Annotated in this window: 54 protein-coding genes and 1 pseudogene (1 of these 55 only partly in view); 30 read left to right on the top strand and 25 right to left on the bottom strand. The window is 71.4% G+C overall.

All coding sequences use genetic code 11. From position 1 onward, the window contains the following. Together JHE00_RS36240 and JHE00_RS31140 are read left to right on the top strand one after the other, a co-directional pair. Positions 1-110 (top strand): annotated as a pseudogene (locus JHE00_RS36240) (YciI family protein); the annotation flags it as partial. An 8-nt stretch (positions 111-118) separates the two neighbouring features. Beyond that, a complete protein-coding gene (locus tag JHE00_RS31140; RefSeq protein WP_200325498.1) occupies positions 119-1,264 on the top strand; it encodes an RNA polymerase sigma factor in 1,146 nt (381 codons plus the stop codon). Here the strand turns inward: JHE00_RS31140 and JHE00_RS31145 are convergent. After that, positions 1,242-2,918 (bottom strand): phospho-sugar mutase, encoded by a 1,677-nt coding sequence (locus JHE00_RS31145; RefSeq protein WP_200325117.1) that lies wholly within the window; start codon positions 2,916-2,918, stop codon positions 1,242-1,244. The two genes, JHE00_RS31140 and JHE00_RS31145, sit on opposite strands and share 23 nt — an antisense overlap. 69 nt (positions 2,919-2,987) lie before the next feature. On the opposite strand from JHE00_RS31145, the gene JHE00_RS31150 reads away from it, so the two are divergent. Further along, the gene (locus tag JHE00_RS31150; protein WP_200325119.1) at positions 2,988-4,184 is read left to right on the top strand and encodes a PucR family transcriptional regulator; all 1,197 of its coding nucleotides are present in this window, start codon (positions 2,988-2,990) and stop codon (positions 4,182-4,184) included. Positions 4,185-4,423: 239 nt separating this feature from the next. Here the strand turns inward: JHE00_RS31150 and JHE00_RS31155 are convergent, their stop codons facing one another. Both JHE00_RS31155 and JHE00_RS31160 read right to left on the bottom strand, forming a co-directional pair. Further along, entirely contained in the window at positions 4,424-5,233 is an 810-nt protein-coding gene (locus JHE00_RS31155) for a purine-nucleoside phosphorylase (RefSeq protein WP_200325121.1), read from the bottom strand. Positions 5,234-5,270: 37 nt separating this feature from the next. Next, on the bottom strand, positions 5,271-7,001 hold the full coding sequence (locus JHE00_RS31160; RefSeq protein ID WP_200325123.1) for a serine/threonine-protein kinase: 1,731 nt from the start codon (positions 6,999-7,001) through the stop codon (positions 5,271-5,273). A gap of 98 nt (positions 7,002-7,099) precedes the next feature. On the opposite strand from JHE00_RS31160, the gene JHE00_RS31165 reads away from it, so the two are divergent. The 6 genes from JHE00_RS31165 to JHE00_RS31190 all read left to right on the top strand — a co-directional run bounded on the left by JHE00_RS31165 (position 7,100) and on the right by JHE00_RS31190 (position 15,094). Further along, positions 7,100-8,974 (top strand): methylmalonyl-CoA mutase family protein, encoded by a 1,875-nt coding sequence (locus tag JHE00_RS31165; protein ID WP_200325125.1) that lies wholly within the window; start codon positions 7,100-7,102, stop codon positions 8,972-8,974. Continuing rightward, complete coding sequence (gene scpA, locus JHE00_RS31170; RefSeq protein ID WP_200325128.1) at positions 8,974-11,142, top strand: methylmalonyl-CoA mutase; 2,169 nt, start codon at positions 8,974-8,976, stop codon at positions 11,140-11,142. The genes JHE00_RS31165 and scpA overlap by 1 nt, the downstream gene beginning before the upstream one ends. A 2-nt stretch (positions 11,143-11,144) precedes the next feature. Continuing rightward, entirely contained in the window at positions 11,145-12,146 is a 1,002-nt protein-coding gene (gene meaB, locus JHE00_RS31175) for a methylmalonyl Co-A mutase-associated GTPase MeaB (RefSeq protein ID WP_200325130.1), read from the top strand. 33 nt (positions 12,147-12,179) lie between these two features. Further along, positions 12,180-12,473 (top strand): hypothetical protein, encoded by a 294-nt coding sequence (locus tag JHE00_RS31180; RefSeq protein WP_307832198.1) that lies wholly within the window; start codon positions 12,180-12,182, stop codon positions 12,471-12,473. 237 nt (positions 12,474-12,710) lie between these two features. After that, positions 12,711-14,000: a M20 family metallopeptidase gene (locus JHE00_RS31185; RefSeq protein ID WP_200325132.1), complete on the top strand. Its 1,290-nt coding sequence runs from the start codon at positions 12,711-12,713 to the stop codon at positions 13,998-14,000. A 461-nt stretch (positions 14,001-14,461) separates the two neighbouring features. Next, positions 14,462-15,094 (top strand): endonuclease domain-containing protein, encoded by a 633-nt coding sequence (locus JHE00_RS31190; RefSeq protein WP_230425327.1) that lies wholly within the window; start codon positions 14,462-14,464, stop codon positions 15,092-15,094. A gap of 97 nt (positions 15,095-15,191) precedes the next feature. Here the strand turns inward: JHE00_RS31190 and JHE00_RS31195 are convergent, their stop codons facing one another. Beyond that, a complete protein-coding gene (locus JHE00_RS31195) occupies positions 15,192-15,644 on the bottom strand; it encodes a gamma-glutamylcyclotransferase family protein (RefSeq protein WP_200325136.1) in 453 nt (150 codons plus the stop codon). 97 nt (positions 15,645-15,741) lie between these two features. Between JHE00_RS31195 and JHE00_RS31200 the strand changes: the two genes are divergently transcribed. Both JHE00_RS31200 and JHE00_RS31205 read left to right on the top strand, forming a co-directional pair. Next, complete coding sequence (locus tag JHE00_RS31200; RefSeq protein WP_200325138.1) at positions 15,742-17,142, top strand: NAD(P)H-quinone dehydrogenase; 1,401 nt, start codon at positions 15,742-15,744, stop codon at positions 17,140-17,142. Between the two features lie 68 nt (positions 17,143-17,210). After that, a complete protein-coding gene (locus tag JHE00_RS31205) occupies positions 17,211-17,981 on the top strand; it encodes a VOC family protein (RefSeq protein ID WP_200325140.1) in 771 nt (256 codons plus the stop codon). A gap of 79 nt (positions 17,982-18,060) precedes the next feature. Here the strand turns inward: JHE00_RS31205 and glpK are convergent, their stop codons facing one another. Next, on the bottom strand, positions 18,061-19,575 hold the full coding sequence (gene glpK, locus JHE00_RS31210) for a glycerol kinase GlpK (RefSeq protein ID WP_200325142.1): 1,515 nt from the start codon (positions 19,573-19,575) through the stop codon (positions 18,061-18,063). A gap of 14 nt (positions 19,576-19,589) precedes the next feature. Then, positions 19,590-20,339 carry an MIP/aquaporin family protein gene (locus JHE00_RS31215; protein ID WP_200325144.1) on the bottom strand — a complete coding sequence of 250 codons (750 nt, stop codon included), beginning with the start codon at positions 20,337-20,339 and terminating at the stop codon, positions 19,590-19,592. Between the two features lie 208 nt (positions 20,340-20,547). On the opposite strand from JHE00_RS31215, the gene JHE00_RS31220 reads away from it, so the two are divergent. Beyond that, positions 20,548-22,293 carry a glycerol-3-phosphate dehydrogenase/oxidase gene (locus tag JHE00_RS31220; protein WP_200325146.1) on the top strand — a complete coding sequence of 582 codons (1,746 nt, stop codon included), beginning with the start codon at positions 20,548-20,550 and terminating at the stop codon, positions 22,291-22,293. Here the strand turns inward: JHE00_RS31220 and JHE00_RS31225 are convergent. From JHE00_RS31225 to JHE00_RS31245, 5 genes are all read right to left on the bottom strand, one after another. Then, positions 22,274-23,677 (bottom strand): class I adenylate-forming enzyme family protein, encoded by a 1,404-nt coding sequence (locus tag JHE00_RS31225; protein ID WP_200325148.1) that lies wholly within the window; start codon positions 23,675-23,677, stop codon positions 22,274-22,276. The genes JHE00_RS31220 and JHE00_RS31225 overlap by 20 nt on opposite strands. Beyond that, a complete protein-coding gene (locus JHE00_RS31230; protein WP_200325150.1) occupies positions 23,674-24,189 on the bottom strand; it encodes a GNAT family N-acetyltransferase in 516 nt (171 codons plus the stop codon). The genes JHE00_RS31225 and JHE00_RS31230 overlap by 4 nt, the downstream gene beginning before the upstream one ends. Then, entirely contained in the window at positions 24,190-24,606 is a 417-nt protein-coding gene (locus JHE00_RS31235) for a DUF1707 SHOCT-like domain-containing protein (protein WP_200325152.1), read from the bottom strand. A 77-nt stretch (positions 24,607-24,683) separates the two neighbouring features. Further along, positions 24,684-26,459 (bottom strand): acetyl/propionyl/methylcrotonyl-CoA carboxylase subunit alpha, encoded by a 1,776-nt coding sequence (locus JHE00_RS31240; RefSeq protein WP_200325154.1) that lies wholly within the window; start codon positions 26,457-26,459, stop codon positions 24,684-24,686. Between the two features lie 70 nt (positions 26,460-26,529). Further along, positions 26,530-26,820, bottom strand: a complete 291-nt coding sequence (locus JHE00_RS31245) for an SAV_915 family protein (protein ID WP_200325156.1) — start codon at positions 26,818-26,820, stop codon at positions 26,530-26,532. 76 nt (positions 26,821-26,896) lie between these two features. Between JHE00_RS31245 and JHE00_RS31250 the strand changes: the two genes are divergently transcribed. Next, positions 26,897-27,598, top strand: coding sequence for a hypothetical protein (locus JHE00_RS31250; protein WP_200325158.1), 702 nt, complete (start codon positions 26,897-26,899; stop codon positions 27,596-27,598). Positions 27,599-27,616: 18 nt separating this feature from the next. Here the strand turns inward: JHE00_RS31250 and JHE00_RS31255 are convergent, their stop codons facing one another. From JHE00_RS31255 to JHE00_RS31270, 4 genes are all read right to left on the bottom strand, one after another. Continuing rightward, entirely contained in the window at positions 27,617-28,972 is a 1,356-nt protein-coding gene (locus tag JHE00_RS31255) for a dicarboxylate/amino acid:cation symporter (protein WP_200325160.1), read from the bottom strand. Between the two features lie 177 nt (positions 28,973-29,149). After that, positions 29,150-29,776 carry a Maf family protein gene (locus JHE00_RS31260; RefSeq protein ID WP_200325162.1) on the bottom strand — a complete coding sequence of 209 codons (627 nt, stop codon included), beginning with the start codon at positions 29,774-29,776 and terminating at the stop codon, positions 29,150-29,152. Between the two features lie 20 nt (positions 29,777-29,796). Then, a complete protein-coding gene (locus JHE00_RS31265; protein WP_200325164.1) occupies positions 29,797-31,224 on the bottom strand; it encodes a DHA2 family efflux MFS transporter permease subunit in 1,428 nt (475 codons plus the stop codon). A gap of 85 nt (positions 31,225-31,309) precedes the next feature. Next, positions 31,310-31,966, bottom strand: a complete 657-nt coding sequence (locus tag JHE00_RS31270; RefSeq protein ID WP_200325166.1) for a GntR family transcriptional regulator — start codon at positions 31,964-31,966, stop codon at positions 31,310-31,312. 54 nt (positions 31,967-32,020) lie between these two features. Between JHE00_RS31270 and JHE00_RS31275 the strand changes: the two genes are divergently transcribed. Next, a complete protein-coding gene (locus tag JHE00_RS31275; RefSeq protein WP_307832199.1) occupies positions 32,021-33,310 on the top strand; it encodes an MFS transporter in 1,290 nt (429 codons plus the stop codon). Here the strand turns inward: JHE00_RS31275 and JHE00_RS31280 are convergent. Both JHE00_RS31280 and JHE00_RS31285 read right to left on the bottom strand, forming a co-directional pair. Continuing rightward, the gene (locus JHE00_RS31280) at positions 33,263-33,493 is read right to left on the bottom strand and encodes an acyl-CoA carboxylase subunit epsilon (protein WP_307832200.1); all 231 of its coding nucleotides are present in this window, start codon (positions 33,491-33,493) and stop codon (positions 33,263-33,265) included. The genes JHE00_RS31275 and JHE00_RS31280 overlap by 48 nt on opposite strands. After that, positions 33,490-35,130, bottom strand: a complete 1,641-nt coding sequence (locus JHE00_RS31285; RefSeq protein WP_200325168.1) for an acyl-CoA carboxylase subunit beta — start codon at positions 35,128-35,130, stop codon at positions 33,490-33,492. The genes JHE00_RS31280 and JHE00_RS31285 overlap by 4 nt, the downstream gene beginning before the upstream one ends. A 71-nt stretch (positions 35,131-35,201) precedes the next feature. Here JHE00_RS31285 and JHE00_RS31290 point away from each other — a divergent pair, with 71 nt between their 5' ends. The 7 genes from JHE00_RS31290 (at position 35,202) to JHE00_RS31320 (ending at position 41,096) form a co-directional block, all read left to right on the top strand. Beyond that, on the top strand, positions 35,202-36,035 hold the full coding sequence (locus JHE00_RS31290; protein WP_372440522.1) for a biotin--[acetyl-CoA-carboxylase] ligase: 834 nt from the start codon (positions 35,202-35,204) through the stop codon (positions 36,033-36,035). Between the two features lie 63 nt (positions 36,036-36,098). After that, on the top strand, positions 36,099-36,677 hold the full coding sequence (locus tag JHE00_RS31295) for a PH domain-containing protein (protein WP_200325170.1): 579 nt from the start codon (positions 36,099-36,101) through the stop codon (positions 36,675-36,677). A gap of 3 nt (positions 36,678-36,680) precedes the next feature. Continuing rightward, complete coding sequence (locus JHE00_RS31300; protein ID WP_200325172.1) at positions 36,681-37,628, top strand: hydroxymethylglutaryl-CoA lyase; 948 nt, start codon at positions 36,681-36,683, stop codon at positions 37,626-37,628. A 148-nt stretch (positions 37,629-37,776) separates the two neighbouring features. Beyond that, on the top strand, positions 37,777-38,220 hold the full coding sequence (locus JHE00_RS31305; RefSeq protein WP_200325174.1) for a YbaB/EbfC family nucleoid-associated protein: 444 nt from the start codon (positions 37,777-37,779) through the stop codon (positions 38,218-38,220). Beyond that, entirely contained in the window at positions 38,217-38,549 is a 333-nt protein-coding gene (locus JHE00_RS31310; RefSeq protein WP_200325176.1) for a hypothetical protein, read from the top strand. Before JHE00_RS31305 ends, JHE00_RS31310 begins: the two co-directional genes overlap by 4 nt. 10 nt (positions 38,550-38,559) lie before the next feature. Beyond that, positions 38,560-40,827: a TNT domain-containing protein gene (locus JHE00_RS35700; protein WP_200325178.1), complete on the top strand. Its 2,268-nt coding sequence runs from the start codon at positions 38,560-38,562 to the stop codon at positions 40,825-40,827. Continuing rightward, positions 40,824-41,096 (top strand): hypothetical protein, encoded by a 273-nt coding sequence (locus JHE00_RS31320; protein ID WP_200325180.1) that lies wholly within the window; start codon positions 40,824-40,826, stop codon positions 41,094-41,096. The genes JHE00_RS35700 and JHE00_RS31320 overlap by 4 nt, the downstream gene beginning before the upstream one ends. 82 nt (positions 41,097-41,178) lie before the next feature. Here JHE00_RS31320 and hisN read toward each other — a convergent pair whose 3' ends face one another. Continuing rightward, a complete protein-coding gene (gene hisN, locus JHE00_RS31325; RefSeq protein WP_200325182.1) occupies positions 41,179-41,964 on the bottom strand; it encodes a histidinol-phosphatase in 786 nt (261 codons plus the stop codon). A gap of 48 nt (positions 41,965-42,012) precedes the next feature. On the opposite strand from hisN, the gene JHE00_RS31330 reads away from it, so the two are divergent. Both JHE00_RS31330 and JHE00_RS31335 read left to right on the top strand, forming a co-directional pair. Next, positions 42,013-42,696 (top strand): response regulator transcription factor, encoded by a 684-nt coding sequence (locus JHE00_RS31330; RefSeq protein WP_200325509.1) that lies wholly within the window; start codon positions 42,013-42,015, stop codon positions 42,694-42,696. Between the two features lie 3 nt (positions 42,697-42,699). Next, positions 42,700-43,983 (top strand): sensor histidine kinase, encoded by a 1,284-nt coding sequence (locus tag JHE00_RS31335; RefSeq protein ID WP_200325184.1) that lies wholly within the window; start codon positions 42,700-42,702, stop codon positions 43,981-43,983. 9 nt (positions 43,984-43,992) lie between these two features. Here JHE00_RS31335 and JHE00_RS31340 read toward each other — a convergent pair whose 3' ends face one another. Both JHE00_RS31340 and JHE00_RS31345 read right to left on the bottom strand, forming a co-directional pair. Further along, positions 43,993-44,520: a GtrA family protein gene (locus tag JHE00_RS31340; protein ID WP_200325186.1), complete on the bottom strand. Its 528-nt coding sequence runs from the start codon at positions 44,518-44,520 to the stop codon at positions 43,993-43,995. Positions 44,521-44,552: 32 nt separating this feature from the next. Further along, entirely contained in the window at positions 44,553-46,823 is a 2,271-nt protein-coding gene (locus JHE00_RS31345; protein ID WP_200325188.1) for a sigma-70 family RNA polymerase sigma factor, read from the bottom strand. Between the two features lie 203 nt (positions 46,824-47,026). Between JHE00_RS31345 and JHE00_RS31350 the strand changes: the two genes are divergently transcribed. The 4 genes from JHE00_RS31350 to purE all read left to right on the top strand — a co-directional run bounded on the left by JHE00_RS31350 (position 47,027) and on the right by purE (position 51,091). Continuing rightward, entirely contained in the window at positions 47,027-47,893 is an 867-nt protein-coding gene (locus tag JHE00_RS31350) for a GGDEF domain-containing protein (RefSeq protein ID WP_200325190.1), read from the top strand. A 131-nt stretch (positions 47,894-48,024) separates the two neighbouring features. After that, entirely contained in the window at positions 48,025-49,353 is a 1,329-nt protein-coding gene (locus JHE00_RS31355) for a glycosyltransferase 87 family protein (protein WP_200325511.1), read from the top strand. A 41-nt stretch (positions 49,354-49,394) separates the two neighbouring features. Continuing rightward, complete coding sequence (locus tag JHE00_RS31360) at positions 49,395-50,576, top strand: 5-(carboxyamino)imidazole ribonucleotide synthase (RefSeq protein WP_200325192.1); 1,182 nt, start codon at positions 49,395-49,397, stop codon at positions 50,574-50,576. A 14-nt stretch (positions 50,577-50,590) separates the two neighbouring features. After that, on the top strand, positions 50,591-51,091 hold the full coding sequence (purE, locus tag JHE00_RS31365) for a 5-(carboxyamino)imidazole ribonucleotide mutase (protein WP_307832201.1): 501 nt from the start codon (positions 50,591-50,593) through the stop codon (positions 51,089-51,091). A 251-nt stretch (positions 51,092-51,342) separates the two neighbouring features. Here purE and JHE00_RS31370 read toward each other — a convergent pair whose 3' ends face one another. After that, entirely contained in the window at positions 51,343-52,992 is a 1,650-nt protein-coding gene (locus tag JHE00_RS31370) for a class I adenylate-forming enzyme family protein (protein WP_200325197.1), read from the bottom strand. A gap of 96 nt (positions 52,993-53,088) precedes the next feature. On the opposite strand from JHE00_RS31370, the gene JHE00_RS31375 reads away from it, so the two are divergent. After that, entirely contained in the window at positions 53,089-54,258 is a 1,170-nt protein-coding gene (locus JHE00_RS31375) for an acyl-CoA dehydrogenase family protein (RefSeq protein ID WP_200325199.1), read from the top strand. 215 nt (positions 54,259-54,473) lie between these two features. On the opposite strand, the gene JHE00_RS31380 is transcribed toward JHE00_RS31375, so the two are convergent. The 3 genes from JHE00_RS31380 to JHE00_RS31390 all read right to left on the bottom strand — a co-directional run bounded on the left by JHE00_RS31380 (position 54,474) and on the right by JHE00_RS31390 (position 56,325). Beyond that, positions 54,474-55,214, bottom strand: coding sequence for a DUF3800 domain-containing protein (locus tag JHE00_RS31380; RefSeq protein WP_200325201.1), 741 nt, complete (start codon positions 55,212-55,214; stop codon positions 54,474-54,476). A 126-nt stretch (positions 55,215-55,340) separates the two neighbouring features. Next, positions 55,341-55,988 carry a class I SAM-dependent methyltransferase gene (locus JHE00_RS31385; protein WP_200325513.1) on the bottom strand — a complete coding sequence of 216 codons (648 nt, stop codon included), beginning with the start codon at positions 55,986-55,988 and terminating at the stop codon, positions 55,341-55,343. A 7-nt stretch (positions 55,989-55,995) separates the two neighbouring features. Continuing rightward, positions 55,996-56,325 (bottom strand): DUF6204 family protein, encoded by a 330-nt coding sequence (locus JHE00_RS31390; protein ID WP_200325203.1) that lies wholly within the window; start codon positions 56,323-56,325, stop codon positions 55,996-55,998. An 82-nt stretch (positions 56,326-56,407) separates the two neighbouring features. Between JHE00_RS31390 and JHE00_RS31395 the strand changes: the two genes are divergently transcribed. Both JHE00_RS31395 and JHE00_RS31400 read left to right on the top strand, forming a co-directional pair. Next, positions 56,408-56,878 (top strand): GNAT family N-acetyltransferase, encoded by a 471-nt coding sequence (locus JHE00_RS31395; protein ID WP_372440520.1) that lies wholly within the window; start codon positions 56,408-56,410, stop codon positions 56,876-56,878. Positions 56,879-56,977: 99 nt separating this feature from the next. Further along, a complete protein-coding gene (locus tag JHE00_RS31400; protein ID WP_200325207.1) occupies positions 56,978-57,415 on the top strand; it encodes a DoxX family protein in 438 nt (145 codons plus the stop codon). Between the two features lie 39 nt (positions 57,416-57,454). Here JHE00_RS31400 and JHE00_RS31405 read toward each other — a convergent pair whose 3' ends face one another. Continuing rightward, a protein-coding gene (locus tag JHE00_RS31405) for a TIGR03089 family protein (protein WP_200325209.1) crosses the window boundary here: on the bottom strand, positions 57,455-57,525 show its 3' portion. 643 nt of this gene lie beyond the right edge of the window; the window shows 71 of its 714 coding nt (coding positions 644-714); its start codon lies off the right edge, out of view; the stop codon is at positions 57,455-57,457.

Genomic DNA, 57,525 nt, shown 5'->3' on the forward strand with positions numbered 1-57,525 from the left:
TCGAACTGGCGGGCGAGCTCTCCGCGGCGCCCGGCAAGGACGGCAAGCCCATCCACGAGTGGCTCGAACTGCGCCCGTTCCTCACCGCGCCGCCCACCGTCACCGAGTGAGCTCCGCCATCGACGAGGCCCGGCTCCGGAGCCTCACCCCGAGCGTGCTCGCGATCCTCGTCCGCCGCGGAGCCGACTTCGCGGCGGCCGAGGACGCTGTGCAGGACGCGTTGCTCGAGGCACTGCGGGTCTGGCCGGGCGACCCGCCGAGGGACCCGAAGGGCTGGCTGGTCACCGTGGCGTGGCGCCGGTTTCTCGACGCGACGCGGGCCGACACGGCGCGGCGCAGGCGCGAGGACCTCGTGGACGAGGAACCGGAGCCGGGGCCCGCCGGCTCCACCGATGACACGCTCCAGCTGTACTTCCTGTGCGCGCACCCGTCGCTGTCGCCGTCGTCGGCGGTGGCGCTCACGCTGCGCGCCGTCGGCGGGCTGACGACGCGGCAGATCGCCCAGGCCTACCTGGTGCCCGAGGCGACGATGGCGCAACGCATCAGCAGGGCCAAGCGCACGGTCTCCGGCGTGCGGTTCGACCAGCCCGGCGACGTGGCCACCGTGCTGCGCGTGCTCTACCTCGTCTTCAACGAGGGCTACTCCGGCGACGTCGACTTGGCCGCCGAGGCCATCCGGCTCACCCGGCAGCTCGCGGCCGCGTTCGACCATCCCGAGGTGGCGGGGCTGCTCGCGCTCATGCTGTTGCACCACGCGCGGCGCGCGGGGCGGACCGCGCCGGACGGGAGCCTGGTGCCGCTCGCAGAGCAGGACCGTGGCACGTGGGACACGGGGCTGATCGCCGAGGGTGTCGGGATCCTGCAGGTAGCGCTGTCCCGCGACCGGCTGGGCGAGTTCCAGGCACAGGCGGCGATCGCGGCACTGCACGCCGACGCTCCCACCGCCGAGGAGACCGACTGGGTGCAGATCGTCGAGTGGTACGACGAGCTCGTGGGCCTGACCGACAGTCCGGTGGTCCGGCTCAACCGCGCCGTCGCCGTCGGTGAGGCCGACGGAGCCAGGGCGGGACTCGCGGAGCTCGCGGCGCTGGACGGGTCGTTGCCGAGGTACACGGCGGTAGCCGCGTACCTCCACGAGCGCGACGGTGACCTGGAGACGGCCGCGCGGCTCTACGCCGAGGCGGCGCGCAAGGCCCCCAACCTCGCGGAACGCGATCACCTGACGCGGCAGGCCGCCCGGCTCAACTCGCGGGGGAGCCGTTGACCGGCCCGAGCAGGCTCGAGATCTCCTCGCGCAGCGTGGCGAGCCGGTCCGTAGCCGTGCGCCGCGCGGCAGGCAGGTCGTCCTCGGTGGCGACCTCGGCCGTCAGCTCCAGATAGACCTTGAGCTTGGGTTCCGTGCCAGAGGGCCGCAGCACCACGCGTACGCCGTCGCCGCGCAGGCGCAGCACGTCGGCGTCGGGCAGCAGGTCCTCGGCGGTCACGGGCGTGCCCGCGAGCGTCGACGGCGGTTCCGCGCGCACCCGCGCCATCAGCTCGGCCCGCGCGCGCAGATCCGGGATCCGGACCGAGATCTGGTCGGTCAGGTACACGCCGTGCCGCACGGCCAGGTGGTCGAGCGCGTCGAACAGCGTCCGCCCCGCCGACTTCGTGGTGGCGGCCAGATCGCACGCGAGCACCGACGCCGCGATGCCGTCCTTGTCGCGCACGAAGTCCGGGTTCACGCACACGCCGAGCGCTTCCTCGTAGGCGTACACCAGACCGTCGCCAGCCCTGGCCAGCCACTTGAAGCCGGTGAGCGTCTCGGCGTAGCGCGCGCCGTAGGTCTCCGCGATGTCCGCGAGCATCGACGACGACACGATGGTGGTCGCCACCAGCGCGTCCGCACCGTTCACTGTGGACAGCACGTGGTCGCCGAGCAGCACGCCAGTCTCGTCACCGCGCAGCATCCGCCACGTGCCGTCGGACTCACGCGCGCCCAGGGCGCAGCGGTCGGCGTCCGGGTCGAGCGCGATGGCCAGGTCGGCGTCGACCTCGGCGGCCAGCGCCAGCAACAGGTCCGTCGCGCCCGGCTCCTCGGGGTTCGGGAACGACACGGTGGGAAAGTCCGGGTCCGGCCTCGCCTGCTCTGCGACCAGGTGCACGTCGGTGAAGCCCGCCGCGGCCAGCGCTCGCTCCAGCACGTCGGCGCCGACCCCGTGCATCGCGGTGGCCGCCACCCGCACCGTGCGCGAGGTGCCCCTCGGCAGCACGGCACAGCGCGAGAGGTAGGCCTCCAGCAGGTCGCCGCCCGCCGTCGTGGTGCCCGGCGCGCGCGGCACCGACACCGCGGCGGGCGCCCCGGCGATCGCGGCCTCCACCTCCTGGTCGGAGGGAGGCACGATCTGCGCGCCACTGCCGTCGTAGAGCTTGTATCCGTTGTCGGCCGGCGGATTGTGCGACGCCGTGATCTGGATGCCGGCCACCGCGCCGAGGTGCCCGACCGCGAACGCGAGCACCGGCGTCGGCAGGGGAGCGGGCAGCACCGTCACCGCGAACCCGGCCGCGGTCAGCACCTCCGCCGCGGCAGCCGCGAACCTCTCCGACCCGTGCCTGGCGTCGCGGCCGACGACCACGGTGCCGCCCGCCTCGCCCCGGCCGCGCAGCCAGGACGCGACACCCGCGGTGGTTCGGACCACGACCGCCGTGTTCATCCCGTTCGGACCGGCGCGCACCGGGCCGCGCAGCCCGGCGGTGCCGAACGTCAGCGGTCCCTCCATGCGTTCCGCCAGGTCGGCGACCGCGGCGGCGTCGCCGCTCATCGCCTGTGCCAGCACGGTTTGCAGCTCCGTGCGCGTGGCGGGGTCCGGGTCGTCGGCGATCCAGCGAAAGGCCTGGTCACGCACGGCGGGTGTGAGCCTGCTCGACTGTTCGGTCACCGAGCAATGTTGTCAAGGACACCGAATGCCGCTACCGTCGCCCCCGCTCGCCAAGGGGGTTCGGCCATCATGCGCAACGACACGGCGCTGATCGGAGTATCCGCCCGCGAGGAGCTGGTCGAACTGGCTCCCGCGATGCGGCGACGGTCCGCCGATGTTGCACATTTGATCTTGCAGCAGATCCAGCTCACGATCCCCGCGTACTCGCGGCCCATCGAGGGCACGTTCGGCAAGGCGATCCTGCACGGCGTCCAGCAGGGAGTGCTCGAGTTCCTCGACCGCCTGCTCGACCCCGAGGCCGCCGGCAACGGCACCGCCGACCTCTTCCGGCACCTCGGCCGCTACGAGGTGATCGAGGGCAGGGGCATCGACGTGCTGCAGTCGGCCTACCGGGTCGGCGGGCGCGTCGGCTGGCAGGCGCTCAGCGAGTTCGGGCTGCGCATGGGCCTTCCCGTCGAGACGATGTGCGAGCTCGCGGCGGCCCTGTTCGCCTACATCGACGAGCTGTCCGCGCTGTCCCACGAGGGCTACGTCGCCGCGCAGGCCCGTGCGGCCGGAGCACAGGAACGCAGGCGCAAACGGTTGCTGGAGCTGTTGCTGTCCGACCAGCGAGCGCCAGCGGCCGTGCTGCTCGAACACGCCGAGGCCGCGGCCTGGACGCCACCGGAGCGGGTCGCGGTGGTGGTGCTCGAGGTCGACGACGGGCGCACCGGTCATCCCGAGCTGGCCGAGGACGTGCTCGTGGACCTGGAGAGTGACGCGCCGTGCCTGGTCGTGCCCGCGCCCGGCGGCGAGGTGCCCGACCTCGCCGACTCGCTGCGCGGCTGGCGGTGCGTGCTCGGCCCCGTTGTCCTGCTCGCCGACGCGCGTGACTCGCTGCGCTGGGCCCGGCAGCTCGCCGGGCTCATCGCCGACGGCGTGGTGGAGGGCGCGCCCGTGGTGTCGTGCGCCGACCACCTGCTGACGCTGTGGCTGCTCAGCGATCGCGGACTCGCCGACCAGCTCGTCGCCAGGGCGCAGGCGCCGCTGGACGGGCTCAACGCCCGCCAGCGCGAGCGCCTCGCCGAGACCCTGTCCGCGTGGCTGGAGACGCGGGGCGGCGCACCCGAGATCGCGGGACAGCTCAACGTCCACCCGCAGACCGTGCGCTACCGGATCCATCAGCTCGACGAGCTCTACGGCGAGCGGCTGCGCGACCCCGACGAGCGCTTCGCCATCGCCGTCGCCCTGCGTGCTCGTCGGCTGCGTCACACTCGACCGGAGTAGCCCGCCCGTAGCCCCGTGAGTACGGGTTCCCGCGCTTTTGTCAGCCGCGTGACAAGTCGCGCAGAGTCAATGCGAAAAACCCTCGTCAGCACACGATCGGGTTATTGTCGCGGCGCCAAGTATCGGTCAGATTGGCTCTGCCACAAGGAAAAGCGCGAGAAGGGAACTCGATGCTCAGCAGGGAAATGGCCGACGTGCCCATCACGACCACGCCGGTGTCCACGGGGAAGTGACGCCACTCAGGCCCGCTGGACGAGCTCCCTCAGCAGACCCCCCATGCGCTCGGCGGCAGCCCTGCCCGCCTCGATGACCTCTTCGTGGTTGAGCGGCTCCCCGGTCATCCCCGCCGCCAGGTTGGTCACCAGCGACAACCCGAACACCTCGACGCCAGCGGCCCTCGCGGCGATCGCCTCCAGCACGGTCGACATGCCGACCAGGTCGGCGCCCAGCGTCCGCAGCATCCGGATCTCGGCCGGTGTCTCGAAGTGCGGGCCCGGCAGTCCGGCGTAGACGCCCTCGGCCAGCGTCGGGTCGATCTCCGTGGCCACGTCGCGCAGCCGGTTCGAGTACAGGTCGACGAGATCGACGAAGTTCGCGCCCGTGATCGGCGACGTCGCCGTCATGTTCAGGTGGTCGGAGATGATCACCGGCTGGCCCACCTGGAAGCCCTCGCGCAGGCCGCCCGCGGCGTTGGTCAACAGCACCGAACGCACCCCGGCCGCGGCCGCGGTGCGCACGGCGTGCACCACGCTCGCGACGCCCTTGCCCTCGTAGAGATGGGTGCGGCCGAGCAGCACCAGCGCCCGCTTGTCGCCGATCTTCACCGACCTGGCCGTGCTGCCGTGGCCGACGGCGCTGGGCGCCTCGAACCCGGGCAGTTCGCCCAGCGAGACCTCCGCCTCCGGCTCGCCGATCACGTCGGCGGCGGGCCGCCAGCCGGAGCCGAGGACCACGGCGATGTCGTGCCGGTCCGTCCCGGTCCGCTCGGCGAGCACCGAGGCCGCGGCGGCGGCGAGGTCACTGGGCTGCTGGCTGATCGTCTCGTTCACGGTCGTGCAGCCTAGTTGCCCGCGGTCACGGGCGCTGTCAGTCGGTCATCGTGAACGTCGGCACGAAGCGGTCGAAGAGTTCGTTGCGGCCGAGCCGTTCCTGTTCCACCGGCACGGTCACGCTCACCACCCACAGGCTCGACCCGCTGAGGAACACCTCCGCGACCGTGGTCCGGTTGATCGCGCGCTCGCCGCTCGCGCCGCGCTCCGCCGTCCGGTACGTCACCAGCAGGCCGTCGCGGTCGGGCAAATCCTCGGAGCGCACGAGCGTGAAGTCACCGGGCGCCCAGGTGGAAGCGATCGTGTCGAGGTAGTCGTCCACGGTCGCGGAGTCGCCGTAGCCAGAGAACCGCTCCACGCCGAGCACCTGCGCGCCGTCGGCCGACACGAACTGCACGCGGGTGCTGGTGGGCAGTGCGCCTTCGGGCTGCTGCGTGACGAACCTGGTCCAGCTCTCGGGCACGTCGACGGAGAACAGGCCGCCCTTCGCGCCCTGCAGGTTGGTGGCGTCGCCCTCGCGGGTCACCAGCCGCTGCTCCTCCTGCGACGGTGTTCTCACGCGCCGCACGTAGTCCGTGCTCTCCGGCGCTGACAACGGCTGGCCCGCCAGTACGCGGGTGAGCGCGAAGCCACCCGCCAGCGCGGCCATGAACAGCAGCATCACCACCAGTACCAGCGCGATCGTGCGGGCCGTCGACCGGCCCTGCGCGCGGGACTCCTCGCCGTTGGTCCCGCCCGGCGACTCACCGCCGTCGAGGAACGGCAACGGCCCCGGGTCGGCGGCGAGCGCTCCGCCGTCCTGTCCGTCGGCCTCCGGTTCCGGCTGCTTCGGCGCTGCGGGCATCGCCGGGATCACCCTGGTCACGCCTGCGTCCGGTCCGTGGGCGCGGCCGTCGTCGCGGAACAGCTCGGGGCCGAACAGTGTGTGCCGCGGTTGCGCCAGGAACGGGTACAGCCTGCGCCGCACCTCCGGCAGCGACATCCGCGCCGACGGCTCCTTCGCCATCAACCCGCGGATCACCGCGGCCAGCGGGCCCGGTGAGGGGTTCGGCACCGCGTCGTGCACGACGCTCGACACGGTCTCCAGCGGATCGCCGTTGACGTCGTAGGGCGGGCGGCCCTCCGTCGCGGCGAACAGCGTCGCGCCGAGACCCCACAGGTCGGCCGTGTAGGTGACGGCACCGCCCGAGGCCACCTCGGGCGCGATGAACGCGGGCGAGCCCAGCATCGTCCCGGTGTGGGTCATGGTGACCTCGGAGACGTTGCGGGCGATGCCGAAGTCGGTGAGCTTGATGCGGCCGTCCTGCGCCACGAGCACGTTGCCCGGCTTGACGTCCCGGTGGGTGATGCCCGCCGTGTGGGCCGCGCCCAGCGCCGCGGCCACCGCGTCGGCCACCGCCGCGGCCTGCCCGACCGAGAGCCGCCTGCCGTCGCGCAGCAGTCCGGCCAGGCTGCGCGAGGGCAGCAGTTCCATCACCACGTACGGATCGCCGTGCTCGAGCACCACGTCGTGGAGGATGATCACGTTGGGATGCGACAGCCCCGCGATGGCCCTGGCCTCGCGCAGCGTGCGCTCGCGAAGCTCGCCCGCCTGGTTGGCCGGGACGCCGGGCGGCATCTTGACCTCCTTGACCGCGACCTGCCGGTGGAGGAACTCGTCGAAGGCGCCCCAGACTGTGCCCATCGCCCCTGAACCGAGCACCGAGCGCAACCGGTAGCGACCGGCGACGGCGCGACGTTCATCGGATGAGGCGGGCACGGCTCCCATTGTGGCGAACGCCCGATCCAGTCCACGTCCGCCCGGTGCACTTCGCCGGGATCAGCGTCACATTTTCGCCACTATGCGTGGGCCTACCATGACGAGTTATGACCGAAACGGCTGGGACATCGGCGTCCGCGCCCGCTGAGCTCGCGCTCGCGGCCGAGTTCGAAACCCCAGGCCGGGGCGATTGGGAGCGGCTCGTCGCAGGCGTGCTGACCAAGAGCGGCGCGCTGCCGGAGGGCTTCACCGGCGCCCCGCAGAGCCTGCTCGCCACCACTACCTACGACGGCATCGAGATCCAGCCGCTCTACACCGCCGACGACGAGGCGCCGTCCTCCGGCTTTCCCGGGCTGTCGCCGTTCGTGCGCGGCGGCCACGCCGAAGGGCACGTGAGCACCGGCTGGGACATCCGCACGCTGCACTCCGGCTCGAACGCCGCCTCGGTCAACGAGGACATGCTCGGCGACCTCGAGCGCGGCGTCGGTTCCGTCTGGCTGCGCGTCGGTGACGCGGCGCTGCCCGTCGCCGAACTGGGCCGGGCCCTGCGCGGTGTGCTGCTGGACCTCGCGCCCGTGGCGCTGGAGCCGGGCGAGGACTACGAGGCCGCGGCCGAGGCGCTGCTCGCCGTACTCGCCGAGCGCGGCACTCCCGCAGGTGCGGCCTGCGGCAACCTCGGCGCCGACCCGATCGGCCTGCGGGCCCGCACCGGAGCGGCCCACGACCTCGCCCCGGCCGCCGCACTGGCCGCCCGCATCGCGCCGCGGTACCCGCAGCTGCGCACCGTGGTCGTCGACGCGCTGCCCTTCCACGAGGCAGGCGGTTCCGACGCGCAGGAGCTCGGCGCGTCGATCGCCGCCGGCGTCGCCTACCTGCGCGCACTGACCTCGGCGGGCCTGAGCGTGGAGGACGCGGCGGACCAGCTGGAGTTCCGGTACGCGGCCACCGCCGACCAGTTCCTCACCATCGCCAAGCTCCGCGCCGCGCGTCGGCTGTGGGCCCGGGTCACCGAGGTGTCCGGGACCGAGGGCGTCGCGATGCGCCAGCACGCCGTCACCTCGCCCGCCATGCTCACGCGCCGCGACCCGTGGGTGAACATGCTGCGCACCACGGTCGCGTGCTTCGCGGCGGGGATCGGTGGCGCCGACGCCGTGACCGTGCTGCCGTTCGACGCGGCCATCGGCACACCCGACGAGTTCGCGCGGCGCATCGCCCGCAACACGCAGTCGATCCTGCTGGAGGAGTCCAAGCTGGCCGGGGTGATCGACCCGGCGGGCGGCTCCTGGTACGTCGAGAACCTCACCGATGAGCTGGCCAAGGCCGCGTGGCGCGAGTTCACCGCCATCGAGAAGGCGGGCGGTATCGAGGCCGAACTGGACTCCGGAGCACTGGCCGAACGCCTCGCGCGGACATGGGACGCGCGCGCTGCCCGGCTGGCCACCCGCGAGGACCCGATCACCGGCGTCAGCGAGTTCCCGCTGCTGGACGAGACGCTGCTCGAGCGCGACCCCGCCCCGTCCGCTGTGGACGGTGGCGGGCTGCCGCGCAGGCGGTACGCACAGGAGTACGAACACCTGCGCGACCGTGCCGACGCCCACCTCGCGGCGCACGGCCACCGGCCGTCGGTCTTCCTCGCGACGCTCGGCCCGCTGTCCGCGCACACCGCGCGCGCCACCTTCGCCGCCAACCTGTTCCAGGCGGGCGGCCTGCAGCCGGTCAACCCCGGAGTGACCGACGACGTGGCCGCCCTCGTCGCCGCCTTCCGCGAGAGCGGCACCACCGTCGCGTGCCTGTGCGGCAGCGACCGGTCCTACACCGAGCAGGCGGGCGAGGTCGCGACGGCGCTGCGGGAGGCGGGAGCCACCGTGGTCCTGCTCGCGGGCAAGCCGGGCGAGCACGACGGCGTCACCGGCTACGTCCACGTCGGCTGCGACGCGCTCGCCGTACTCAGGAGCACCCTCGACACGCTGGGAGTCGACTGATGACCATTCCCGACTTCACCGACGTCGAGCTCGGCACCCCGAGGCCGGGCGACCGGCAGGCCTGGGCCGAGGCGCTGCACACGGCCACCGGCAAGGGCTCCGACGCGCTGACGTGGGAGACGCCGGAGGGCATCGGCGTCAAACCGCTCTACACCGCCGACGACCTGTCCGATGTGGACTTCCTCGGCACGTACCCCGGTATCGCGCCGTACCTGCGCGGGCCCTACCCGACCATGTACGTCAACCAGCCGTGGACCGTCCGGCAGTACGCGGGCTTCTCCACCGCCGAGGCGTCCAATGCCTTCTACCGCCGCAATCTCGCCGCCGGCCAGAAGGGCCTGTCGGTGGCGTTCGACCTGGCGACGCACCGTGGCTACGACTCCGACCACCCGCGCGTGTCCGGCGACGTCGGCATGGCGGGCGTGGCGATCGACTCGATCTACGACATGCGCCAGCTCTTCGACGGCATCCCGCTGGACCGGATGAGCGTGTCGATGACCATGAACGGCGCCGTGCTGCCCGTGCTGGCGCTCTACGTCGTCGCCGCCGAGGAACAGGGCGTCGAACCCGAACAGCTCACGGGGACCATCCAGAACGACATTCTCAAGGAGTTCATGGTCCGCAACACCTACATCTACCCGCCGCAGCCCTCGATGCGGGTCATCTCCGACATCTTCGGGTTCACCTCTCAGCGGATGCCGCGGTTCAACTCGATCTCCATCTCCGGCTACCACATGCAGGAGGCCGGAGCCACGGCCGATCTCGAGCTGGCCTACACGCTCGCCGACGGCGTGGAGTACATCCGCGCGGGGCTGGACGCGGGGCTCGACATCGACAAGTTCGCGCCGCGGCTGTCGTTCTTCTGGGCGATCGGCATGAACTTCTTCATGGAGGTCGCCAAGATGCGGGCGGCCCGGCTGCTGTGGGCCAAGCTCGTCAAACAGTTCTCGCCCGCGTCGCAGAAGTCGCTGTCGCTGCGGACCCACTGCCAGACCTCCGGCTGGTCGCTGACCGCGCAGGACGTCTACAACAACGTGGTCCGGACCTGCGTCGAGGCGATGGCGGCCACCCAGGGGCACACGCAGTCGCTGCACACCAACGCCCTCGACGAGGCGCTGGCGCTGCCCACCGACTTCTCCGCGCGCATCGCCCGCAACACGCAGCTGTTGCTGCAGCAGGAGTCCGGAACGACGCGCGTGATCGACCCGTGGGGCGGCAGCGCGTTCGTCGAGCGGCTCACCTACGACCTCGCGCGCAAGGCGTGGGCCCACATCAGCGAGGTCGAGTCGGCGGGCGGCATGGCCAGTGCCATCGACGCGGGCATTCCCAAGCTGCGCATCGAGGAGGCCGCGGCCCGCACCCAGGCGCGCATCGACTCGGGAAGGCAGCCGGTGATCGGCGTCAACAAGTACCGCGTCGACGCCGAGGAACAGATCGACGTGCTCAAGGTGGACAACGCCGACGTGCGGGCCCGGCAGCTGGAGAAGCTGCGCAGGCTCCGCGAGGAGCGTGACGCGGGCGCCGTCGAGGACGCGCTGCGGCGGCTCACCGCGGGCGCCGAGGCCGACGGCAACCTGCTGGCGCTGGCGATCGACGCGGCCAGGGCCAAGGCGACCGTGGGGGAGATCTCGGGTGCGCTCGAGAAGATCTGGGGCAGGCACTCCGGTCAGATTCGTACCATTTCCGGTGTGTACCGGGACGAGGTCGGCAAGTCGGAGGGCGTTGAGACGGCGCGTGAGCGAGTCGGCGCGTTCGCCGAGACCGAGGGGCGCAGGCCGCGCATCCTCGTGGCCAAGATGGGGCAGGACGGACACGACCGGGGCCAGAAGGTGATCGCCACCGCGTTCGCCGACCTCGGCTTCGACGTCGACGTCGGCCCGCTGTTCTCCACGCCGGCCGAGGTCGCGCGGCAGGCCGTCGAGGCCGACGTGCACATCGTCGGAGTCTCGTCGCTGGCGGCCGGTCACCTGTCGCTCGTGCCCGCGCTGCGCGGTGAGCTCGCCGCGCTGGGCCGCGAGGACATCATGGTGGTGGTGGGCGGTGTGATCCCGCCGCAGGACTACGACGAGTTGCGCGAGGCGGGCGCGGCGGCGATCTTCGGTCCCGGCACGGTCATCGCGGAGGCCGCCATGGGCCTGCTCGACCAGCTCGACGCGCGACACTCGTAGGCATGCCTCGCTCGATCGACGTCGCCGCCTACGCCAAGGGCGTGCTCGCCGGTGACCGCGGGATGCTCTCGCGGGCCATCACCCTGGTCGAGTCCAGCAGGGCCGATCACCGGGGGCAGGCGCAGGAGCTGCTGGTCGAGCTGCTCCCGCACGCCGGAGGCGCCCAGCGGGTCGGCATCACCGGCGTGCCAGGGGTCGGTAAGTCGACATTCATCGACCAGCTCGGCACCGATCTCACCGAGGCCGGTCACCGCGTCGCCGTACTGGCCGTGGATCCCTCGTCGACCCGCACCGGCGGCAGCATCCTCGGCGACAAGACCCGCATGGCCCGTCTTGCCGTCGACCCGGCCGCGTTCATCCGGCCCTCGCCGACCTCCGGCACGCTCGGCGGCGTCGCCAGGGCCACGCGCGAGACGATCGTGCTGATGGAGGCCGCGGGCTACGACGTGGTGCTGGTCGAGACCGTCGGCGTCGGGCAGTCCGAGACGGCCGTGGCGAACATGGTCGACTGCTTCCTGTTCCTCACCCTGGCGCGCACCGGTGACCAGCTGCAGGGCATCAAAAAAGGCGTGCTGGAGCTCGCCGACGTCATCGCGGTGAACAAGGCCGACGGCGAGCATGAACCCGAGGCGCGCAGAGCCGCTCGCGAGCTCTCCGGCGCGCTGCGGATGATCTACGGCCCCGACGCCGAGTGGACGCCGCCCGTGCTCACCTGCAGCGCGCTGACCGGCACGGGCCTGGACACCGTGTGGCAGCAGATCGGCAGGCACCGCGAGACCCTCGACGCCTCGGGTGAGCTCGCGCGCAAACGCAGCACCCAGCAGGTGGACTGGACGTGGGCGATGGTGCGGGACCAGCTGCTCGACCGGCTCGCCGGTCATCCCGAGGTCGGCGCGATCGTGCCCGAGGTGGAGCGCGAGGTGCGGGAGGGGCGGCTCACCGCGACGCTGGCCGCCGAGCGGATCCTCGAGGCGTTCGGCGGAGAGTCACCGCGTGGCGGCTGACGGCAGCCGGGTGGACAAGGCAGACTGTGTCCCGTGCGCAGGTTTGCCGTCCTGGTTGGTGTGTTGGCCGTCGTCATCAGTGCGCTCGTCGTCGGCGCGCCGTCCTCGGTATCGGCGTCGCCGGTGACCGTCGGCCCGGTCGCCGCGGCCGCGCCCGCGCTGGCCCAGGCCGAACCCGGACCCACCCTGGACGATCCGCAGACCGAGGCCGACGCCAGGAACTCCAGGAGCAAGCTGATCGTGGGCGTCGCCGCCGCGTTGCTGCTCGGCATCGTGATCTGGGGCAGGCACGTCCGCAGCAAGAAGAAGGCCAAGAAGAAGAAGTAGCCGCCCTCGGCCGTTGTGGGATCTGTCGACGGCGAGCTGACTGCGACGAACAGTGAGGCCGAACTCTGCGTAGCCGCTCAGCGCAGGTCGGCTACCGTCTGTCTTGTCACTAGGACATCCGGGTCTACTGATCACCTATTTGGTGCAAGACTGGATGCAAATGCGTACGACAATGATTTCCCAGCGGAAGACCGGTGTGCCGGTCCGCGCTGCGCTGGGCTCGTGCGGAGGTGCAGCGTGACGGTGCTCGACTCGCGACCCGAGAAACCCGGGGAGCCCGGTGGCTCCCGGGCCGACTCGTCCGGCGCAATGCTCACCGAGAGTGGTGTGAGCATGGCTCCCTTGGACGATCTGGGCGAGGGCAGAGGCCCGTTCTGGCTCGACGAGTGGTTGAAGGCCCATGCGGGCGACGTGGTGGCCTGGCGCAGGCACATCCACGCCAACCCCGAACTCGCGCGCCGCGAGTACGGCACGACCGAGCTGGTGATGAGCCTCCTGCGTTCCGCGGGCCTCGCGCCGAAGGTGCTGCCCGGCGGCACCGGCGTGGTCTGCGACATCGGCAGCGGTCCCGCGTGCGTCGCACTGCGCGCCGACATGGACGCGCTGCCGCTCACCGAGGCGACCGGACTCCCGTTCTCCTCGACGGTCGACGGCGTGGCGCATGCGTGCGGGCACGACCTGCACACGACGGTGCTGCTCGCCGCGGGCATGGCGCTCGCGACCGCCCCCGAACTGCCCGGCCGCGTGCGGCTCCTGTTCCAGCCCGCGGAGGAGGTCATGCCGGGCGGTGCGCTCGACGCGATCGACGCGGGCGCGCTCGACGGTGTCGACCGGATCTTCGGCCTGCACTGCGACCCCCGGCTCCAGGTGGGCCAGGTCGGTACGCGCATCGGCGCGCTGACCTCGGCCGCCGACCTGATCGAACTGCGGCTCACCTCGCCCGGCGGGCACACGTCGCGGCCGCACCTGACGGCCGACCTGGTGCACGCGCTGGGCACCGTGATCACGCAGCTGCCCGCGCTGCTCTCGCGCCGGGTCGACCCGAGGTCGGGCACCGTGCTCGTGTGGGGTGCCGTGCACGCGGGCGAGGCGGCGAACGCCGTCCCGCAGGACGGCCTGCTGCGCGGCACGTTGCGCACGGCCGACCACGAGACGTGGACGACCCTCGAACCGCTGGTGGCGTCCTCGATCCAGTCGCTGCTCGCCCCGACCGGCGTCGGGTACGAGCTGAACTACCGGCGGGGTGTGCCCCCGGTGGTGAGCGAGGAGGACAGCACGGCGCTCATGCGGGCCGGTGTCGAGGCGGCGCTGGGTGAGGAAGCGACGGCGGGCACCGAGCAGTCGTCGGGCGGCGAGGACTTCGGCTGGTACCTGGAGCACGTCCCCGGCGCGTTCGCGCGGCTCGGCGTGTGGTCCGGAGAGGGCGCCATGCGCGACCTCCACCAGCCGACCTTCGAGGCCGACGAGCGAGCCCTGCTGACCGGCATCCGCGTGATGGTCCACACCGCCCTGGCCTCCCTGGCGTAACCCGCGAGTCCCCCGCCCCAGCGCGCGAGTCCCCCGCCCCAGCGCGCGAGTCCCCCGCTCCGGGCCGCGAGTTCCCCGCTCCGGCACATGAGTTGCGCGCTGGGGCGGTGAGCGACTTATCCACAAGCGGTCGAGTTATCCACAGATTGCGGGTTGGGTCCCCTGGAGGCTCCGCGACAGCGGACCGTGGGGACATGGCATCACTACCCGATGGCCTCCACGGGGCCCACTCGAGAGACGATCTCGTTCGGCTGATCGGCCTGTCGGAAGTCAGGTCCGCGCTGAGCAATGGCCGTCTGACCAGGTTTTCTCGGTCCGTGCTCGTGGACCCCCGCCGCGCGGCCGACTTCGCGACCAGGGCTGCGGCCTGCGTGCTGACGGCCGGGCCGCGAGCCGTCTTGGCCGGTCACAGCGCACTGGCCGTTCACGGCTGCGCGGCCGCTGACATCGCACCTATCCACATGTTGGTGCCGTACGGCACCAAGCCGAGACCGCGGCCTGGCATGGTCGTTCACCACGGCAGGTTCGACGAGCAGGACGTCGAGACCGTCGCGGGGCTGCGGGTGCTCGCGATGGACTGTGCGCTGGCGGAGGTGCTGAGCCGGGGCGCCCGGCGGACGGCGATCGCCTGCGCTGATCAGGCCCTGCGACTCATCCCGGAGCCGGCTCGTGTGGAGTTCCGCGCGTGGGTGGAGGACCGAGTGCGGTCGAGACCTGATCCGAGAGGGCGGCGTCAGGCGCAGGGCCTGCTCGATCTTGCGACGGGACTCGCGGAGTCGCCGGCGGAGAGCTGGACACTGCTCGCGCTGGCCGAGGCCGATCTGCCCATTCCCGAACAGCAGTACCGCATCACCGATCTGGCGGGCAACGACATCTACCGGTTGGACTTCGCGTGGCCGGAGCTGCGGGTGGCGGTCGAGTACGACGGGTATGAGGCTCATGAGGGTCGAGGGGCGGCCGACGCCGCGCGGGAAGCCGACCTGACGCGACGTGGCTGGATCGTCGTGCGCGCCGATGCCGCCGATCTCAAGGATCCGCAGCGGCTGATCGGGGCCGTCACGGCAGCGTTCCGGCGCCGGGGGCTTGCCGCTTAGCTCGTGTCGGATGCGGGAGTGGGCTGCCAGTGCACCTGAGCGCGCAACTCGCGTGCCCGGGCGGGGGACTCGCGCGCCTGGGTGGGGGACTCGCGGGTTAGGGGCCTATGCCCTTGCAGGGGCGGGTTCTGAGGGCTTCGACGTAGTCGGCCGGGGCGCCCGCGTCCTCCGCCGCGTCGGCGAGGACGCCGAGGTAGCGGGCGGACGGGAGACCGCCCTCGTAGGCGTCGAGGACGTAGAGCCAGGCCAGCACCGAGCCGTCCATGGTCTGCACGCGGAGCCGGATCTTGTTGTGCATCCCCAGCTCGCCGCCCTCCCACACGTCGAGGGTCGACTCGTCGGGGTTGGTCACGTCGTAGAGCACCACGAACACCCGTGACGACGGATCCTCCACGATCGTCGCGAGCGCACCCTCCCAGCCGAGATCCTCGCCGCCGAACGTCAGGCGCCAGCCTTCGAGCCACCCGCTGCCCGCCATCGGCGAGTGCGGAGCCCGTTCCATCATCTGCGTGGGGGCCATGTTGGACCCGTACGCGGCATACAAGGGCACGGCCACAGCCTAACCGCCGTGCGCTCACCCGAAAGGACGCACTCCGGATGTGCCCGCCTAGAGTGGGCGCGACGGCCGTGACGAGGAGGGACCCAGCGTGACCAGGATCGTGATCATGGGCGGCGGACCTGCCGGCTACGAGGCGGCCTTGGTCGCGGCACAACACGGAGCTGACGTGACCGTCGTGGAGCGCGACGGCCTCGGTGGCGCGTGCGTGCTGTACGACTGCGTGCCCTCCAAGACGTTCATCGCGTCCTCCGGCGCCCGCGCCAGCCTGCACGGGTTCGGCGAGCTCGGCATCGCGACCGGCGCCGCCGACACCAGCATCGACCTGCCGACCGTGCACGGCCGCGTGCGCGGGCTCGCGCTCGCCCAGTCGGCCGACATCCGTGCCCGCGTGCAGCGCGAGGGCGTGCGGGTGATCAACGGCACCGCCCGCTTCTGCGACGACGAGACCGGCCTGGCCACCCACAAGGTCGCCGTGACGGGCCCCGGCGTCGACGAGGTGCTGGAGGCCGACGTGGTGCTGATCTCCACCGGCGCCACTCCGAGGGTGCTGCCCGGTGCCGTCCCCGACGGCGAGCGCATCCTCGACTGGCGCCAGCTCTACGACCTGCCCGAGCTGCCCGAGCACCTCGCCGTGATCGGCTCGGGTGTCACGGGCGCCGAGTTCGCCTCCGCCTACACCGAGATGGGCGTCAAGGTCACCGTCGTCTCCAGCAGGGACCGCGTGCTGCCCCACGAGGACGCCGACGCGGCCGCGGTGCTGGAGGAGGTCTTCTCCCAGCGCGGCACCACGGTGGTCAAGCACGCTCGCGCCGACAAGGTCGAGCGCACCGAGAAGGGCGTGCTGATCCACCTCACCGACGGCAGGCAGATCGAGGCCAGCCACGCGCTGATGACGGTGGGCTCCATCCCGAACACCGAGGACATCGGCCTCGAGCGCATCGGAATCGAGCCCGGCCCCGGCGGGTTCATCTCGGTCGACCGCGTGTCGCGCACCAGCGCGCCCGGGGTCTACGCCGCGGGTGACTGCACGGGTGTGCTGATGCTCGCCTCCGTCGCCAGCATGCAGGGCCGCATCGCGATGTGGCACGCGCTGGGCGAGGGCGTGGCGCCGATCCGCCTGCGGACGGTGGCCGCCAACGTCTTCACCCACCCCGAGATCGCGACGGTCGGCATCAGCCAGCAGGCCATCGACTCCGGCGAGGTGCCCGCCCGCACGATCATGCTGCCGCTGGCCACCAACGCGCGGGCCAAGATGGAGGGCCTGCGCCAGGGCTTCGTGAAGCTGTTCTGCCGTCCCGCCACCGGCGTGGTGGTGGGCGGCGTCGTGGTGGCGCCCACCGCGAGCGAGCTGGTGCTGCCGATCGCACTGGCCGTGCAGAACCAGCTCACGGTGGAGCACCTGGCGCTGACGTTCTCGGTCTACCCGTCGCTGTCCGGCTCGATCACCGAGGCGGGCCGCCAGTTGATGCGCCACGACGACCTGGACTGAAACTTCCGCGTCCCGCCCGGCCTGCCCGTGGGGTGACACTGGTCAGCGACGACCGGGGGAGGCGGAACATGGTCACGCGCGACACCCCGTGGCCCGACGGGACACCCAGCTGGCTGACCCTGATGGTCCCCGATCCCCGGATGGCCATCGACTTCTACGGAGCCCTGTTCGGCTGGAGTTTCACCGACCTGGGCGACGAACTGGACAACTACCTGCTCGCCGCACTCGGTGGGCGGGAGGTCGGCGGTGTACTGGGCATCCCGCCGGACCGGCCGGACCAGCACGCGGCGTGGACGACGTTCCTGGCGACGTCCGACCTCGAGCGGAGCGTCGCCGCCATCGGCGAGCACGGCGGACGGGTCCTGGTGGCGCCGACGGAGGCCGCCTCGGCGGGCAGGCTGGCGGTGGCCGAGGACCCGGCCGGGGCCGCCTTCGGCCTCTGGGAGGCGGGCGAGCACATCGGCATCCGCGTGGCGAACGTGGCAGGGGCCCCGACCTGGAACGAGTGCCTCGTCCGCGACTACGACCGCGACCGCGAGTTCTACGCCCGGCTGTTCGGCTACACCTTCGACGATGAGTCCGGCGACGGTTTCCGGTACGCGACGCTCAAGGTCGGCGGCGCCGTGGTGGGCGGCATCGGCCAGCTGCCGGAGACCGTGCCCGCCGACGTGCCCCCGCACTGGTCGACGTACTTCGCGGTGGCCGACACCGACGCCGCGGTGCACCGGATCACCGAACTGGGCGGTGCTGTCGTGAGCGCGCCGTCCGACTCGCCCTACGGCAGGCTGGCGCTGGTCACCGACAACCAGGGCGTCTACTTCCGGGTCATCGCGTCCTGACACGAGGAAGCCCGCCGCGCGAGCGACGGGCTTCCTCATGGCGGCGCCGGCTGGGGGTGCCCGACGCCGAGGTCTGGCCTCAGTCGTCGGTCTCCACCCAGTCGAACGTCTTGGTGACGGCCTTCTTCCAGTTGCGGTACTCGCGCTCGCGGCGGATGTCGTCCATCGCCGGGTCCCACTGCTTGTCCTTGGCCCAGTTGCTGCGGATGTCCTCCTCGCCGGCCCAGAAGCCCACGGCGAGGCCCGCCGCGTAGGCGGCGCCGAGCGCGGTGGTCTCGTTCACCACGGGGCGGATCACCGAGACGCCGAGGATGTCGGCCTGGAACTGCATCAGCAGGTCGTTGACGACCATGCCGCCGTCCACCTTGAGCGTCTTGAGCGGCACTCCGGAGTCGGCGTTCATCGCGTCGATCACCTCGCGCGTCTGGAACGCGGTGGCCTCGAGCACGGCCCTGGCCAGGTGGCCCTTGTTGACGAACCGGGTGAGGCCGACGATCGCGCCGCGCGCGTCGGACCGCCAATACGGGGCGAACAGACCGGAGAACGCGGGCACGAAGTAGGCCCCGCCGTTGTCCTCCACCGTGCGCGCGTACTCCTCGATCTGGGCGGCCGAGGTGATCAGGCCCAGGTTGTCGCGCAGCCACTGCACCAGCGAGCCGGTGACCGCGATGGAGCCCTCCAGCGCGTAGACGGTGTCGCGCGTGCCGATCTTGTAGCAGACCGTGGTGAGCAGACCGTTCTGCGAGAGCACCTTCTCGGTGCCGGTGTTCAGCAGCACGAAGTTGCCGGTGCCGTAGGTGTTCTTCGCCTCGCCGGGCGACAGGCACGCCTGCCCGAACGTGGCCGCCTGCTGGTCGCCGAGGATGCCGGCGATGGGGACGCCGCCGAGCGCGCCGCGCTCGCGGACCTTGCCGTACTCCTCGGACGACGACCGGATCTCCGGCAGCATCGACATGGGGATGCCCATGTCGGCGGCGATGCCCTCGTCCCACGACAGGGTCTCGAGGTCCATCAGCATGGTGCGCGAGGCGTTGGTCGGGTCGGTGACGTGAATTCCGCCGTCGGTCCCGCCGGTCATGTTCCACAGGACCCAGGTGTCCATGTTGCCGAACAGCAAATCACCGGCCTCGGCGCGCTGCCGAACACCGTCCACATTGTCCAGGATCCACTTGATCTTCGGACCCGAGAAGTACGTGGCGAGCGGCAGGCCGGTCTTCTGCCGGTAGCGCTCCTGCCCGCCGCCGAGCGCGCCGAGCTCGTTGACGATGCGGTCGGTCCTGGTGTCCTGCCACACGATCGCGTTGTAGACCGGTTTGCCCGTCTTGCGGTCCCACACCAGCGTGGTCTCGCGCTGGTTGGTGATGCCGACGGCGGCCACGTCGGCCGCCGTGATGTCGGCGTTCGCCAGCGCACCCGCCGCCGTGGCCCTGGCGTTGGCCCAGATCTCCTCGGCGTCGTGCTCGACCCAGCCCGCCTGCGGGAAGATCTGCTCGTGCTCGCGCTGGTCGACGGCGACCACCCTGCCGGAGTGGTCGAAGATCATCGTTCTGGTCGACGTGGTGCCCTGGTCGATCGCGGCGATGTAGGTAGGCATTGTTCGCTCCAGAATCAGGTCAGGCCGTCAACGGCCAGGAACAGGAGTGCGGCGAGCGTGGCACCGACCAGCGGGCCGATGACCGGGACCCAGGAGTAGCTCCAGTTGGCATCTCCCTTACCTCGGATCGGCAGGATGAACGCGTAAGCGATACGGGGGCCGAGGTCGCGCGCCGGGTTGATGGCGTAGCCGGTGGGGCCACCGAGTGAGGTACCGATCACCAGGACCACGAACGCCACACCCGCGTAGCCGAGTGCCGCGTTGCCGAAGATGGGCACGCCCTCCTCGCTGGCGGCGGCCACGGGGGTGAGCAGGATCCAGAGCAGCAGCACGAACGTGCCGATGACCTCGGTCACGGTGTTCCACGCCTTGCCGGGCAGCGTGGGTCCGGTGGAGAAGATTCCCAGTGTGTTCTGGGGTTCTGGATGATTGTCGAACTGCAGCTTGTAGGTCAGCCAGGTCAGGACGGCGCCGAGCACACCACCGACCATCTGCCCCGCCCAGTAGATCGGTACGTCCGACCAGTCGAGCTTGTCGGCGACCGCCAACCCCAATGTCACGGCCGGGTTGATGTGGGCTCCGGTCGGGTTCGCGATGCTCGCGCCCACGAACACGGCGAAACCCCATCCGACGTTCACGAACAGGAAGCTCTCGTTGCTTCCCAGCGTGTTCCGCAACACGCGGTTCGCGACCACGGATGTACCCAGCAAGACGAGCACCGCAGTGCCCATCATCTCCCAGACGAAAATCGCACCGGCACTCATGGCTCCGCCCTCCACACTGGACACCGTTTGCGCAGGGCCGTGGCGGCCTGTGATGGCGCCGTTGCCGACCCACAGGTCTCGCACGCTACCCGCCTGTGAGTGATCGCTCCAAGCGCTGAGTGTCGCAATCTGTTTCCATGCGATGCGAGCAGCCGGGAACGTGCCATGCTGGACACGTGCGCCGGATGTCGGAGGCGAGGAGGACCACGTGACCGCGCAGCGCGAAAACGACCCCCGAAAGAGCGAACCGGCGCGACTGGGCCCCCTGAGCCGTGCCGCGTCCTGGGACCGACTTGGCAAGGAGACCTTCGACCTCGTCGTCATCGGTGGAGGCGTGGTGGGCGCGGGCGTGGCCCTCGACGCCGCCACGCGTGGCCTGCGGGTCGCGCTGATCGAGGCGCGCGATCTCGCCTCGGGGACGTCGAGCAGGTCGAGCAAGCTCTTCCACGGCGGGCTCCGCTACCTCGAGCAGCTCGAGTTCGGTCTCGTGCGGGAGGCGCTGCGCGAGCGGGAGCTGATGCTCACGACGCTGGCGCCGCACCTGGTGAAGCCGGTCAGTTTCCTGTACCCGCTCACGCGCCGCGTCTGGGAGCGGCCCTACACCGCGGCCGGACTCTTCCTGTACGACACGATGGGCGGCGCGCGATCGGTGCCCGGCCAGAAGCACCTCACCAAGGCCGGGGCGTTGCGGATGGTGCCCGCGTTGAAACGCGACGCGCTGATCGGCGGCATCCGGTACTACGACGCGCAGGCCGACGACGCGCGCCACACCATGACCGTGGCCCGCACCGCGGCGCACTACGGGGCGGTGGTGCGGACCTCGACCCAGGTGATCGAGTTCCTGCGCGAGGCCGACCGCGTCTCGGGCGTGCGCGTGCGCGACGTCGAGAACGGCGCCGAGACAGAGGTTCAGGCCAGCGCGGTCATCAACTGCACGGGTGTGTGGACCGACGAGCTCCAGCGGCTCTCGGGCAGCAGGGGCCGCTTCCGGGTGCGTGCCAGCAAGGGCGTGCACATCGTGGTGCCGCGCGACCGGATCGTGTCGGAGTCGGGGCTGATCCTGCGCACCGAGAAGTCCGTGTTGTTCGTGATCCCGTGGCGCAACCACTGGATCGTGGGAACCACCGACACCGACTGGAACCTCGACCTCGCACACCCGGCCGCCACCAAGCACGACATCGACTACCTGCTCGAGCACGTCAACTCGGTGCTCGCCACACAGCTGACCCACGACGACATCGAGGGTGTCTACGCCGGACTGCGGCCTCTGCTGGCGGGAGAGAGCGAGGAGACCTCCAAGCTCTCGCGCGAGCACGCCGTGGCACGTGTGTCGCCGGGGCTCGTCGCGATCGCGGGCGGCAAGTACACGACCTACCGGGTGATGGCGGCCGACGCCGTGGACGCGGCCGCGGTGGACCTGCCCTCGCGCGTGCAGCCGTCCATTACCGACAAGGTGCCGCTGGTCGGCGCCGACGGTTACCACGCGCTGGTGAACCAGGTCGACCACCTCGCGGCGGAGCACGGACTGCACCCGTACCGCGTGCGGCACCTGCTCGACCGCTACGGCTCGCTCGTGGGCGAGGTGCTCGCGCTGGCCGACGGCAGGCCCGAACTGCTCAAGCCCATCGAGAACGCGCCGGACTACCTCCGGGTCGAGGCCGTCTACGCGGCCAGCGATGAGGGGGCCCTGCACCTGGAGGACGTGCTCGCCAGGCGCACGCGCATCTCGATCGAGTACCCGCACCGCGGCGTCGACTGCGCGCAGCAGGTGGCCGAGCTGATGGGCGAGGTGCTCGGCTGGTCGGCCGAGACGACCGCCCGCGAGGTGGAGGTCTACCGGGCGAGGGTCGAGGCCGAGCGCGACTCGCAGACCAAGCCCAGCGACGAGGCGGCCGATGCCAGGCGATCCGCGGCACCGGAGGCGCGCGACAAGCTCATCGAGCCCGTGAGCTAGCCAGCAGGACCTTGTCGACCTTGCCGATGGGCGTCAGCGGCAGGGAGTCGGCGAACTCGACGCTCGCCGGGACGAAGTGCTCTCCGCCGAGTGCGTCGCGCACGTGGGTGCGCACGTCCTCGGCGGAGAGTTCGCGTTCGGCGACCACCACCGCGTGCACGAGCCTGCCGTCCTCGCCGTCGACCCCGAGGACGGCGGCTTCGCGCACGCGGGGATGGGCGACGATCGCGTTCTCCACGACGGAGGAGTAGACCTTGGTGCCGTGCTCGCCGGTGACGATCACGTCGTCGGCGCGGTCGAGCAGGTACAGGTAGCCCTCGTCGTCGAAGCGGCCCAGATCGCCCGTGCGCAGCCAGCCGTCCGTGACGGCCTTCGCGGTGAGCTCCGGATCACCGTGGTAGCCCTCCATGAGGGCGAGCCCGCGCACCAGCACCTCGCCGTCCTCGACGCGCGCCTCCATTCCGGGCACGATCCGGCCGACCGAGCGCAGCCGCTCCGGGCGCCCGGCGACCTCGTCGGCGGAGATGCTCGCGATCATCGGCGCCTCGGTGAGCCCGTAGCCCTGGCCCACCACGGGGCCGAACGCCTCGAGTGCCTGGGCGAGCCTGCGCGCGGGCAACGGACTGGCACCGACGGAGAGCCTGCGCACACTGGAGAGATCGGTGTCCGCGAGCGCGGAGTGGTCGAGTAGCCGCGCCAGCCGGGGCGGCGTCAACGTCAGCTGGGTGATCCCGTGCGTGCCGATGGCGTCCAGCACCGCGCCCGCGTCGAAGCCGTCGTGCAGTACCACGGTGTCGCCGCACAGCAGAGCTCCCAGCGCGGCGCAGTTGCCGGTGAGGTGCGACAGCGGGGCGACGAGCAGCAGCCGGTTCGGGCCGGCCGGGTCCGGCCGGAAGATGTGGGCCATGCCGTCGTAGATGCCGCGATGGCTGATCAGCTTGGGTGTGCCGGTGGTGCCGCCCGAGGCGAACACCGTGTGCACGCCGGAGGGCAGCGGCCCAGGCTGTTCCACACCGGACGGACGAAGTGGAACGATTCGGGCGGGCGGGGACGGTTCGCGGCCGGGTTCGGCGAAGCACGCGGTGACGCCGGGGGAGGAGAGCACCGCCTCGCGTTCCGGGGCGCTCGCCGACGCGGGCACCAGCAGCACGCTCGCGCCCCGCAGCTGTGCCGCGAGCTGGCCGAGGATCGTCTCGGGGCGGTTGCCGCCGAGCACCGCGACCAGATCGCCCTCGCCGAGTCCCTCGCCGGCGAGCGTGCCGTGCAGGCGCAGCAGCAGCTCGGCCGACTCGGCGTAGGTGGTGCCGACGCCGTCGTGGACGAACGCGGTGGTGTCGCCGCCCCGCTCCAGCACCTCGAGGACCCGGCTGAGGAAGTAGCTCATGACGCCCGGCGCGTCCAGCGCGTCTCGCCCGCCTCGTCGGTGCCCGTGCGGACGAACCCGCAGCGGCGCGCGACCGACGCCGAGGCGTGGTTGCCCGGGTCGTGCAGGTAGTCGACCTCACGCAGGCCCAGCGTTCCGAACCCGAACCGCAGCGCGGCCTCGACCGCAGCCGCGGCGATGCCCCTGCCCCGCGCGGCTGGATGGACCCACAACGCCACCTCGGCCGTGCCCGCGTCGAGGTCGAGCTCCTTCAACCCGATCTCGCCCAGCAGCGGGCCGTCCGGCCGCTCGGCGACGGCCCACGAGCACCGCTTCCCGCTGTCCCACTCGCTCTCGCGCAGCTCCACGTAGGCGCTCGCCGCGTGCAACGTGTCCACGATGTAGCCGGGCACGAACCGCTGCTGCACGGGATCGGTGAAGGCCTCGACGAGTGCCTGCCGGTCGTCGAGCCGGTGATCGGCCCGAAACCGGCGCAGGCGGTACGCGCCGGCGTCGATCTCGACGGGTTCCACCTAGTAGCGCCGAGGCCCTCGCGAGGCGAAGGACCCCGCGATCATCGCGACGATCGCGGGCAGCAGGAACACGAAGATCACCCCGCGGGCGAGCGTGAAGAACAGGATCACCGCGATGATCGCCGCGATCGGCACCGCGCTCGACGCGAGCCGCTGCTGCCACGTCTGTGGCGACGGCGTAGGCGGCGCCGGTGTCGGCGCGCGCCTCCCCGGGGTCAGCACAGGCGGTTTCGGATCCGGCAGGTCGGAGAAGAGCGGTGCGAGGTCGCGGCGGAACTTCGCCGCACTGACCTGCTGGGAGCGTTCGTCGAACTCGCTGAGGTCCAGCCTGCCCGTGCGGACGTGTTCGGAGAGCGCGTCCAGCGCTTCCTGCCGCTCAGCGTCGCTGAGCCGGTACTCCGGTCGTTCGACGGCCACGTTTCGATGGTAGGTCCGTCGCCACGCGCTCTGCCACGAAACTGAGCGTCTTCTCAACTCCGAAGGCCGATTGTTGTTCAGTCCTCGAGCTCGAGCAGGACCGAACCTTGTGTGACCGCGCTGCCGACCTCGACCGTGAGACCCGTGACGGTGCCCGCTTTGTGTGCGGTGACCGGGTTCTCCATCTTCATCGCCTCGAGCACCGCGATCAGCTCGCCCGCCTCGACCTGCTGGCCGTCGGCGACGGCGACCTTGACGATGGTGCCCTGCATCGGCGCCGTCACCGCGTTGCCACTGACCGCGGTCTTCGTGCCGCCGCCGCGCTTGCGGGGCTTGGCCTTGGCCGCACCGCCACCGGATCCGCCGCCGAGCGCGAGCCCGCCGGGCAGCGACACCTCGAGACGTCGCCCGCCGACCTCGACGACGACGCTCTGCCGCTCCTCGGGCTCCTCGCCGGCCTCGGCCGGGGCCGTGAACGGCTCGATCTGGTTGTCGAACTCGGTCTCGATCCAGCGCGTGTGCACCGAGAAACCCTCGTCGTCGCCGACGAAAGCCGGGTCCTCGAGGATCGCGCGGTGGAACGGCAACACCGTGGCCAGGCCGTCGGCGACCATCTCCGCGAGTGCGCGCTTGCTGCGTTCGATGGCCTGCGTCCGGTCGGCTCCGGTGATGATCACCTTGGCGAGCATCGAGTCGAACTGCCCGCCGATGACGCTTCCCGACTCCACCCCGGAGTCGACGCGGACGCCGGGACCCTCGGGGAACACGAGTTTCGTGACCGTGCCGGGAGCGGGCAGGAAGTTGCGGCCCGCGTCCTCACCGTTGATGCGGAACTCGATGGAGTGCCCGCGCGGCGTGGGGTCCTCGGTGAACGGCAGTTCGTGACCCTCGGCGATGCGGAACATCTCGCGCACGAGGTCGATGCCGGTGGTCTCCTCCGACACCGGGTGCTCCACCTGCAGGCGCGTGTTCACCTCGAGGAAGGAGATCGTGCCGTCGACGCCGACCAGGTACTCCACCGTGCCGGCGCCGGAGTAGCCGGCCTCCTTGCAGATGGCCTTGGCCGAGGTGTGGATCGTGGCGCGCTGCTCGTCGGTCAGGAACGGCGCGGGCGCCTCCTCCACGAGCTTCTGGTGCCTGCGTTGCAACGAGCAGTCGCGGGTGCCGACCACCACGACGTTGCCGTGCTTGTCGGCGAGGACCTGTGCCTCCACGTGGCGCGGCTTGTCGAGGTAGCGCTCGACGAAACACTCGCCGCGGCCGAACGCGGAGACGGCCTCACGGGTGGCCGACTCGAACAGCTCGGGGATCTCCTCCTTGGTGCGGGCGACCTTGAGGCCGCGACCGCCACCGCCGAACGCCGCCTTGATGGCGACGGGAAGACCGTGTTCCTCGGCGAAGGCCACAATCTCCTCGGCCGTCTCCACCGGGTCCTTCGTTCCGGGCACCAGCGGGGCGCCGGCCTTCAGCGCGAGATGGCGCGCGGTGACCTTGTCGCCGAGGTCGCGGATGGCCTGCGGGCTCGGCCCGATCCAGGTCAGCCCCGCGTCGAGCACGGCCTGCGCGAAGTCGGCGTTCTCGGAGAGGAATCCGTAGCCGGGGTGGACCGAGTCGGCGCCGGAGCGCTTCGCGGCGTCGAGCAGCTTGTCGAACACCAGATAGCTGTCGGCCGCGGTCGTGCCGCCCAGCGCGAACGCCTCGTCGGCCAGTCGCACGTGCGGGGCGTCGCGGTCCGGGTCGGCGTAGACGGCCACACTGGCCAATCCTGCGTCCTTGGCCGCTCTGATCACGCGGACGGCGATTTCGCCGCGATTGGCGACGAGCACCTTCGTCACGCTGGCTGGCTCAGGCACGCTTACCTCCCTGTTAGCTGCTCAAAGGTGGAGTTTACGGATCCGCCAAGGCCGGGAGGTGAGAGGAGACTCACGCCATCGGGGAAGCCTGATGCCGCCACTCGGTGGGGATTTCTCCGTCGAGGACGATCACGTCGTAGGGCTGGCGTTCGTGCAGCTTCGGCAGGTGCTCGGAGCGGACCATGAGCCACGGCTGGTGCTCGCCGCAGCACTCCACCAGGCGGTCGACGGCCGTGTAGGCGAGCAGCGCGACCCGGCCGTCCTCGGTCCGGCGCAGTTCGACCGTGGTCTCGCCGGTGCCGTCTACGGCGTGCGGGCCGGTGGGCAGGTACAGCATCGGGGGCAGGTGTGGGTTCGTCACGCCGTCAACATAGACGTGCGCGCAGCGTCACCTGACTTACGCTCGTCCGGGTACACCGAGGGGGAGGAGATCCGTGGTGTCCGAGTCGGCGCTGCCCAGGTCCGTCCTGCTGACCGCCGTGCTGGCCTCGGCCGTCATCGTGGGCGCGCTGGTGTCGGCACTGCTGTTGCGCCCGGAGACGCCCGCGCCTGCCGCGGGCGGTATCGCTCATCCAGTGCCGTCGACCTCGGCCACCAACTGTGGCGACGAGCCGTGCCAGGTGATCGCGGGGACGTCGGTGAACGGGATGAAGGTGGACCTGCTCGCCGACAGCGATGGCGGCACGGGTCGCCTGCGCGCGGGCGGCCCCGCGTCGGGCACCGTCTCCGAGGTCTCGATCACCACGATGGGCGTGCAGCTCAACCACGACTCGCTGCGGTGCGCGGAGACCGAGACCCCCGTGTGCCTCGTCCGAGGGCCGCACGACGGCGGGATGGCGGGCGAGGTCCACGTGTGGCGCGGCGACAGCTGGCAACCCGCGCCCCGGCCGTACTTCTCCGACGCGGGCAACGTCGTGCTCGACGACGCGTCCGGCGACGCCACACCCGAGGTCGTGGTGGTGCGCCACGAGTGCGGCGACGCCGAGGACGCGTGCGAGCAGTCGCCCGTGCTGGCGAAGGTGTTCGACCTGCAGGGCGGGGAGATCGGGTGCACCGGGACCTACGGTTCACCCGGCTCCCTGCGCGGCTGGCCGGACGTCGATGTCGAGGAGTACGAGCTGTCGGAGTGCCCTTCGTAGTCCTCGCCGTTGTCGCCGTTATGCCGAGGCGGTGGCGGGGGCCTTCGCCGCGGTCTCGCCCGTGTCGCTCAGCAGCGGCGGGGTGCTCGGCGAGTTGAGGACCTCGTCGTCGAGCAGGCCCTCACTGCGGGCGACCAGCGTCGGCACCACGATCTGGCCGGCGACGTTGGTGGCGGTGCGCATCATGTCCATGATCGGGTTCACCGAGTAGATCAGCGCGATGCCCAGCGCCACCTGGCCCGCGTCGAGGCCGATCACCGTGGTGGTGAGGGTCAGCGCGGTCAGCCAGCCCGTGGTGCCCGCGGTCGCGAACGCGCCCAGCACGGCGACCACCACGATGCCGATGTACTGCCCGAAGCTCAGTGACACCCCGGAGATGTTGGCGATGAAGATGGCGCCGATCGCGGGGAACACCGCGGCGCAGCCGTCCATCTTGGTGGCGCTGGCCAGTGGCGTCGCGAAGGCCGCGTAGCCGGGGTCGACGCCGAGGTTCACCGTGGTCTGCCTGGTCAGCGGCAGCGTCGCACCCGAGGACTGCGAGGCGAACGCGAACTGGATCGCCGTCCACGCCTTGCCGAAGAACCGCGCCGGGCTCACCTTGGCGACGAAGTGCAGCAGGATCGGGTAGACGACGAACAGCACCAGCAGCGACCCGACGTAGACCGAGGCGGTGGCCGACAGCAGCGGCCGGAACAGCGAGTCGCCGTAGTTCGCGACGGCCGCGCCGATCAGGCCGAGGATGCCGATGGGGGCGAGGCGGACGATCCAGCCGAGGTAGCGCTGGATGATCTCGAAGATGCTGGTGGTGAGGTCGACGAACGGCTTGGCGCGGTCGCCGAGGCTGTAGGCGGCGGCGCCGATGACCAGCGCGAGGAACAGCACCTGCAGCGTCTCGCCCTCGGCGAAGGCCGCGATGAAGTTGCTCGGCACGATGCCCTCGACGAAGGCCGTCCACGAGCCCCAGCTCTCGACGCTGCCCGCGGCCTTCTCGGCGTTCTCCGCCGTGGCCTGCGCGTCACCGAGCCCGCCGCTGCCCGGGTTGAAGATCAGCCCGACGGCGATGCCGATCAGCACGGCGATGAACGAGGTGATCGCGAACCAGAGCACGGTTTTGCCGCCGAGCCTGGCCGCGGTGCGCCCGCCGCCGAGCCTGCGCAGGCTGCTGATGCCGACGATGATCGCCGTGAAGACCAGCGGGATGACCGCGACCTGCAGCAGCGTCGTGAAGACCGAGCCGATCTGGTCGAGTACTTCGGTGAGCCAGCCGGTCTCGGTGGCCCTGGCGAGGGCGCCCAGCAGCGCACCGGCGACCAGTGAGCCGATGACCGCGGCCGCGAAGACCGGGGGTTTGGTGTAGGTGCGCAGGAAAGACACGCGTCCGCTCCGATATCTGAAAGAGATTCTCGAATCTGCCGGAGTGAACAACGCGTGAGTGGTCCGCGAGCTTCCTGGCGCGGATCTGTCTCACATCCTGGGAGCGCTGGGACGCGGTGAAGGGCACCTTCACTGCGTTCAATGCAGTAAAGGTGCCCTTCACCGCATGTGGGGTGGCTAGCCCGCGGGGCGCCAGAGGTGGGTTACCGGGACACCGACTTCCGCCAGGAGGCGGCGGGTCAACGGGAGGCTGATTCCCACCACACTCGACGGGTCGCCCTCGATGCGCTCGACGAACCAGCCGCCGAGGCCGTCCAGGGTGAACGCGCCCGCGACGGCCAGCGGCTCGCCCGTCGCGAGGTAGGCCTCGAGCTCGTCCTGGCTCGGGTTCGCGAAGTGCACCGTGGTGGTCTGGTGCCCGGCCGCGACCGCGGTCACCTCGCCGTCGCGCAGCCTCAGCACGGCGTGCCCGGTGAGCAGGTCGCCGCTGCCGCCCGCCATCGCGGCCCAGCGCTTGCGGGCGATCTCGGGCGTGCCCGGTTTGCCGACCACGTCGCCGCCGATGGCCAGCATCGAGTCGCAGCCCACCACCACCGCGTCGCCGCCCGCGATGCCCGCGGTGGCGGCGACTGCCTCGGCCTTCGCCTTCGCCAGCGCGGTGACCAGCTCGGCCGGGGTCGGATCGGTCAGCGAGGCCGCCAGCGCGTCCTCGTCGACGCCCGACACGACCACGCTCGGGTCGATTCCGGCCGCGCGCAGCACGGCGAGGCGGGCGGGGGACGCGGAGGCCAGCACGAAACGCACGCGCCGAGGTTAGAGGATCCTCACGCCGAGGTCCTCGACGGTGCCGGGGCCCGTTGCCTGCCCGGCTCGCGCATCGTCGCCGCCGCGAGCACCCCCAGCAGCAACACGACGATCGGCAGCAGCAGCGTCTCGCGCACCGCCGTCGTCAGGCCGTCGTGGGTGGGGCCACCCGCCGCGGTGATCCTGGCCTGCAGCAGCACGCCCGTCGCCGCGCTGCCGAGCACGCCACCCACCTGACGGGCGGTGTTGAAGATGCCCGACGCGGCGCCGGCGAGGCTCGGCTCCACCGCTCCCATGGTGGCGTTCGACATCGGCGAGAAGATGAACCCGATGCCGAGTCCGCACAACAGCAGGGCGGGCACGAACGACCAGGGACTGCTGTCGACCCTCGCCTGCAGCGACAGCACGCCGAGCCCCGCTGCGAGCGCGATGAGCCCGAACATCAGCAGGTACTTGGGCGTCATCCGGTCCGAGAGGCGGCCCGCGAACGGCGCGGTGATCCCGGCGAGCAGCGACATCGGTGCCGTCAGCACGCCCGCCATCGTCGGCGAGAGCCCGAGCACCTCCTGGATGTAGATCACCAGTGGCAGGAACATCCCGGTCAGCGTGAAACCGACGGTCATGGCCGTGAGGCTGCCCGCCGAGAACGTCCTGGCCCCGAAGATCCGCAACGGCAGCAGCGGCTCGTTGCGGTTGATCCGTTGCCAGAACACGAACGCGGCGAGCAGCACCAGTCCGGCGCCGATGAGCATCAGGACGTTCACGGGCCCGAACACCGTGCCCCAGTCGTAGTGCTGTCCGTTCTGCACGCCGAACACGACGAGGGACAGCCCGGCGCCGGACAGCGCGATGCCGAGTACGTCGAACCGGTGCGAGCGGCGGGGCTGCCAGTCGGGCACGAGCAGCACCGTGAGCACCATCGCGACCACGCCGATGGGCACGTTGACGAAGAAGATCCACTCCCAGCCGAGGTGCTGGACGAGCACTCCGCCGAGCAGCGGTCCCGTGATGGTCGCCAGCCCCGCGACGCTGCCCCACAGCCCCATGGCCGGGCCCCGTTTCTTCGGCGGGAACAGGTGGGTGATGAACGCCAGAGTCTGCGGTGTCAACAGCGCGGCGCCGAGGCCCTGCACCGCTCGCGCGGCGATCAGCAGCCCGGCGACGTGCGCGAGCCCGCACCACAGCGACGCGGCCGTGAACACGAACAGCCCGGCGAGATACACGCGCTTGGGCCCGAAGCGGTCGCCGAGCCTGCTGGTGAACAGCATCGGCACCGCGTAGGTCAGCAGGTACACGCTGATCACCCAGACCACCGAGTTCAGATCGGTCCGCAGCCCGCGCAGCATGGCCGGGATCGCGATCGACACGATGGTGGTGTCGAGCAGGATCATGAAGAACCCGAGGCACAGCGCCGACAGCGCGGCCCAGGGGCTGGCTCGCTTGATCATCGGGCTCCGCCTGGGTGAGACGACCGGTCCCCCCGCGGTTCATTGCACTCGCGTCGCGCGAGGCGGAGCAAGCGCCGTTTTTCAGTCAGCTGTCGAGCAGCGCGCCGTGGGTGCCGCCGATGTGTACGCCCAACCGTGCGCGGAATCCCTCCGCGTCACCGGCCAGCAGGAGTTCGCAGAGCGTGTCGTGCTCGGTGAGGATGGCGCTGTAGCGGCTCGGTGCGCGGTGCAGCGCCGAGGTGGCCATGCGCACCTGCCGGTCGTGCAACCCGGAGTAGAACTGCGTGATGAGGCCGTTTCCCGCGGCCTCCACGAGCGTGGCGTGGAACCGCCGGTCCAGGCGCGAGAACGCGTCGGTCTCCGCGGGCACGTCGAGGGCGCGCTGCTCGCCGAGCGTCGCCCGCATGCGCCGCACGACCGCGGCCTGGTCGCCGCGGGCGATCACGGTGGCCGCGGCGTGGGACTCCAGCAGGATGCGGGCCTCGGTGACCTCGGCGACCTCGCTGGCCGACACGGGCACCACGAGCGCGCCGCGCTTCGGATAGAGCCGCAGCAGTCCCTCGACCTCGAGGCGCAGGAACGCCTCCCGCACCGGTGTTCGCGAGAGCTCCAGTGCCGTCGCGACCTCGCCCTCGCTGAGCAGCTGACCACCTTCGAGGTGGCCGTCCAGGATCTGGTTCTTGACCCACTCGTAGGCGCGCTCGCTCGCCGCTTTCGGCTGTGACCGGTCGCTCGTTGACACCCGCGCATCGTAGCGTGCAACTTAGATGCAACATAGATACAAGAAGGAGTCGAGGTGCGGGCGAGAAGCTGGCTGCCGTGGGCCATGTGGGGCCTAGGCGCGCTGTGCTATCTCACGGCTCTGTTCCACCGCATGAGCCTTTCGGTGGCCGGGCTGACCGCGCAGCAGCGCTTCGACATCGACGCCACCGGGCTCGCCGCGTTCTCCGTCGTGCAGCTCGGTCTCTACGCCGCGCTCCAGGTCCCCGTCGGCGTCGGCAGCGACCGGCTCGGCCCGCGCAAGCTGCTGCTCGCGGGCATGGCACTGCTGGCAGGCGGCACCGTCGTCTTCGCGCTCGCGAGTGCCTATCCGATGGCGATGGCGGGCAGGGCGCTGATCGGCGCGGGCGACGCGTGCATGTTCGTCAGCGTCCTGCGCATCGCCCACAACTGGTTTCCCGGCAGGCGCTACGCGCTGGTCTCCGCGCTCACCGGCATGATCGGCGGGCTCGGGCAGCTGATCGCCACGGCTCCGCTGTCGGCGCTGCTGGCCGCGCGGGGCTGGACGCCGACGTTCCTCATCGCCGCCGTGATCACCGTGGTGCTGCTGGTCGTGACGGGCTTCGCGCTGCGTGAGAGCCCCGCGCCCGTGCACCACGAGCGCACCGAACGCGAACCGCTGCGCGAGAGCCTGCGGCACGTGTGGCGGACCCGGGGCACGCGGCACGCGCTGTGGTGTCACTTCACGCTCATGGGCACGTTCGTCTCGTTCAGCGCCGTGCTCGGCCAGCCCTACCTCGTCGGCGCGCACGGACTGTCCGAGAGCACGGCGAGCACGCTGCTGGGTGTGCTGGTGATCGGGTTCGTGCTGGTCAGTACCGCTTCGGGGCAGCTGGCCTCCCGCAGGCCCGGCGTGCGAGGCCCGCTGGTGCTGGGCGCCGCGCTCGTCGCGATCGGGTGCTCGGCGCTGCTCGTCGCACTGCCCGAGCGGGTGTCGGCCGCCGTGCTCGCCGTGGTGCTGTTCCTGGTCGGCGCGTGCGGAGGCGTCAGCATGCTCGCGTTCGACCTGGCCCGCTCCTCGAACCACGGTCACCGCTCGGGCCTCGCCACCGGCGTGGCCAACATGGGCGGCTTCACCTTCGCCGTGATCGCCCAGTTCGGCGTGGGCATCGTGCTCGACGCGCTCGTCGGCGCGGGCGTGAGCGCCTCGACGGCCCACCGGCTCTCGTTCGCGGTGCCGCTCGTGCTCGCCCTCGGCGGGCTCAGCCGCGTCGTGCTGCTGCACCGGCACGCGGGCGTGCTGCCGCCCGCGACCGGTTCAGCGCGGAAGGGCCGACGCGCGCCAGGCACCCTGGCCGGGGCGTAGCGGCGCGCGGACCAGTGCCGCCCGGTCGGCCCAGCGCGAGCGGACGGGTGGCTCGGCCTGCGGCTCTTCGCCGGAGCCGAGCCCCGCCAGCACCACGGTGAGTGCGGCGAGCTCCGCGTCGTCCGGGTTGCCCCGCACGACGCGCAGCGATTCTGTCTGCACCTGCTCGTCGCCGGCGCTCACAGCGGGATGTTCCCGTGCTTCTTGGGCGGCAGCGTCTCGCGCTTGTCGCGCAGCATCCGCAGCGCGCGGGCCACGTAGCCGCGGGTGTGCGCGGGCGGGATCACGCCGTCGACGTAACCGCGCTCGGCGGCGACGTACGGGTTGCACAGCGTGTCCTCGTACTCCTGGATCAGCGCCGCGCGCAGCGACTCCACGTCCTCGCCGCCCTCGGCCGCCGACGCGAGCCGCTTGCGGTGCACGATGTTGGCCGCGCCCTGCGCGCCCATCACGGCGATCTGCGCGGTCGGCCACGCCACGTTGACGTCGGCGCCGAGGTGCTTCGAGCCCATCACGTCGTAGGCGCCGCCGTAGGCCTTGCGCGTGATCACGGTGACCAGCGGGACCGTGGCCTCGGCGTAGGCGTAGATCAGCTTCGCGCCGCGCCGGATGATGCCGTTCCACTCCTGGTCGGTGCCAGGCAGGAAGCCCGGCACGTCGACGAAGGTCAGCACCGGCACGTTGAACGCGTCGCACGTGCGCACGAACCGGGCCGCCTTCTCGGAGGCGTCGATGTCGAGGCAGCCCGCGAACTGCGTCGGCTGGTTGGCGACGATGCCCACGCTCTGGCCGTCGACCCTGCCGAACCCGACGATGACGTTGGGCGCGAACAGCTCGTGCACCTCGAGGAACTCGCCGTCGTCCACGACGCGGTTGACGACCTCGTGCATGTCGTAGGGCTGGTTCGGCGAGTCCGGCACCAGCGTGTCGAGCTCGCGGTCGGTGTCGGTGACACCGTCGGCGATCGAGTCGCCCGAGGGCTCAGGGGCCTCGAACACGGGCGGCTCGGACAGGTTGTTGCCGGGCAGGAAGCTCAGCAGCTCCTTGACGTAGGCGACCGCGTCGTCCTCGTCGGAACCGAGGTAGTGCGCGTTGCCGGACTTGGTGTTGTGCGTGCGGCCGCCGCCGAGGTCCTCGAACGTCACCTCCTCGCCCGTCACCGTCTTGATGACGTCGGGGCCGGTGATGAACATGTGGGACGTCTGGTCGACCATCACCACGAAGTCGGTGAGCGCGGGGGAGTAGACGTGCCCGCCCGCGTTGGCGCCCATGATCAGCGAGATCTGCGGGATCACCCCGGAGGCCTGCGTGTTGCGGCGGAAGATCTCGCCGTAGAGGCCGAGCGAGACCACGCCCTCCTGGATGCGGGCGCCGCCGCCCTCGTTGATGCCGATGATCGGGCGGCCGGTCTTGATCGCCAGGTCCATGACCTTGACGATCTTCTCGCCGTAGACCTCGCCGAGCGAGCCGCCGAACACCGTGACGTCCTGGCTGAACACGCACACGGGCCTGCCGTCGACCGTGCCGTGGCCGGTCACCACGCCGTCGCCGTACGGCCGGTTGTTCTCCTGGCCGAAGTTGGTGGACCGGTGCCGGGCGAACTCGTCGAGCTCGACGAACGAACCGGGGTCGAGCAGCAGGTCGATCCGTTCGCGCGCCGTCTTCTTGCCCTTGGCGTGCTGTCGCTCGACGGCTCTCTCCGAGCCTGCGTTCACGGCTGCTTCGTAGCGCAGGTACAGATCTGCGAGCTTGCCGGCCGTGGTGTGGATGTCCGGCTCTTCGTCGGGCGGCGTCCCGATCGGCTCCGTTGCACTGCTCATGGAACCGCAGCCTAGCCCCGGGCCCGTTGCCGCAAGTGTGGCGTAAGCAACGTCCTAGGGTTGACGTCATGATGCCGATCGACATGCCGATCGATGCAGCCCGGCTGCGCGCGGGTCTCGTCCGGCCCGCGGGACCGTTCGCCACGCTCGACGTCGTGGCCAGCACCGGCTCCACCAACGCCGACCTGCGCGAAGCGCTGGTCGCGGGGGCGGCAGACCGGACGGTGCTGATCGCCGAGGAGCAGACCGCGGGACTCGGCAGACGGGGCCGCACGTGGGTCTCCCCGTCGGGAGCGGGCGTGTACTGCAGCGTCCTGTTCCGGCCCGAGGGCGTGCCGTTCGCCGCGCTCGGTTCACTCGCCTCGGTGGCCGGACTCGCGCTCATGGACCTCACGCGCGAGCTCGACGTCGCGGCGGTGCTCAAGTGGCCCAACGACGTGCTGGCCGCTGCCGGCAGTGGCAAGCTCGCCGGCATTCTCGCCGAGGCCTCGTCGTCGGACGAGCCGAGCGCGATCCTCGGGATCGGGATCAACGTCTCGCCCGCGCGCGAGCCCGCGCGGCCGGGGCCGGGCGGGCTGGCGCCGTCGTCGCTGGCCGAGCTGGGCGCGAACACCACCGACCACACGGAGATCTCGCGGCTGCTGCTGACGTTCCTGCACCGGCGCGAGAGCGCGTGGCTGGCCGCGGCGGGCGATCTCGGCGCGGCCGGGCTGCTCGACGAGTACCGCGCGCACTGCGCGACGCTGGGCCAGCAGGTCAGGGTCGTCGTCGCGAGCGGGCAGGACCTCGTCGGCACCGCCGTCGATCTCGACCGCACGGGCGCGCTCGTGGTCGCGACGGCCGACGGTGACCGACGGACGATCTTCGCGGGAGATGTCGTGCACTTGCGTCCTGTTGCGGGGTGAACAGAGCTCCGTGGCGGTACGGTGAGCGCACGGCGTAGGACCGAGTTCGGGGGAGTGTTCGAGGTGGCCTATCCAGACGATCTGCTCAGCGAAGGCGAGCAAGTCGTGACTCACAAGCACCCGCATTTCAAGATGCTGGTGTTCCCGATCTTCGCGCTGCTCGTGACGCTCGGTCTCGGGATCTGGGCCGCCGTGGTGGTGGGCGACGCCGAGCCACCGTGGGACCTGGTCGGTCTGATCACGATCGGCGCCGTCGGGGTGCTGCTCATCGTGTGGCTGGTGCTCGTGCCGTTCGTGCGCTGGCGCACCACCCACTTCATCGTCACCACCGACCGCGTCATCGCGCGCGAGGGCGTCATCAAGCGCACCGGCATCGACATCCCGATGGCGCGCATCAACAGCGTCCGGTTCGAGCACGGCCTGCTCGACCGCGTCTTCGGCTGCGGCACGCTGGTCATCGAGTCGGCCTCCGAAGAGCCGCTGACCTTCGACGACATCCCCGGCGTCGAGCGCGTGCACACCGTGATCTACCGCCAGGTCAACGACAACCCGTACGACGACTACGGCGTCCAGACCGACCAGCTGCCGTACGGGCAGCAGGAGCCTCCGCCGCCGAGGCCGCCGCGGGGGAGGGGACGCTGAGCCGTGAGTACCCGTGATCTCGGCCTGCCGGAGCAGGTCGTCCCGCCGAAGGGGGAGCTGCCCTCGCGCGTGACGATCTGGGAGGTCGGCCCCCGTGACGGACTGCAGAACGAGAAGTCCGTGGTGCCCGTCGCGGTGAAGCTCGAGTTCCTCGACCGGCTCGCCGCCGCCGGACTGACGACGCTGGAGGCGACGAGCTTCGTGCACCCGAAGTGGGTGCCGCAGCTCGCCGACGCCGAGGAGCTGCTCGCGGACCTGACCCAGCGCGACGGGGTGCGCTACCCGGTGCTCGTGCCCAACGCGCGTGGCCTGGACCGGGCGCTGGCCGCCGGGGTCGGCCACATCGCGGTGTTCGCCAGCGCCACGGAGACCTTCGCCCAGCGCAACCTCAACTCGACGCTCGACGAGCAGTTCGCGATGTTCGAGCCCGTGATCACGCGGGCGCGGGCCGAGGGCCTCGAGGTGCGCGGCTACCTCTCGATGTGCTTCGGCGACCCGTGGGAGGGCGCGGTGCCCGCCGCGCAGGTCGCGCGCGCGGGCACGCGGCTCTTGGAACTGGGCTGCTCGGAGCTCTCGCTGGGCGACACGATCGGCGTGGCCACGGCAGGCCAGGTCGAGCGGCTGCTCGACACGTTCACCGAGAACGGCGTCGGCGTCGGCTCGCTCGCGGTGCACTTCCACGACACCTACGGCCAGGCGCTCACCAACACGCTGGCCGCACTCCGCCGTGGTGTGTCCACTGTGGATTCCTCGGCGGGTGGGCTCGGCGGCTGTCCCTACGCCGAGTCGGCCACCGGCAACCTCGCCACCGAGGACCTGGTGTGGCTGCTCGACGGCCTCGGTGTCGGGCACGGCGTCGACCTCGACGCGCTGGTCGCCACCAGCGCGTGGATGGCAGAGCAGCTCGGGCGGCCGAGCCCCTCGCGCGTGGTCAGGGCTCTGGGCGGCTAGCCGCAGCTCAAGAAGAGACGCGTGGCTGCCGATCTCTACGGCACAACGTTTCGGTTGCGAGTGGAACCGCGCGCCAGCACGCTGCGTCTGATGCGTTGCCGACCGCTGTCCGCTGTGACAGCAGACCAACGGACGTCGGGAGAGTGCCGTGACCGACCATCGTGCGCAGGTGGACCAGCTCCTCGCCGACTACCGGCGCAGTCGGGACCAACTGGCTTCCGTGCATCGCGAACTCGCGTCGATCAGCGAGTCGGCCACCAGTGAGGACGGGCTCATCACCGCGACCGTCGGCGCCAGGGGCGTCCTCACCGGCCTCGTGATCGCCGACGAGGCGTACGAGAAGTACCGGCCCGTGGAGCTCGCCGCGCAGATCGTGAAGCTCACCGGCGGTGCCACCGTCAAGGCGTTCGAGGGCGCGGGTGAGGTGCTGGCCCCCGCGCTGCCCTCGGGTACCGACCCGCAGGCGTTGCTGCTGGGCACGGCTGACCTGTCCGCCGAGGAGCTGGCCCCCGACGAGGTGCCCGACGACGAGGACGAGAGCTTCGACGACCGCAGCTGGCTCGCCCAGGCCGACTGGCCGAGGACGCGATGAGCGGCGAGGGACCGGGCTTCGAGGTCGACGCCGAGCGGCTCGGCGCTCACGCCGCCGAGTTCGAGGGTCTGGCCGACCGGGCCGCGCGGATCGTGGCCGACCTGCGGGGCAGCCTCGACGCGACGCCCGCGCCGTGGGGCTCCGACGAGGTCGGCCGCAGCTTCGCGGGCGCCCACGACGGTCCCGCGGGCGAGGCGCTGGGCGGTCTCGGCGAGCTGGCGGGCGGCCTCGGCGACATGGGCACCAGGTTGGCGTCGGCGGCGGGCGCGTACTCCACCGCCGACGCGGACGCGGCCGGGGATCTCAGCGACGCCGGTTCGGCCGGGTAGGGGCGCGCGGATGGGCATCGAGCTGCCCGCCGAGCTGGCGGACATCGCGGCGCGGACGGGCGTGAGCTGGCCGGAGGCCGACGAGGACGGCATGCGCGAGCAGGCGGAGGCCTGGCGGCGGGCCGCGGGCGAGCTGAACACGCTGGCCACCGACGCGGACGCTGTCGCTGGCAAGGCCCTCGGCACGATGGCCGGGCCTGCCGCGGAGTCCGCGCGCGAACGGTGGTCCGGGTTCGCCGAGCCCGACAGCGGCGCGTTGTCGGTGGCGGCCCGGGGAGCGGACCAGGCGGCGCAGCGCCTCGACGACGCCGCCGAGCAGGTGGGCGCGGCGAAGGTCGAGCTCGTCCGGCAGCTCGTGGACGCGGCCAGGAACAGCGACGCCGCCGTCGCCGCGGCCGACTCGGGGCATCCCGCGGCGCTGGCCGGGCTGGACACCACGCTGCGGGGCGCCGCGACCAACCTCACCGCCGTGTCGGGTGGCCTCGTCGAGGCCGTCGGAGCCGGAGCGAACGGAACCCTCGCCGCGACGAGCGAGGTCGTGGACCCCAACCCCGGCGCGTCCGAGAGCCGTTCCGGACTGCTCGGCGCCGCGACCGGGTTGCCCGCCACGGTCGTGGACGCGGCGCGGACATCGGTGGAGGACGTCGCTGCGCCGGTCGAGGACCTGGCCGGACAGGCCGGGCTGCCGCTGGGCGCGCAGGGGCAGGGACAGGGACAGCCGGGTGGCCTCGTGCCGGACGCGCTCGGACCCGATGGCCTGCTGCCGGGGCGTGGATCGGACGGGCTGCTGCCCGACGGGCTGCTGCCGGGGACCGGATCGGACGGAGTGCTGCCGGACGGAGTGCTGCCGGGGCGCGGATCGGACGGACTCCTGCCCGACGGGCTCCTGCCGGGGACCGGCTCCTCCGACGGACCGCTGCCAGAGCGGGGACCGGACGGAGTGCTCCCGGGGCGTGGACCCGACGGGCTGCTCCCGGACGGCTCATCCGACGGGCGGGGCGGTGCGGGAGCGCAGCCCGGCCCACCACCGGTGTCGGTTCCCGGCGACGAGGGCACCGGCCCGATCGCCCTGCCCGGCGCCGACGCCCCGACCCCGCCGAGGGGCACCTACGGCGGGTTCCTGCCGCAGGGCGGCTTCGACGACGTGCCCACTCCGCCGAGCGGCTTCTCCGCGCCCGCACAGGGCATGCCGACGCCACCGGCCCAGACGCACCTCGCCGGGTTCTCCGGCGCGCCGGCGGCCCCGTCACCGATGGCTCCGATGGCTCCGCCGGCACAGCCGATGCTGCCGCCGGGTCAGCAGTTCGCGCCCCAGCCGTATTCCGCGCAACCGTTTGCCGGCCAGCACTTCGGCGCTCCGCAGGCCCCGTACGGCGGCGCGGCACCCGCGCCAGGACCCGGCCCACAGCCCCAGGCTCCGCCGGGGATGGCTCCGGTGCCGCCACGCGGGGCGCCCGCCGCACCCGCCGCGCCCGGGCGCTGGGCTCCGATGCCGGACCCGCAGCCCTATCCTCCGCAGGGCCGCCCGCCGGAACCGGTCCGTCCGCAGCCCGCCGCGCCCGTGCCCCTCGGCTCGCCGCGGCAGGAACGGGAGAGCATCGTCGCGCTGTTCTTGGTGCACATGTTCCCCATCGGGCACCTGCCCGTCGCCGCCGACCGGCCCGCCCGGCAGCTGCCCGTGCCCGACGAGGAGGCCACCGCGGTGTGGCTGCGGTTCCCGCCGCACGACCATCCGCGGTCGGACCTCGTCGACCCCGGACACGCGCTCGCGTGGCTGCGCAACGGCTGGCGTCAGCCCGCACCGCCGCCCGCCGAGGTGCTGCCCTGCCCGCCCTCCGAGCTGACGGAGGGCTACGACCCGCTCGCCGAGTTCGACGAACGCGAGTGGGACCGGCGCTACGTGGTGCAGGGCGGCGAAGACTGTGAGCGGCCCGAGTACTCCTGGCCGCCCGGCGAGCAGTACCCCGAGGGCGGCTGCGAGGACGGCGAGCCCGTGGTGCTCGCCGAGGGCACGCTGCTCGACCGGTTCGGCACCGCGCACGGCCGCGTCTTCGCCGCGGACGGCACCCCGTTCGCGCGACGTTCGCTGCCGCCGGGCCACCTCGACGCCGGGTACCGCCGCTACCGCGTGGTCAGGGAGGTCCCGATGTGGAAGGCCGACTCCGCGGGCTGGTTCGGCCAGCAGGGCGGCGGCGAGCGCTACCGCGCCGTGTACTCCGCCGCCGAGCTGGTGACGCTGGGCTACCTTGCCGACATCACGTTCGAGGAGAGGGCATGAACACCGAGTCGATCATGCGGTGGCTGGAGGCCGTCGGCGTGCCGCCCGAGGTCGTGTCGGTCGGAGGCGAGGCCGACAACGCCTGGTGCCTGCTGCGGACCGAGCCCGAGGGCGACGACGGCGAGGTGGCGTGGGAAGTGTTCTGGCGCGAGCAGGGCAACCGCTACGACTGGGCCCGCTTCACCAACGAACAGGTCGCCTGCCACTACCTCTTCGGCAGGCTCACGTGGTCGCAGGTCGCCCGGGGCGCGGTCGGCGTCCTCCCCTGAGCGTGCCCACAACATGCGGTGAAGGGCACCTTTACTGCGTTGAACGCAGTAAAGGTGCCCTTCACCGCAGTCGGGTGCGGCTTCAGGGTTTGCGCAACAGTTCCAGCGCGGCGTCGTGGACTCGTCCGTTGGTCGACAGGGCCGAGCCGCCGTCGAAGCGCTCCGCTCCGGACAGGTCGGTGAACCGCCCGCCCGCCTCGGTGACCAGCACCTGCGCGGCCGCGACGTCCCACGGGTTGACGATCGCCTCGGCCGCCACCTCGAGCGAGCCCTCCGCGACGAGGCAGTGGTGCCAGAAGTCGCCGAACGCCCTGCTCTCCCAGCACGCGTCCACGAAGGTGAGGTAGGCCTCGCGCGAGTGGTACTCGGTCCACGTGCCGAGGTCGGTGGTCGAGACGTACGAGTCGGCCAGCGACGCGACGCCGGAGACCGACAGCCGGTGCTCACCGGTGCCGTCGCGCAGCCACGCCCCACCGCCCGCGCTCGCCCACCAGCGCCTGCCGAGCAGCGGGGCGCTGATCATGCCGACCACGGGCGTGCCGTCCTCGACCAGCGCGATCAGCGTGGCCCACACGGGATTGCCGCGCGAGAAGTTCTTGGTGCCGTCGATCGGGTCGAGTACCCACACCCGGCCGGTCGTGCTCGCCGAGCCGCCGCGTTCCTCACCCGCCACGGTGTCGCCGGGGCGCTCCGCCGCGATCAGCTCCCTGATCGCGTCCTCGACGGCCGTGTCGGCGTCGGTCACCGGAGTGCGGTCCGGCTTGCTGGACACGCGCAGATCCTGGGCGCGAAAGCGCGCGGACGTGATGGCGTCGGCGGCGTCGGCGAGCCTGCCGGCCAGGGCTAGATCGGGGGAACGGCTGGACACGGCACCGATGTTTTCACGGCCCCCGGCCGTAAGGTTGGCGAGGTGAGCATGGTCCTACTTGCCGAAGACGATCCCGCGATCGCGGAGCCGTTGTCGAGGGCGCTGCAGCGGGAGGGATACGAGGTCGTGGTGGTGGGCGACGGGCCCGCCGCTCTGGAGCTGACCTCGCGCGATCGCGTGGACCTGCTGGTGCTCGACCTCGGCCTGCCCGGCATGGACGGTCTCGAGGTGTGCCGCAGGCTCAGGGCGAAGGGCACCGAGCTGCCCGTGCTGATGCTCACCGCCAGGACCGACGAGGTCGACTTCGTGGTGGGGCTCGACGCGGGTGCCGACGACTACGTGGCCAAGCCGTTCCGCCTCGCCGAGCTGCTCGCCCGTATCAGGGCGCTGCTGCGCAGGCGAGCGCCGGAGGTGCTCGACGCCGGCGGTGTGCGGATGGACGTCGCCGCGCGCATGGTGACCGTCGACGGCAAGGAGGTCCAGCTCGCCAACAAGGAGTTCGAGCTGCTGCGCGTGCTGATGAGCAGGGCGGGCCACGTGGTGAGCCGCGAGGACATCCTCTCCGAGGTGTGGAACGACCTGGAGTCCAAGACCTCCAAGACGCTGGACATGCACATGTCGTGGCTGCGCCGCAAGCTCTCCATCGCCGGCGACAACGGGTCGAGCCGCCGCTCGGGCGAGGAGCACATCGCCACGGTGCGCGGCGTCGGTTTCCGCTTCAACACCGAGTGAGCCATGCGCCGACGGATACTGCTCGCCATCCTGCTCGCCGTCACGGTCACCGGCGCCGCGCTCGCCAGCCCTCTGGGGGTGACGGGCTGGCTGCTGGTGAGCAACCTCGCGAGAGAGGACCTGTCGTCGAGCGCCCAGCGCATCGCCGCGATCCTCGACGACCAGCTCGCCGACAACCGGCCGCTCGACCTCCAGCAGGTCAGGGCGGCTGTTCCGCAGTCGGGTGAGCTCACCGTCCAGCAGCCGGGCAAACCGGAGCTGACCTACGGCGCGAACCCCGGTTCCGAGGTCGTGGTGGAGACCGTGCCGATCGCCAGGGGCGGCACGGTGGAACTGGCCATCCCGGCCGGGCCGCTGCGCACGCGGCAATGGCAGGTGGCCATGGCCGTGATCCTGCTGGTGGTGCTCTCCGTCGGCACGGGCACGGTGGTGGCGACGGTGACCGCGCGAAGGCTCGCCAAGCCACTGCGGCACGTCGCGGACCGGGCGGCCCGCCTCGGCGGCGGCGACTTCAAACCGGACGGGCGGCGCTACGAGGTCGCCGAATTGGACATGGTCGCCGACGCGCTCGACGCCTCCGCCACCGCGCTCGCCCAGCTCGTGCAACGCGAACGGCAGCTCGTTGGCGACGTCTCGCACCAGCTGCGGAGCAGGCTGACGGCGCTGCAGCTGCGGCTGGAAGCCCTCACCACCCATCCCGACGCCGAGGTGGCGGAGGACGCCCAGGCCGCCCAGGAACAGGCCGACCGGCTGGCCGAGGCGCTCGACGAACTGCTGGCCGCGGCCAGGGCGGCGAGCGAGGTCGGCGCGGAGCCGGTGGAGCTGTCCACCGTGCTGCCCGAGATGAGCGAGGAGTGGCGGCAGCTGCTGCGGGCCGAGGGACGTCAGCTGAGGCTGCGCGTCGCCGACGGGCTGATGGCGAGGGCCACCCCGGCACGGCTGCGCGAGATCATCGGGGTGCTGCTGGACAACTCGCTGCGCCACGGCGCGGGCAACGTGACGCTCACGGCCCGGCGCGGCGACACCGAAGGCACCGTCGTGATCGAGGTGACCGACTCCGGCGCGGGTGTTCCCGAGGAGCTCGCGCCCCACATCTTCGAGCGCGGCTTCTCCGGCGCGGGGTCGTTCGGCGTGGGGCTCGCGCTGGCCAGGGCACTCGCCGAGGCCGACGGCGGCAGGCTGGAGCTGTCCGGGAAGACGACGGCGACGTTCAGTCTGTTCCTGCGCGTGCCGAGCCCGGCCGACGTGGCGGCGGTCCGCTGGCCCGCGGAGCGAATGCCGCGCTGAGCAGGTTCGTCAGCGGTGGGTGGCGAGCTCGTCGTCGCCGCGGTGCCTGCGGCCGAGCTCGTCGGGAAAGACCCACTTCCGCAGGCCCCACCAGCGGAACATCATCGCGAGGAGCATGCCGATCACGGACCCGGCGATGAAGTCGGCCGACTCCTGCACGAACAGCGACACGTGTGGCCGTTCCAGGTCGAAGACGTAACGTGACGCCAGCAGCGGAATGAGGTTCACCCCCACGGCGACGCCGCTGATCAGGAAGAACAGCGCCGCCTCGTGGGAGCGCTCCCGGCCGCCCCTGGTGCGGAAGGACCACTCGCGGTTGAGCACGTACGACACGATCGTCGCCACGATGATCGCGATGGCCTTCGCGGTGGTCGGCTTGGTGTCGAGCACCGTGAGCTTCAGCAGGTACCAGACGCCGTTGTCGACGAGGAACGTCGTGCCGCCCACGACCGCGAACTTCAGCAGCTCTCGGTGCTTGATCAGCACCGACCGCAGAGGTTCGGGCACTCGGGCGAGCACGGATTCGACGACGGCCACGCACGCAGTCTACGCAGCGTCATCTGGGCCGATCAGTCGAACCAGCCCGTCCAGTCCCACAGCGGGGGCCTCGACGTGGGCGGCGGCTGCGGCTTCTCGGAGGTCGGGGACGGCTTCGGTTTCTCAGGCCTCGGCGGCTCCGGCCGCTCGTACGTAGGCGTGGCGGGCGGGCTCGGCCGGTGCGGCTTCGACGGCCAGGACGGCCACGACGGCTTCGGCCACGAGGGTGCCGACGGCCTCGTCGGTGCCGTGGTCTCGGAGGTCTCCGGCGGCTCGGCCGGGCTCGTGGTGGTGGGCGTCGGCGTGGTCGTCGAAGGCGGTGCCGGAACCTCGGTGGGCACCGGCGGCCCTGGCCGGTCCGGCCAGTGGCACCAGTGGCCCCAGCACTCGAAGCGCTCGGTCTGCGTCCGGCTCGCGGTGCCCACCGTGCCGGTGACCGTGACGTCGGTCTCCTCGGACAGTCGCGAGTGGAGCACCACCAGCAGCTTGACGTCCTCGCCTGGCTCGAGTGGCTTCGTGGTGGTGCAGGTCAGCGTGCTGTTGCCGTCGTCGCAGTCGGCCTTCTCGTCGACCAGCAGCGCGTGCGCGTCGGAGTCGACGGAGATGCTCGCCTCACGGGCCACCTTGCCGTCGTTGCGGACCTGAACGAGCAGCGTGCGGCTCCACGGGTGGTAGGCCTTGTCGACGCTCAGGAACACCGCGTCCTCGACGGGCGCGACCCGCACCGGGACGCGGATCGAGACCTCGACGGGGCTGCCCGAGCTGAGCGTGCCGGTGATCTGACCCGACTGGGCGTCTGCCGCGGCCTGCAGCGTGAACACCAGGGTGGCCGTCTCGCCGGGCTCGAGGCCCTCCTGCGTCCGGCACGTCACGGTGCCCGTGCCGCCGGGGCAGGTCACGCGCTCGCCCGCCTGCGCCTGGCGCGCGAGCGGGCTCGCCCCGGCCGGGGCGCCTCCGCCACCGGACGCGGGCCCGACGGCGGACACGCCCTGCGGCAGGTTCAGCGTCATCTCGACGGGGTCGGAGGGCGTCTCGCCGTCGTTGCGGACGGTGATCGGCAGCTCGACGGCGTCGCCGCCGGGGTCGAGCGCGATGCCCTCGGCAGGTGAGTCCGCCGTGACGTTCGGCGGTGCGGGCTCCGCGGGCGGAGGCGGCTGCTCTGCGGGCGGCGGCGCCGGTGGTGCTGGTGGTTCCACGGGAGGGGGCTCCGGCGGAGCAGGCGGTGCGGGCGGTGCCGGGGGAGCCGGAGGTGCGGGCGGCTCGGCGGGAGCCTCCGCCGCGGGTGGCCGCGGCTGCTCCTCGGCCGCCGGGATCTGCTGTTGCCCGCCCGCGGTGAGCGCCACGGCGATGGCCGCGGCCATCGCGACACCGGAGGCGGCCACGCCGACGAACTGGCGGGGCCCGGAGGCCGCGGCACTCGCGGCGGCGCCGGCCGACCCGGCCGCCGCACCGGCTCCCACCGCGGTCGCGGCGCTCGCCTTGCCCGCGCCTGCCAGCGCGAGGTACCCGAGCACCCCGCCGCCGAGCACCAGCGGAGCGACGATCGCGCGCAGCGCGCCGTTGACATCGGCGAGCTCCGCGGCGAGCGCGCGGCAGTCGGCGCACTCGTCGAGGTGCTGCTCCACCTGCAGGCGCTCGCGCTTGGACAGTCCCGACCGCGTCCAGGCACCGAGCTTGTCGGCGCTGGCGCGGCAACGATCGGTGGCGACCTCGGCGAGGTGCACCTGCAGATACGCCTGCCGCAGACCCTCACGCGCGCGGTAGGCGAGCGCGGAGACGCCGTTGGGGGTGAGGCCGAGCAGTGGCGCGACCTCGGCCGGCGACTGCTGCTCGATCTCGGTGTGCCACAGCACGGCTTGCCAGCGCTCGGGCAGCCGCGCGAACGCCTTGGCCGCCATCGTGCGCTCGAGCCCGGCCACCGCGGTGTCGGAGAACGGCACCGTGAGCGCCTCGGCGCCCGCGCCGCCCACCGTGGTCATGTCGGCCATGTCCTCGGAGAGGTCGACGCGCTTGTCCTTGCGCGTCTTGTCGTAGGCCGTGTGCCGCAGCGCGGTCAGCAGGTATGCGCGGAAGGCGCTGTCGGGACCCTTGCCCGCCCTCAGCGCGTCGAGCACCTTGGAGAACGCCTCGGAGACCAGGTCGTCGGCCTCCGTTGACGACCGCGCGAGCTGGCGTGCGAGGTTGTAGGCGGCCGAGACGTGCCGCTCGTACAGCGGACCGTAGGACTCGAGCTTTCCCGCTCTGACCGCCCCGATGAGTTCGGCGTCGCTGGGACCGCTGGGGTCGGCGGGGGCGGTGGTCACGGCTCTCCTCTTCTGGCGAACATGTTGCTGAGACGCTCGATGGCGCCAAGTGTGACGGATCGAGTTGACGGCGTCACGCCACGGGGCAGACCGTGCCCCGGCCGGCGCAACCAGATCACTCGATCTTTCGTCGGACCGGCGTCACGGGGCGGCCCCGGGCACGTCACGTGATCAGCGAAGTTTTTCAGTAGGAAGGGGTGTGAGTGGACGCGCCAGCCACCGGTCCGCTGTCCGATCCGGACGGCCCGAGCCCGGACGCCGCGCGCCGGGCCGTGCAGGACCGTTACCTGCGCGCGCTCCGGGCCCGCTGGCGCACGGCGAGTCTGGCCTCCGGTTGGCGGTTTCCCAGCGACTGGGGACTTCCCGAGGTCGACGCCGTGTGCGCCGCCGTGGTGAAACACGGCGGCGCCGACGGTGCGCTGCCCGCGCTCGCCGGGCTCGGCAGGGCCAGGGCCGCCTCGGGCGCGGGTCTGGAGGAGACACTCACCGACCTGGCCGCCCTGCACGCCGTGCTCGCCGACCCGGACTCCGCGGACGGGTTCGTCGCGCCGGACGTCGACGCGACCCCGGCCCGGCTGCTCCGCGTGACCGCCGTGGCCTGGGCGGACGTCGCGCTGGACCACCTGACCAGAGCCGAGGTGCGCGACCCGCTCACCGGGCTGCCCACCGGCTCCTACCTGCGGACCAGGCTCGCGGAGCTCTACCGGCTGGCCGAGCGTGACGACGCGCAGGTGGCCGACGACCACACGCTCGTGGTGGTGACCATGAACCTCGCCGGATCGGCGGGCTGGTCGCGGCTGACCGGCATGATCCTGGCCGCCGACGCGCTGCGCGTGGCCTTCGACGGCGGCGAGAGCCTCGCCGTGCTCGGCCCCTCCACCGTCGCCGCCGTGGCCACCCGCGACGCGGGCGTCGCGACCAGGGCCGTGCGGCTGCGCAGGGAGCTCGCCGAGCGCCTCGCCGTCGACGCCCAGCTGCGCGAGGTCGGCAAGCCCCGCATCAACGTCGTGCGCCTTCCCGGCGACCACGTCGCCGCCTGTGAACTGCTCGACACGCTGAGCAGGAACTGACCCCGGGGCTTGTGCACGGCCCGATGTCGATTCGTGCTTTCCTTGAGTGGTGAGGCAGCCAGAGAACGGCTAGGCGGCACTCCGGAACACATGACTTCGACTGCGGGGATTCAAGAACCGTGAACCAGGTCCTGCCCACCGAGACCGGATCGGACACCGAGCCCGACCCGGAGCAGCGGTCGCTCGCGCTGCGCACCTCGTTGCTGCGGCTGTTCACCCGTCCCCGGTCCATCGCCCTGCTCCTGGCGCTGCCCGCACTGGCGATCGTCGCGGGGATCCTGGGCTGGCTGCTGGACTGGCGGCTCGGCGTCGACAGCGCCGTCTACCGCGCCGGCGCTGTCACACTGCTGAACGGCGACCCGCTGTACGAGGGCAACACGCTGAGCTCGGAGCCCTGGTGGGCGCTGCTCCCGTTCACCTATCCGCCCACCGCGGCGCTGCTGTTCGTGCCGCTGGCCGTGCTCCCGGTCCAGGTCGCGTGGGGCGTGGTCTCCGCGGTCTCGTTCCTCGCCATGGCCCTGGTGATCCGCGTCGCGATCGGCGTGCTGCCCCGGCCATCGGGTGAGCTGCCGCGCTGGGCCTCGCCCGCGCGGACCACGCTGATCTTCACCATCGTCTTCTTCGGCCTGGAACCGGTGTGGCGCACCGTCTTCCTCGGCCAGATCAACCTCATCCTGATGGCGCTGGTCGTGCTCGACGTGCTGGTGATCAGCGCCAGGGGCAGCCGCTGGGGCGGCGTGCTCGTCGGCGTCGCCGCCGCCGTGAAGCTGACCCCGCTGATCTTCATCCCGCACCTGCTGTTCACCGGCAAGAAGATGGACGCGTTGCGCGCGCTGGCCACCTTCTTCGGGATGCAGGCGCTGATGTTCGCGCTCATCCCGAACGACGCATGGCGGTTCTGGACTCACACCGTGTCCGACCAGGGTCGTATCGGGCCCATGCACTGGGCGGGAAACCAGTCGCTGAACGGCCTGGTCAACCGCCTTTCGGACCTCGCGCCGTGGTCGTCGACCGTCGCGCTCGGCATCGGCGCGCTGCTGGCCCCGCCCGCGATCTGGCTGATGCTGCGGTTCCACCGCCGGGGACGTCCGCTCGAGGCGCTGCTGGTCACCGCCTTCTACGCGTTGCTGGTGTCGCCCGTGTCCTGGTCGCACCACTGGGTGTGGGCGGTGCCGCTGCTGGTGCTGCTGATCTCGCGGCTGCCGCAGACGACACCGGCCACGGCCACCAAGCGCTGGCTCGCGGTGGGCGCCGTGACCGTCGTGTTCGTCAGTTGCGTGCTGCTCGTGCTGCCCAACGGACGAAACCTCGAACTGCACTGGGCGTTCTGGCAGTACGTGCTCGGCAGCGCCTACATCCTCATGCCGGTGGTGCTCACCGGCGTACTGGCTGGCCGGTGGCTGCTGCGGCGCAGGCGGGAGCGAGCCGAGCGTGCCGAGGATCTCACCCCGGCCCCTTGACCGACGGGATTTCGGTGAGCTGCCCGTAAGCTGAACGCGCTATGGATACTCGCACCGGACTTCCCGTGGTCGGCATGGTCGGCGGCGGCCAGCTCGCCAGGATGACCCACCAGGCGGCCATCTCACTCGGCCAGTCGCTGCGCGTGCTCGCCGCGGGCGAGAACGAGTCGGCGGGCCTCGTCGCAGGCGAGGTGGTCCACGGCCACCACACCGACCTGGAGGCGCTGCGCTCGTTCGCGCGTGGAGTCGACGTCGTCACGTTCGACCACGAGCACGTCCCCGGCGAGCACCTGCAGACGCTCGAGCAGGAGGGCGTGCTGCTGCGGCCCGGCCCCGGCGCGCTCGCGTTCGCGCAGAACAAGCTGCTCATGCGCGAGCACATGGCCGCGCACGACCTGCCCGGCCCCGCGTTCGCCGAGGTGTCCGATGTGGACGACGTGCTGAAGTTCGGCGACACCCACGGCTGGCCGGTGGTCCTCAAGGCCGCCACCGGCGGTTACGACGGCAAGGGCGTCTGGATGGTCGACGAGGCCGCCGACGCCCGCGGCCTCGTGCCCGAGCTCCTCGACGCGGGCATGTCGCTGCTCGTCGAGGAGAAGGTGGCCATGCGCAGGGAGCTCTCCGCGCTGGTGGCCCGCTCGCCGTTCGGGCAGGGCGCGGCGTGGCCCGTGGTGGAGACCGTGCAGTCGAACGGCATCAACACCGAGGTGCTGGCGCCCGCGCCGGGCCTGTCCGAAAGCCGCACGCACGAGGCCCAGAACCTCGCCCTGCGGATCGCCGCCGACCTCGGCGTGGTGGGCGTGCTGGCCGTCGAACTGTTCGAGACCGACGAGGGCCTGCTGGTCAACGAGCTCGCCATGCGGCCGCACAACTCCGGGCACTGGACCATGGACGGCAGCCGGACCTCGCAGTTCGAGCAGCACCTGCGGGCCGTGCTCGACTACCCGCTCGGCGTCACCGACCTGCTCTCGCCCACCGTGATGGCCAACATCCTCGGCGCGCCCGAGACCCCCGCGATGCGCGTGGACGAGCGGCTGCACCACCTCTTCGCGCGGTACCCCGACGCGCGCGTCCACCTGTACGGCAAGGGCGAGCGGCCGGGGCGCAAGCTCGGCCACGTGAACCTGCTCGGCACGCTGGACGACGAGCTGCGGCAGCGCGCCCGGCTCGCGGCGCACTGGCTGTCGCACGCCGAATGGCTCGACGGCTACCAGATCCACTGAAAGGTACGAAGATCGTGAGCAACCCCGTCGTCGGCGTCATCATGGGCAGTGACTCGGACTGGCCGGTGCTGGAAGCCGCGGGCCAGGCACTCGACGAGTTCGAGGTGCCCTACGAGGTCGGCGTCTACTCGGCACACCGGACCCCGCAGCGCATGCTCGACTACGCACGGACGGCTGCGGAGCGGGGCATCAAGGTGATCGTGGCCGGCGCGGGCGGCGCGGCGCACCTGCCGGGGATGGTCGCCTCGGCCACGCCGTTGCCCGTGATCGGTGTGCCGGTGCCGCTGAAGTACCTCGACGGGCTCGACTCGCTGCTCTCGATCGTGCAGATGCCCGCAGGCGTGCCGGTGGCGACCGTGTCGGTCGGCGGCGCGCGCAACGCGGGCCTGCTCGCGGTGCGGATCCTCGCCGCGGCGGACGAGACCCTGCGCGCGAAGATGACGACCTTCCAGGCCGACCTGGAACAACTGGTCCTGGACAAGGACGCGACCCTGAAGTCCAAACTGACCCGCTAACCCCGCCCCGCCGCGAGTCCCCCGCTCAGGCGCGCGAGTCCCCCGCTCGAGACCGCGAGTCCCCCGCTCCGACGCGCGAGTCCTGCATTCAGGCGCGCGAGTTCCCCGTTCCCGGTTTAGCGCGCTTCGTCCCGCCTCGTCCCGTCCTGGTTGCCTCCGCGCGCCGCGAGCGCGCAACTCGCGCTCTCGAGCGGGGGACTCGCGGGCTGGAGCGGGGGACTCGCGGGCTGGGGTGCAGGACTCGCGAGTGGTCAGGTCAGTTGGTTTCTCAGGTCCCTCTTCAGGACCTTGCCCGCCGCCGACACCGGGATCGCCTCCACGAAGCGCAGCTCCCTGAGCCGCTTGTACGGCACCACCTGGGCGTTGACGGCTTCGAGCAGTGCGTCCGGCTCCGCCTGCTCGTGGCCCGGCGCGCGCACGACGAACGCGACCGGCAGCTCGCCGACCTCGGGGGCCTTCCTGCCGACCACCGCCGCGGCGGCCACCTCGGGTAGCGCGATGAGCAGCTCCTCCAGCTCGCGCGGGTAGACGTTGTAGCCCTTGTACAGGAGCATGTCCTTCTTGCGGTCCACGATGGACAGATACCCGTCGTCGTCGAGCACGCCGATGTCGCCCGTGTGCAGCCAGCCGTCGACGAGCGTCGCCGCGGTCTCGTCGGGCCGCAGGTGATAGCCCTGCATGACCTGCGGCCCTCTGACGCACACCTCGCCGGGCAGGTTCTGCGCCACGGTCCCGTCGCCGCCGTCCGCCGGCACGATCCTGACTTCGGTGTCGAACGTCGGCACTCCCACCGAGCCGAGCTTGCGCACACCCGATCGCCAGGTCGGCGACAGCGTGGCACCCATCGTCACCTCGGTGAGTCCGTAGCCCTCGGCGATCACCGCGTCGGGGAACCGTTCGCCCAGCGCACTCAGCATCTCGTGGGCCAGCGGTGCCGCGCCCGAGGTGATCGTGCGCACCGACGACAGGTCGCTGGTGTGGAACTCGGGGACCGCGAGCAGGGCGGCGAACAGTGCGGGCGCGCCGCCGATCGTCGTCACCCGCAGCCGTTCGGCGTCGGTCACGTAGGTCAGCGGGTCGAACCGGTCGTGCAGCACCGTGGTGCCGCCGTTGAGGACGATGACGTTGAGCGCGCCGATCGTGCCCATCGCGTGGAACCACGGGGTGAGCGTGATGCCGATGCCCGTGCCCAGCCGCACCGGCCACTCGCTCTCGGTGCCGATCTGGTCGATCACGGGGTTGCCCACGTCGTCGGTCGCCGGCACCGCACCGGAGCCCCAGCACGCGTACTGCAGGGTGTTGACCACGACGTTGCGGTGGGTGAGCCGCACGCCTTTGGACCGGCCCGTCGTGCCTCCGGTGTACGACAGGTGGGCCAGGTCTCGGTGCACGTCGAGGTCCACCGACGGCGGGTGGTCCGGGGCACCGGCGACGAACTCGTCGAAGTCGATCTGGCCCCGCTCGACGGGCCGGTGGACGAGCACGGTCGGCACACCGGTGCCCTCGAGGGCCTTCGCGACCGGTCCGTACGTCACCACGGCGACGGCGCCGCAGTCGGCGAGTTGCGTGGCGAGCTCGCGCGGCGGCAGCAGCGGGTTGGCCGGACTGAACGTGGCGCCCGCGAGCAGCGTGCCGTAGTAGGCGACGGGGAAGGCGAGGCGGTTCGGCAGGTGTAGCGCGACGACGTCGCCCTTGCCGATGCCGCGCGCGTGCAGCGCGTTGGCGAAGCGGCACGAGTCGCGCCACAGCTCGGCGAAGCTGAGGCGTTCGTCGCCGTGCTGGAAGACGGTGCGGTCGCCGAAGCGGCGGGCCGAGCCCGCGAGCAGCGAGCCGACGGGTGAGTCCGGGTAGGAGAGAGAGGCGGGGAGGCCGGGAGGCCGCAACGTCGTTGTGATCGACATCACTCGACAGTAGGGATGGTGCGGCCAAGAACACAAGGATGTCCGAGTAAACGGCCACTAACATCGACAGAGCTTTTCCGACCGTCCCGACGAAAGGTGGCGCAGGTGACCGACGGCCCCGGCCTCTACCAGCTCGCAGAGGAGCACGAGGAGCTGCGCGCCGCGGTGCGCGCCCTTGCCGAGAAGGAGATCGCGCCCTACGCCGCCGAGGTGGACGAGGACGAGCGGTATCCGGTCGAGGCGAGCGAGGCACTCAGCAAAGCCGGCTTCCAGGCGATCCACATCCCGGAGGAGTACGAGGGTCAGGGTGCCGACGCGATCGCGGCGTGCATCGTGATCGAGGAGGTGGCGCGCGTCGACGCGTCGGCCTCGCTCATCCCGGCCGTGAACAAGCTGGGCACGCAGCCGATCCTGCTGTCGGCTTCCGACGAGGTGAAGAAGCTCGTGCTGCCCTCCATCGCCTCGGGTGAGGCGTCGGCGTCGTACGCGCTGTCCGAGCGCGAGGCCGGTTCGGACACGGCCTCCATGCGCACGCGCGCCAAGCGCGACGGCGACAACTGGGTGCTCAACGGCACGAAGTGCTGGATCACCAACGCCGGTGAGTCCACCTGGTACACCGTGATGGCGGTGAGCGACCCCGACGCGCCGAAGAAGTCCAACGGTATCTCCGCGTTCGTGGTGCACAAGGACGATCCCGGTTTCACGGTGGGCCCGAAGGAGAAGAAGCTCGGCATCAAGGGCTCGCCCACGCGGGAGATCTACTTCGAGAACTGCACCATCCCGGCCGAGCGGATCATCGGCGAGCCGGGCACTGGACTCAAGACGGCGCTGCGCACGCTGGACCACACGCGGCCGACGATCGGCGCGCAGGCGCTGGGCATCGCGCAGGGTGCGCTGGACGCCACGGTGGCCTACGTGAAGGACCGCAAGCAGTTCGGCAAGGCGATCGGCGAGTTCCAGGGCGTGCAGTTCATGCTCGCCGACATGGGCACCAAGATCGAGGCCGCGCGGCACCTGGTCTACGCCAGTGCCGCCGCCACCGAGCGGGGTGACTCCAGGGCGAGCTTCATGGCCAGCGCGGCCAAGACCTACGCCTCCGACATCGCCATGTCGGTGACCACGGACGCGGTGCAGCTCTTCGGCGGCGCGGGCTACACCCGGGACTTCCCGGTGGAGCGCATGATGCGCGACGCCAAGATCACCCAGATCTACGAGGGCACCAACCAGATCCAGCGCATGGTGATGGCCCGCCAGCTGCTCAAGTGATCCGCCGGCCAGGACGTTCTCTCGGGCAAGGGGAGAGCGTCCTGGCCGGAACGGGTGGGGGACTGACGACGTTCCTGGCCTCCTCGGGGCCGCCGAGCCCCGCAGATGGTGGCGATCGAGTGTGTTTGTGCGTTAACCTAGGTGGGCGCGGACGGCCGTCTGCTGGTGGAGACACTGGCTTCCGCTTTCGCAGCGGCTAAGCCGGTCGACGCGCCTCACAAGGTCGCCACCCACGGGTAGGCGGCCTTTGTGGTCTCATATCGCGGATGCATCTTGAGGCCATAGGACGTCAGACATGCAGGGCCACTGCCGCGCCGGTACAGGCACGGACTGAGTTCCTGAAGATATCGGCGTTCCGTATTGCCGAAGCCGTCGACGTTGAACGCCGAACCACAAGCCGATGCGGCAAGGTCGCCGAGTTGTAGAAGTTCGAAGTTCTGGGGCTGGTCCATTCGGCCGCCCCGTGGGTTCAGATGTCCCCACTCGATGGACGTGTCGGGCTTTTTGCGCAGGTTTTCCTCGTACTCGCGAAGCTTTGCGATCTTGAACCGCTGAATGTGCGCCATCGTGTAGTGCAAGATGCGCCTTCTGTCGCGGGCGATCCACGAGAGTCGCTCCAGCAGGAATCGCAAGGTGTAAAGGTAGCTCTGGTCCTCATTGAGCGGCTCGCCGGTCAGATGCTGCTTGCACACCACCACTGTTGACACGGTGAGCCACGGTTGACTTGCCAACGTCTTCGCGACGTGAAGTCGTTGCCCGTGTGGTTTCAGGTTCTTCCACGAGAGGTGATCGCCTGGTCTCCGACGGAGGTCGAGGCGAAGCCTGGCCAGCAGTTCTTTCGCGTGTGTCAGGTCTTCGTCGGCGACGATGACGGCGGCCATGATGAAGTGAGCGCTTGCCTTCTTTCCGCGGGCTCGCTGTCCCGATTCGTCAATGAAGGCGTGGAGCAGCGACACCGAGCCAACGTAAAGCCTCCATTGGCGACGTTGCGTCTGCCATTCGAGCGAATCTTAACTTTCCGTGTTCTGGTGATTGCGTTGCGCCAACGCGATGCTTTGCCGAGGTACGGCGGGCATGCTGAGTCAGCCGGGCTTGCGAGCGAGCAGGTACGCCTGGGGCGTCGTCTCGGGGTAGTCGCCCTCGGAGTCCGGTTCGCGGAGCAGCCTGGCGCTCACCGGCAGGCCCGCGTCGTGCAGTTGCCGCGCGAGGTGGTCGGGGTGGCGCTGGTGGAAGTCGAGGTCCACCGGATGTCCGCCCGCGGTCTTCTTGTGCAGCACTCCCTCGCCCGCGGGGAACGCGAGCTGGAGGTGTCCGCCCGGCGCGAGGACGCGGTGGAACTCGGCGAGCACATCCTCCACGTGGGGGACGTGCATGAGCGAGTACCAGGCCACGGCGCCGCCGAGCGAGGAATCGTCGAGCGCCAGTTCGGTCATGGAGCCCACCTCGAACCGCAGTCCGGGATGGCGTTCGCGGGCGCGCGCGATCATCTCCGGCGACAGGTCGATGCCGAACGCGGGCACGCCGAGCGCGTGCAGGTGGGCCGTGATCCTGCCGGGGCCGCAGCCGACGTCGGCGACGGCACCGGCGTCGCGCACGAACTCTGCGAACGCCGCGAGCACGGCCCGGTCCAGCGGTTTCGCCGCCAGTTCGGCCTCGATCCACACCGCGTAGTCGGCCGCGATCGTGTCGTAGGACGCTCGCGTGCGGGTGAGGAAGTCGGTCACCGGGATCTCCAGTTCAGCGACTGCGGATCTTGATGTCGTCCTGGTTCGTCGCGGTGGTGGTCAGCTCGCCGTGCGGGTAGCCCGCCGCCGCCAGCGTCTCGATGGCCGCGAGTTCGCCCTCGTCGGCGGCGTCGCGCTCCTCGCGTTCGCCCGCGGGCACCGACACCTCGATGCGGAAGGTGAACGGCCGCAGCGATCGGTCGTAGGTCAGCGTCCCCTCACGGGTGAAGCCGCTGCGCAGGAGGCTGTGCTCGTCGGCCTCGGCGCGCAGGCGTGCCCTGGTGTCGTCGGACAGCCCGGCGAAGGTGCCGCGCACGAGCACGCGGTAGGTCCGGTCCAGCATGGCAAACCGTAGCGCCGGAAACCGGTCTGGACCACTGGATTTCGCTCGCGCCCGCACGGCGGCGCGTGCCAGGATCGTGGCCGTGACAACGCTGCAGGTCAGCCGGGTTCCGGTGGATGATGCCGAGGCCGCGGGGATCCTGCGTGCCTACTTCGCCGACATCGCGGGCCGCTACTACGGCAGGCCCGCCACCGACGCCGAGCTCGACGAGGCGATGACGGAGGACCCGAGCGACGGCCTCGGCGTGCTGCTGCTCGCCCGGATCGACGGTCGCACCGTGGCGTGCGCGGGGCTGCGGCCGCATCGCGACGGTTTCGCCGAACTCAAGCGGTTGTACGTGCTGCCCGGTTTTCGTGGTCGCGGGATCGCCGCGGGGCTGCTGGCCGAGGTCGAGCGCATCGCGCGCGAGCAGGGCGCATCCGTCATCCGGCTGGACACGCGTGGCGACCTGGTGGAGGCGCGCGGTCTCTACGCCAAGCACGGTTACCGCGAGATTCCCGCCTACAACGCGGAGCCCTACGCGCAGCACTGGTTCGAGAAAAGGCTTCGATGACCCGTTACCGGAGCGGTGAGGTTCTTTCCGTCCGCTTTACCTGACGCGGTTACGATCACCCAGTAGTTGAATGTTCCACTATAAGGGGGCTTGATCGGCATGTTCAGTCGGATCCAGGACGTCGCGGCGCTCGTCGGCCGTGTCGCCATCGGCGTGGTGTTCCTCGCACACGGACTCGACAAGTGGGAGACGGGAATCGGCGGCACCGCGGACATGGTCGGGTCGATGGGCATCCCGCTGCCGACGGTGACCGCTGTCTTCCTGATCGCGGTGGAGGTCATCGGCTCGATCTTGTTCATCGCCGGGCTCGCGCTGCCGCTCGTCGGCATCGGTTACGCCATCACCGGCCTCGGCGCGGTCTTCTACGTGCACCTCGACAACGGGCTGCTCGGCGAGGGCGGCTACGAACTGGTGCTGGTGCTCGCGCTCGCCGGACTCGCCCTCGGCTTCAACGGCGGCAGGCTCTCGATCGACCACCTGGTCTTCGGTCGCAAGCGCGCGGCGAACAAAGCCGACGCCGAGCTCCAGACCGCCTGACGACCGGCGCCGGTCCTGCTCAGCGTCGAGCAGGACCGATCACGTCAGCTCCACGGTGGTGCGCTCGGCCTCCCGGTGCGCGGCCAGCTTGTCCGGCACGGAACCGGTGA

The sequence above is a fragment of the Prauserella cavernicola genome (assembly GCF_016595675.1).
Classification (GTDB): domain Bacteria; phylum Actinomycetota; class Actinomycetes; order Mycobacteriales; family Pseudonocardiaceae; genus Prauserella_A; species Prauserella_A cavernicola.

Coding starts and splice junctions, on each gene's coding strand:
- JHE00_RS31310 (WP_200325176.1), top strand. CDS start 38,217: ATGAGCGGCGAGGGACCGGGCTTCGAGGTCGACGCCGAGCGGCTCGGC.
- JHE00_RS31335 (WP_200325184.1), top strand. CDS start 42,700: ATGCGCCGACGGATACTGCTCGCCATCCTGCTCGCCGTCACGGTCACC.
- scpA (WP_200325128.1), top strand. CDS start 8,974: ATGACCATTCCCGACTTCACCGACGTCGAGCTCGGCACCCCGAGGCCG.
- JHE00_RS31320 (WP_200325180.1), top strand. CDS start 40,824: ATGAACACCGAGTCGATCATGCGGTGGCTGGAGGCCGTCGGCGTGCCG.
- JHE00_RS31190 (WP_230425327.1), top strand. CDS start 14,462: ATGTTGGTGCCGTACGGCACCAAGCCGAGACCGCGGCCTGGCATGGTC.
- JHE00_RS31215 (WP_200325144.1), bottom strand. CDS start 20,339: ATGAGTGCCGGTGCGATTTTCGTCTGGGAGATGATGGGCACTGCGGTG.
- JHE00_RS31370 (WP_200325197.1), bottom strand. CDS start 52,992: ATGTCGATCACAACGACGTTGCGGCCTCCCGGCCTCCCCGCCTCTCTC.
- meaB (WP_200325130.1), top strand. CDS start 11,145: ATGCCTCGCTCGATCGACGTCGCCGCCTACGCCAAGGGCGTGCTCGCC.
- JHE00_RS31205 (WP_200325140.1), top strand. CDS start 17,211: ATGGTCACGCGCGACACCCCGTGGCCCGACGGGACACCCAGCTGGCTG.
- JHE00_RS31330 (WP_200325509.1), top strand. CDS start 42,013: ATGGTCCTACTTGCCGAAGACGATCCCGCGATCGCGGAGCCGTTGTCG.
- JHE00_RS31265 (WP_200325164.1), bottom strand. CDS start 31,224: ATGATCAAGCGAGCCAGCCCCTGGGCCGCGCTGTCGGCGCTGTGCCTC.
- JHE00_RS31290 (WP_372440522.1), top strand. CDS start 35,202: ATGCCGATCGACATGCCGATCGATGCAGCCCGGCTGCGCGCGGGTCTC.
- JHE00_RS31225 (WP_200325148.1), bottom strand. CDS start 23,677: ATGAGCTACTTCCTCAGCCGGGTCCTCGAGGTGCTGGAGCGGGGCGGC.
- JHE00_RS31285 (WP_200325168.1), bottom strand. CDS start 35,130: ATGAGCAGTGCAACGGAGCCGATCGGGACGCCGCCCGACGAAGAGCCG.
- JHE00_RS31150 (WP_200325119.1), top strand. CDS start 2,988: ATGCGCAACGACACGGCGCTGATCGGAGTATCCGCCCGCGAGGAGCTG.
- glpK (WP_200325142.1), bottom strand. CDS start 19,575: ATGCCTACCTACATCGCCGCGATCGACCAGGGCACCACGTCGACCAGA.
- JHE00_RS31360 (WP_200325192.1), top strand. CDS start 49,395: ATGGATACTCGCACCGGACTTCCCGTGGTCGGCATGGTCGGCGGCGGC.
- JHE00_RS31390 (WP_200325203.1), bottom strand. CDS start 56,325: ATGCTGGACCGGACCTACCGCGTGCTCGTGCGCGGCACCTTCGCCGGG.
- JHE00_RS35700 (WP_200325178.1), top strand. CDS start 38,560: ATGGGCATCGAGCTGCCCGCCGAGCTGGCGGACATCGCGGCGCGGACG.
- JHE00_RS31160 (WP_200325123.1), bottom strand. CDS start 7,001: ATGGGAGCCGTGCCCGCCTCATCCGATGAACGTCGCGCCGTCGCCGGT.
- JHE00_RS31400 (WP_200325207.1), top strand. CDS start 56,978: ATGTTCAGTCGGATCCAGGACGTCGCGGCGCTCGTCGGCCGTGTCGCC.
- JHE00_RS31165 (WP_200325125.1), top strand. CDS start 7,100: ATGACCGAAACGGCTGGGACATCGGCGTCCGCGCCCGCTGAGCTCGCG.